Origin of the sequence: Bradyrhizobium guangdongense (assembly GCF_006483445.1) — a bacterium.
GTDB lineage: Bacteria > Pseudomonadota > Alphaproteobacteria > Rhizobiales > Xanthobacteraceae > Bradyrhizobium > Bradyrhizobium guangdongense_A.
Genome location: NZ_PPPT01000018.1, coordinates 1 through 55,913, shown reverse-complemented (window position 1 = coordinate 55,913; position 55,913 = coordinate 1). Strand labels below are relative to the sequence as shown.

Sequence of the window (55,913 nt, the reverse complement as noted above, 5' to 3'; positions counted from 1 at the left end):
GATCGCACCGCGCATGAGCGCCTTTCCGACGACGATCGCGATGCGGTCACAGCGCTTCAGTCCGGCCGCGACTGGATCTGGATTTCAGGCAATCACGATCCCGCGCTGCCGCGCGATCTCGGCGGCACCATTGCCGACGAGGTCATCGTCGGCCCGATCACGTTCCGTCATGAGCCGACCGGCGCTGCCGGCGAGATCGCCGGCCATCTGCATCCAAAGGCCCGCGTTTCCGCGCGCGGCCGCTCGATGGAGCGGCGCTGCTTTGCCTCCGACGGGATGCGCGCGATCATGCCCGCCTTCGGCGCCTATACCGGCGGCCTCAGCATCCGCGACGCCGCCTTCGCCAAAATTTTCGGTGCGCGCCATTTCACAGCACACCTGCTCGGCGACCGCCGCGTCCACGCCATCGCCGCATCGCGGTGTTCCTAAGCCGCCTTCGCCTGCAAATTGTCGCAAAATTCCGCAAGCTTATCCGCGAGCCGCAGCGTCGCCGGGCTCGCACCCGGCGCGGCCATCAGCGCCACTTCCGTCTTGTTGATCGGCGCAAACCCGTCCTTTGCCGTCAGCACGCGGTGATCGGCCTGAATCGCCATTTCCGACAAGATGCTCAAGCCCATGCCGGCGGCGACCGCGGCCTGGATGCCCGAGAGGCTCGACGACGTATAGGCCATGTGCCAGGGGCGGCCCGCGCTCTCCAGCGCATGGATGGCGCCGGCGCGGTAGAGGCAGCCGAGCGGAAAGCCGATCAGCGGCACGGATGTCACGTTGGCCTGGATCGGGTGGCTTTTGCTGGTGACCCAGTGCACGCGCTCGGGCCACACCGCGATCGCACCACCTTCGCCGGCCGCACGCTTGAACAGCGCAAGGTCGAGCTCGCCGCGTTCGAGATCGCGCTTGAGATGCTTGCTCTGGTCGGCGCGCACGTCGAGCCGCAGGCCGGGATGCGAGCGCGAGAACGCGCCGAGCAATTTTGCGAGACGGTAGGCGGCAAAGTCCTCGGGAATGCCGAGCCTGACCGCGCCCTCGTTGCCCGGCTGCTGCAGCACGTCGCGCGCTTCTTCGGCGAGCGACAGCAGCCGCCGTGCGTAAGACAGCAGCCGCTCGCCGGCTTCGGTCGGGCGCACGTCCTTGCCGTCACGGTGCAGCAGCATTTGGCCGACATCCTCTTCCAGCCGCTTGATCTGCTGGCTGACGGTCGACTGGGTGCGATGGACGCGCTCACCGGCGCGGGTGAAGCCGCCGGCATCGACCACCGAGACGAAGCTGCGCAAAAGCTCCAGATCGAGCATGGCGGGCTCCATTCGAATTTCCACTGCAGGCAAGTTAATCATTTAATTTCCAAATGGCAAGGTGCGCTCCTAGATCGAGGGTCAGGAGAATGCCCATGTCGCTTGCGCCTTCGATTGCCGTCCCCCGCACCCGATTCAACCCGCTGCCGCTCTACATCGGCGTGTTCTGCCTGCTCTGGAGCTACGCCTTCGTCGCCGGCAAGATCGGCGTCACCCATTGCCCGCCGCTGATCCTGCTCGCCGCGCGCTTCTCGCTCGCCGGCATTTTGATCCTCGGCATCTCCGCGTTCCAGCGCGGCGGCTGGTCGATGTCCTGGCGCGACGCCGCGATGTTCGCGGTGCTCGGCATTGCCAACAACGCGCTCTATCTGGGGCTCGGCTACACCGGCCTGCAATCGGTCTCCGCCGGCCTCGGCGGATTGATCGTGTCGGCCAATCCCGTGTTCACGGCGGCGCTCGCGGCTCTGTTCCTTGGCGAAGGCATGACCTGGCGCAAGGCGGGCGGTCTTTTGCTGGGCGTCGTCGGCGTCACCTTCATCGTCTGGCATCGCCTGTCGGTTGGTACGGACAGCTTTCACGGCATCGTGTTCACGTTGGCATCGCTCGCCTCGATCGTCGCCGGCACAATTTTGTTCAAGCTGTTCGCGCCGAAGGGCTCGCTGTGGCTCGGCAACGGCATCCAGAATCTCGCCGCCGGCATCGTGCTGACGCCTGTTGCGCTGACCTTTGCCGACGTTCACGCGATCCAGTTCACATCAGGCCTGTTAGGTGCCTTCGCCTTCCTGGTGCTCGGCGGCTCGATCCTCGCCTCTCTGCTCTGGTTCCATCTCCTGAAAGTGTGCGGCGCCACTGTGGCCAGCAGCTATCACTTCCTGATGCCGCCGCTCGGCATGCTGTTCGCCTTCCTCGTGCTCGGCGAGCACATCGAGGCGCGCGACCTGCTCGGAATCATTCCCGTCGCGCTCGGCATTTATCTCGTGACGCGCCCCGCAGCCTCAAACCCCGCTTCGTAACCGGAGTCCATCATGTCCATATCCATCACGCTGATCGGCGGTCCGACCGCGCTCATCGAGATCGACGGTTTTCGCCTGCTCACCGATCCCACCTTCGACGCGCCGGGCGCCTATCAACTGCCGCATGTGACGCTGGAGAAGACCATCGGCCCCGCGCTCAAGGCCGATGCCATCGGCCCGGTCGATGCCGTCCTGCTCAGCCACGACCAGCATTCCGACAATCTCGACAATTCCGGCCGCGAGCTGCTCACGAAAGTGAAGCGCGTGCTGACGACGCAAATCGGCGCCAAACGGCTGGGCGGCCATGTCGAAGGTTTCGCGCCCTGGGATACGACCGAGATCCGTAATCGCGACGGTGCAAGACTGACGATCACGGCGACGCCCGCGCGTCACGGCCCGGCCGGCATCGAGCCGCTCGCCGGTGACGTCATCGGCTTCGTCGTCTCCTCCAGCAACAAGGACACGCGCCCGGTCTATATCAGCGGCGACACCACCTGGTTCGACGGCGTCGCCGAAGTCGCGCGCCGCTTCAAATGCGGCGTGGTGCTGCCCTTCGCCGGCGCCGCGCAGACGCGCGGGCCGTTCCACGTCACCATGGACACCAACGACACCATCGAGACCGCGCGCGCCTTTCCCGACGCCATGATCGTGCCCGTGCATACCGAAGGCTGGAAGCACTTTCGCCAAAGCAGCGAGGATCTGCGCAAGACCTTTGACGTCCTCGGCTTCGGTCCGCGATTGCGGCTGCTCGAGCCCGGCGTACCGACGGTGATCGAGGCGTAGCTGTTGCCACGCCCCTCTTTGCGAGCGAACGGTCGTCTGGTCTAGCCCTCGAGGATCGCGACCGCTCGCGTCCACCCTGCCGAGGCGCGTTCGATCTTGACCGGGAAGCACGACACCGTGAAGCCTGTCGACGGCAGCAGTTCGAGATTGTGCAGCTTTTCGAGGTGACAATAGCCGATATGACGGCCAGCCTTGTGGCCCTCCCAGATCAGGCTGGCGTCCTTGGTCTCGGCATATTTCTTCGCGGTGTAGACGAACGGCGCGTCCCAGCTCCAGCCGTCGATGCCGGTCAGCCGCACGCCGCGCTCGAGCAGGTACATGGTCGCCTCATAGCCCATGCCGCAGCCTGAGGTGACGTAGTCCTGCCGACCATATTTGGCGCCGGCGCTGGTGTTGACGACGACGATGTCGAGCGGCCTCAACTCATGACCGATGCGCTTGAGCTCGGCCTCGACATCTGCGGCAGTGGCGACGTAGCCGTCGGGAAGGTGGCGGAAATCGAGCTTCACGCCGGGCTGGAAGCACCACTCCAGCGGCACCTCGTCGATGGTCCAGGCGCGCTCGCCACGGTTCATCGTGGGATGAAAGTGCCAGGGTGCGTCGAGATGGGTTCCGTTGTGGGTCGACAGCGAGACCTGCTCGACGGCCCAGCCTTGTCCGTCCGGCAGATCCGCAGCCTTCAACCCGTCGAAGAACTGCAGCATGCGCGGCAGGCCTTGCTGATGATCGATGTACTGGATCGTCGGATGGGCCCCCGGCGGATCGGCGGGCACGTCGTTTTGCAGGGGAACGGAGATGTCGATCAGCTTTCGCGCCATGGCGTTTCCTCGATGGATTGTTGTTGTCAGTCGCCGAGCGGTCTAGACGTCCTGCCGCTCGACCCGGTTCTTCAAAATGCCGATCTTCTCGACCTCGAGCTCGACCGTGTCGCCATGCTCGAGATACCAGCCGAGCTCGAGCCCGCAACCATTGCCGACGGTGCCGGAGCCGATGAATTCGCCGGGCATCAGCGTCTCGTCCTGCGTGACGTGGGCGATGATCTCCTCGAACGAGAACAGCATGCCGTCGGAGACACCCTTTGAGCGGGTCTCGCCGTTGACGCGCGCTTCCATCTTCAGCTTGTAGGGATCGCCAATCTCGTCCGGCGTCACGATCCAGGGTCCCATCACATTGCCGCCGTCAAAACTCTTGCCCTTGGCCGGACCGAGCCGGCCCTCCATCTCGATTCGCTGCGCGTCGCGTGCCGAGAAATCGTTGAAGATGGTGTAGCCGAAGATGTGATCCCTGGCCTTCGCCGCGGAGATGTTTGCGCCCTTGTTCCTGGTGATGATCCCGAACTCGAGCTCGTAGTCCATCACCTTGCTGTAGCGCGGCCATTTCACCGTCGTATTGGTGCCGCGGACGCTGAAGCGGTTGGTGATGTAGAAGATCGGCTGCTTGCGATAGACCTCGGGCAGCTCGCCGAGCGGTTCGGCATCGATCCGTGCCAGCTCGGCCGTGTCCCCCTTGGCGCGCGCGGCGAGCTTTCGCTGCCCGCGCGGCGCCTGCAGGATGTGCAACGGAAACGACATGCCGTCGCGCATCTGCCTCGGCTCCGGCACCGGCGCGAGAATGGCGACATCGCTGACCGCCGCCGACAACGCCGGGTCCCGCCCGTGCTTCTCAAACAACGCCGCAGCCCGGTCGAGCGCGCGCGGACCGGCATCGATCAGCGCCAGCATCGACGCAAAGGCCGGATCATTTTGCCCCTCCCGCGCGTCCGCCGCGGCGAGATCAAACAGCTGGCTGTCGTGGGCATGGACGAGGCCGATCTTGTCCCGACCGTCCGATTTGAATGTTGCGAGCTTCACCTTGGGCACCCCTTGCTATTGTTGTAAATATATGATCAAAGAAAATATCGATAATCAAGAGCAAAGAATATAACTGGAGGGAAGCGTGGTGGGGTGTAGCCAGGTAACGCGGGTTTTGACGGCTTTCGCACTCGGTCTCGGCGTGTCCTTGGCCGCGACGGCCGGCGCCGTTGCGCAGACGAAGATTCAGGTCGGCTGCACCGCGACGACCGACTGCGCCTCCGCGATGGTCGCGGTCGACGAGGGCATCTTCAAAAAGCACGGACTCGACGTCGAGATGACCCCGATCGCGATCAATTCGAATATCCCAGCGGCGATCCTGTCGAACTCGATTCAGATCGGCGGCCCGACCTCCACCGTTTTTCTGCAAGCCGCCGACGGCGGTCTCGACCTCGTCGCGATCGCCGGCGCAACCGTGATGAACCCGACCTCCAACACCGCGATCACGGCCTTCGTCCGCAACGGCATCACCATCAAGGAGCCGAAGGATTTCGTCGGCAAGAAAGTCGGCGCGCCCGGGCTGAACGCCTTCCTGCACGTGCTGTTCGTCAATGGCTGGTCGAGAAGGGCGTCGACCCCAAGAGCGTCAACTTCGTCGAAGTGACGTTCCCGACCATGGCCGACATCATCAAATCGGGCGGCGTCGACGCGGTGCTGACCGCTGAGCCATTCGTGACGCGCATGACCAACGCCGGGCTCGGCTCGGTCGGCGCGCGCTATGCCAACGATCTCGCGCGCACCGATCCGATCATCTTCTACGCCGCATCGCGCGAATGGGCCGAGAAGAATGCCGCCGCCGTGAAAAAATTCCGTGAGGCGATCGCGGAAGCCGCGGTCATCGTCAACGGCGACCGTGAGAAAGCGTCCGCTGCGATCGCAAAATTCACGAAGCAGCCCCTCGATCTCGTCAAGGCGACGCCGCCGAACCAGGCCGAGCCCAATCTCAAGCCAGGCAACCTCGTCTGGTGGATCGATGTCATGACGACGCAGAAGATGCTGCAATCGAAGCTCGATCCCTCGAAGCTCGTGCTGAACTGAGGATCCCGCGATGCCGGCCGTCGAACGCCCGCTTGAACGTCCCACCGGCGAGGCCAGCACGCTGAGCGAACGTGCCGCAAGTCTCGTCGAGCAGGACATCCTGGCGGGACGCCTCGCGCCGGGAGCGCGGCTTGGCATCGTCGACCTGGTGCAGCGCTACGAGATCGGCGCTACGCCGCTGCGCGAAGGCCTCTCGCGGTTGATGTCGCGCGGGCTGATCGTCGCCATCGGCCAGCGCGGTTTTCGTGTCGCCGAGGTCAGCCGTGACGATCTCGCCGATATCACCTGCATGCGCACGGCGGTCGAGATCGCCGCCATCCGCCTCGCCATCATCCACGGCGATGACGCCTGGGAAGCCGGCATCCTGAGCGCGCTGCACCGCATGCGCCGGCATATCGAGCGCACCGGCAACGAGTTCCGCGAGGGCGCCGCCGATTTCGACCACCTGCACAAGGGTTTTCACACGGCGCTGCTCGCGGCTTGCGGTTCGCAACGGATGCTGGCCGCCCATTCCGACCTCTACGACCAGGCCTATCGCTATCGCCGCGTCATGATGCGCGCGATCGACAGCGGCGAGGATTTCATCCGCAGCCACCAGATGCTCGCCGATTGTGTGCTTGCGCGCGATCTGCCGGCTGCACAGGACATGCTGGCGGCGCATCTGCGCTCGACCATCAATTTCGTCTATCCGCCTGATGACAAGGAGACCTCATGAGCGTCGTAGCAAGGCTCGATGAGGCGAAAGCAGCGCGGCGTGGCACACCCCTGATCGCCTTCAACGGTACGACTCTGCGTCTCGGCGGCAAGACCATCATCGAGCAACTCGATCTGGAGGTGCGGCCGGGCGAGTTCGTTTGCATCGTCGGGGCTTCCGGGTGCGGCAAGACGACGGCGTTGCGGCTCGCGGCCGGCCTTTACCGGCCGAGCGAGGGCGCCGTGACCTTCAACGGCGAACCGATGACCGAGCCGCGGCGCGAGGTCGCGGTCGTGTTCCAGGATTATGGCAAGGCACTGCTGCCGTGGCGGACGGCCGCCGGCAACATCTCGCTGGCGCTCGAAGCGAGCCGCGTGCCCTCGCGCGAGCGCAACGGGCGCATCGACGCCCTGCTGCGCAAGGTCGGCCTGCCCGGCCACGCCGACAAATACCCGACCGAGATGTCGGGCGGGATGCAGCAGCGCTTGCAGATCGCGCGCTGCCTTGCGCAGGAGCCGACGACGCTGCTGATGGACGAACCGTTCGGCGCGCTGGATGCGATGACGCGGCAGGGCCTTCAGGACGAAGTGCTGTCGCTGACCCAGGCGAGCCGCACCACCGTGATCTTCGTGACCCATGATCTCGACGAGGCCATCTATCTCGGCGACCGTGTCATTGGTTTGTTGCCGCATCCGGGGCGGATCGGCATCGAGATCGACGTCAACCTGCCGCGCCCGCGCGACCAGCTCGCCACGCGCGAGCATCCGGAGTTTTTGAGGTTGCGCCGGCAATTGTTCGACTTCATCAAGGCGACCGAACATTGACCCTTGCGCGCGCCAAACCCGTTCTGTTGCCGGCGGCGGCATTGCTGGCGTTCGAATTGTGGGCGCGCCTCAGCCACCTCCAGAGCGACAGCCTCGCGCCGCCGAGTGCGATCGTGGTGGCGCTGGGCGCCGCGATCGGCGATCTCTCCATCCTGGCCGCCACCCGTGACACGCTGTTCGCGGCCTTCGTGGGGCTCGCGGCCGGTGGCGGCATCGGCCTCATGCTCGGCGTGGCGTTCGGGATTTCGAGGCCGCTCGACCGGCTGATGGAGGTGACGATCGAGGCGATCCGCCCGATCCCCTCGATCGCGCTGCTGCCGATCGCGCTCATTTCGCTCGGCTTCGGCTACCGCATGGAGATCGTGATCGTGGCCTTTGCCTGCGTCTGGCCGATGCTCATCCTGACGCGGGCTGCGGTGCGCAGCATCGAGCCGCGTTTGATGGAGGTGTCGCGCGCATTGCGGTTGTCGCCGGCGCAACGCATCGCAAAGATCGTCATCCCCGCAGCATTGCCGCGGATATTCGTCGCCTTCCGCCTGTCGGCCGGCATCGCGCTGATCGTCGCCGTCACCGTCGAGATCGCGATCAATCCGCTCGGCCTAGGTGCCGGCATCATGCTGGCGCAGCAGGCGCTGCGCGCCGACCTGATGCTCGCCTATCTCGTCTGGATCGGGGTGATCGGCTACGCGCTCAACATCCTGTTGATCGCCGCCCAGCGCCGCCTGTTCGGCCGCGCGGCACTCGCCGGAGACAACACATGAATCGCGCGGCGATCCTCTGGCGCGTCGCCAGCATCCTCGTCGCAGCCGGCTTCATCGCGGCTTGGCAGCTCGTCGCCAACCTGAAGCTGGTGTCGCCGGTGTTCCTGCCCGGTCCGGATCGCGCCTGGACTGCGCTGGTGCGCGGCTTTTCGAGCGGCGACCTCGCCAGCAAGCTCATCGGCACGCTCGAGCACATGGCCTATGGCTGGCTCGCCGCCTCGATCGCCGGCATTGCGCTCGGCGCGCTGATCGGATCGTCGAAGCTGATGCGGGCCTATGTCGCGCCGTCGTTGGAATTCCTACGACCGTTGCCGGTCTCGGCGATCATCCCGGTTGCGATCGCGATGCTCGGGCTGACACAGGGCATGGCCTTGTTCGTCATCGCCTTCGGTGCGATCTGGCCCATCATGCTCGCGACAATTCACGGCTTTGCCGCGGTCGAGCCGCGGCTCTACGAGGTCGCCCGCGCCTTGCAGATGTCGCGCATGGCGGTGATCGCGAAGATCGCGCTGCCGTCGGCGCTGCCCGACATTCTGGCCGGCATGCGGCTCAGCCTGACCGTCGCGCTGATCCTGTCGGTGGTTTGCGAGATCCTGGCCGGGCTCGACGGGCTTGGCCACTGGGTGCTGCTGTCGGCCCGTGCGTTCCGCTCCGCCGACCTGTTCGCCGGGGTCATCCTGCTCGGCGCCACCGGCTATCTCACCTCAGTCGCGATGTCGGTCGTCGAGCAGCGCCTGCTCGCCTGGCAGGCGGCTGCGCGCTAAAGCGCGATGGCTTCAGGTCGAATCGTCATCGCGCTTTAGCTCTTTTGTTTGAGCATGATCTTCTCGGAAAACCGCTGCGCACTTTTCCGGATCATGCTTTGTCCCGACTCAATCCTTTCGAAACACGATCGACGCCAGCCAACCCGTCAACAGCGCCATCGTGGCCGTCACCAATCCATACCCAAACCCGTTCTGCCGCGCGCTGGTCGCGACGAACTGCTCGAAACCGACCTTCACGATCTCGAACGCGGTTTCGGTCTTGGTCACCAGCGCGCCGTTCGCAAACAGCTTGATCTCGACCTGGTAGGTGCCGATCGGCACCTCCCCCGGCAGCGGGATGCCGGTGCGGAACAGGGTCGGCGTCAGGAACGTCACCGCCGCACCGTCCTCGCGATAGAGCCCGTGCTGGGTGCGCAGCCGGATGAACGCGCTTCGGAACACATCGTTCGGCACCACGTCACCAAAGTCGCCGCTGACGCGCTGGGTCAGCAGCACGTTGTTGAGCCCGATCTGCTGGCGACGCGCGACCTCGGGCGAGGTGATGGCGTCGAACGGACGATTGGCGAACAGCGCCAGATAGGTCGGCACCTGCAAGAATTGCCGGTAGTCGGTGTTGATCCAGATGCCAAACGTGCGCTCCTTGCGCCGCGTCACCATGTCGGCGCGCGGGCCCATCACGGTCACGACGAGGTCATAGGCGGTGCGATCGGCCGGCGTCGCGGCATCCTTCTCTACCGAGCCGAACAGCACCAGCTCCTCGCCGGAATAGTTCGGCGTCACCGTGACGCGGTGGTTGGAGACCGAGACGATCAGCCGTTCCGCGCGCGCGGCAGTGCAGGGCGCGAGCAGGAGACAGGCCGCGATCAGCGCGCGCTTCATCATCCGCTCACTCCCGTCTCGCGGATGGTGAAGAGGTCTTCCGGGCGGATCACGAGCTCGATTGCGAAGCGGATGCCGACGCAGAGGATCAGAAAGCCCAGCAGCAGGCGCAATTGCTCGCCGCGGATCTTCTGGCCGGCGCGCGCGCCGAACTGCGCGCCGGTGACGCCGCCGATCATCAGGATCAGTGCCAGCACGGCGTCGACCAGATGATTGGTCACCGCATGCAGCATGGTCGCAAACAGCATCGTGACCAGCGTCAGGATCATCGAGGTGCCGATGACGGTCGAGGTCGGCACGCGCAGCATGTAGATCATGACCGGGACCAGGATGAAGGCGCCGCCGATGCCCATGATGGCGCCGATGAAGCCGATCACGAGGCCGACCACCACGATCGGGATCACCGAGAGATAGATCTTTGACCGCTTGAACCGCATCTTCAGCGGCAGGGCATGGATCCAGTAATGGGTGCGGCGGGGCGGGATCGCGCCGCTTCGCGTCCGCATCATCGCGCGCAGGCCTTCCCAGAACATCAGGCCGCCGACCGCGGAGAGCAGCATGACGTAGGAGAGCGCGATCATCAAATCGAGCTGGCCGAGTGCGCGAAGCTGCGTGAACGTCCACACGCCGAGCGCCGTTCCGGTGACGCCGCCGGTCAGCAAGACGGTTGCGAGCGCGGGATCAATGGCGCGCCGCCGCCAATAGGAGATCGCGCCGGAGAAGGACGAGGCCGCGATGTGGCTTGCGACGGAGGCCACCGCCACCGCCGGCGCGATGCCGATGAAGATCAATAGCGGCGTCATCAGGAAGCCGCCGCCGATCCCGAACATGCCGGAGACGAAGCCGACCGCGGCGCCCATCGCGAGCACCAGCAGGATGTTGACCGGAATATCAGCGACGGGAAGGTAGAGCTGCATTCGTTCGGGTTCCGGCGAGGCCGTCGAGCGTGACGATCATGCTCAAACGAGATTGCGGAATGCTCGCGGAAGGCGGAACGATTGCCGCGTCCCTGCATAGCGGAATTTGTCCGCCTGCGGGACCACGAATTGTCGCGGGAGGCGCATTATTCACCGCGGCGCCGATCACGAATGCGGCCGTGGTGAAGAATTGAGATTAACGCGTGGCGTGGTCATTCACGGGCAACGGTACGCTCCTGAGGCTCGTCATGCCCGGGCTTGTCCCGGGCATCCACGTTCTTTGGTGCAATTGGCCCGGAAGGTCGTGGATGGCCGGGACATGCCCGGCCATGAGGCGGGATGGATCGCGTCGCCCCACGTCACTGCACGATCGTGTCGTACAAATCCTTCCATTCCGGATTGTCTCTGAGGATCAGCCTTACCTTCCACGTCCGCGACCAGTGCTTGATGTTGTGTTCGCGTTGGAGGGCCGTCTGAATGTCCTCATAACGCTCGAAATAGACGAGCAGCTTGACCCCGTACTTCTTCGTGAACCCGGGAACGAGTCCGTTTCGATGTTCGTAAGTGCGGCGAACAAGGTCGCTCGTCACGCCGACATACAAAACGCCGTTTGGTGCGCTCGCCAGGATGTAGACCCATCCGCCATGCATGGTCGTATGTTGACGCACGTGGATGGCCGGGACAAGCCCGGCCATGACGGAGTATGCGACTAATGCGCCGCGGACGCCGCGCGCTTGGTCGCGACCGGCTTCGGCGCGGGCTTGGTGCCGGCCTGCGCGGGCGCGCTGTCCCAGCCACCAGCGGGCGAGGCCACGTTGACGGCGTCATCGGGCTGCGGCTCGGCGCTGAACGTCTGGATCGCGAGTTTTGCGGCGGCGAGCGACTGCGGGTCGAGGCGCTTGGCCACATCGTCGCGCTTGGCCGACGCATCCGAGTCGCCCTGCGCGGCGGCGAGGCTGAACCATTTGTAGGACTCGGCGAGGTTCTGTTCGACGCCGATGCCGCGGGCATAGAGGATGCCGAGGTTGAACTGGCTGTCGGCGACGCCGCGATCGGCGGCTTTGCGGAACCAGGTCGCTGCGCTCTTGTAGTTCGCGCCGCGTCCGCCGCCGTCGGCGTCGAGCACCGCGAGATTGTGCATCGCCTTGGCGTTGCCGCGCTCTGCGGCCTGCGTGTAGTAGCGCCGTGCGATGTCGGCGTCCTTCTTCACGCCCAGGCCCTTCTCATAGAGCGTGCCGAGGCGGAAGGTGGCCGGCACCACGCCGGCCTGCGCGGCGCGGTCGTACCATTTGACGGCTTCGTCGTAATTGGTCGCGACGCCCTTGCCCTCGGCAAAGCGCACGCCGATCTCGTAGGCGGCCGTGGCGTCGCCCTTCATCGCGGCGGCGCGCAGCACGGGTCCGCCGATGCCGTCGGGCAGGCGCTCGGTCGGTGGCACCTGCACCTGGCCGAGCCTGGCGCGTGACGGCGTCGTCGTCGGGATCGCGCCAGTGATGTCCGCGGGGGCCAGCGGCGGCGCAGCAGCGGCAGGTGCTGTCGGGATCGCCACTTGCGCGCCCGGGGCGGTGCTCGCGGGCGGCGGATTGTTCAGCGACTGCTTGCCGAGCGGCGTCGGCGAGGTCATCGACGGCGTGATCTGTTCGGGCGCCGACGGCCGTGCGCCGGTGTCGGCGGGTGTCAGCGTCTGCGATGCGGGCGCACCGGACGAATTCTCCATCGCGGGCAGCGGCGGTGTGGTGCTGCCGCCTTCCAGCAGGTTCATCGCCATCTTGAAGGTGCCGAGCACGATCACGACCACGCTCGCGCCGACCAGCAGGGAGCGGATTTTTGACGTGATGGTGGACGGACCCTCTGCGCCCTTGGCCTTGCCTGCGGCGGCTGCCTTGGCGGCACGGCCCTGCTTCTCCGGAGGCTGTGCCGCGGCGGCCTGCGCCGCGCGGCGGGCGGCCGCGATGAAGCTCGACGAGGACACCGGCTCTTTCGGAGCGGAGGGAATTTCGCTGATTGCGTTCTCGGATGCGGCAATGCGCTCGGACGGCGTGGCGGGCCGGCCGCCCGGGCGCGTGCCCGGCTCGAGCGGATGATCCGGCGGCAGCTCGGGCGCGATCGCGGCGCGCGCGGGCGCCGTATGCGGCTCCAGAATTTCGCTGATCGCGCGCGGCGGCACCGGAGGCGCCAACGGTGCAGCCATCGGCATCGGCGGAGGCATTGGGGCGGCAGGCGTCGCGGCGTGGAATTCGCGCGGCGCGGCAACGAAAGCGCCCTGACCTGGACCCTGGGGCACGCCCTGGGCCGCGGCAGGGTTCTGCAGCTCCGGTTTCATGTCCGGCTTGGGATCGTATTTCGGCGCCTGCTGCGGCATCGCCGCGCGCGCCATCGGCTGCTCGATCGGCATCGACGGCGCGAACGTCTGAGGTGCGGGTGCGGGCGGTGCGGTGCGAACTGCGCGCAGGTCGCCCTCGATCATGGCGAGGCGATCGACGACGTGGCCGAGCGTCGAGTGCACGGCTTCGAGCGAATCCTGCGTCGAGCGGTTGGTCTCGGACTGGCTGAAGCGGATGTCGGAGAGTTCCCGCTTGACCATGTCGAACATGCCGGGGTCCGGCTGCGACGCGGTGTTGCGGCTCTCGGCGAGCGCGGCGTACGTCGCCTGCTGCCGCTCGAGATGCCTGAGGATGTCGTGCAGCCCGTCCTCGACGCGGCTCAAATTGCCGTTGCGCGGATCGGAGGCGGCTTCGATCCGCTCCAGCAGGTAAGAGACGCGCTGTTCGAGATGCGCGAAGGTCGAGGCGGAATCGTTGCCGACCTGCATGCGGTCGAAGCGGTCGGACAGCGCGCGGATCGCGCCTTCGAGGTGCTCGGTGCTGAAGCTTTCGGCCGGCCGGCGCTCGCGCGCCTCCAGCGCCTCGGTCAGCGCCGCGAGCCGCTGCTCGAGGATGGCGAAGCCTTCGGCATTGCCGTTGCCGTTACTGTTGCTCGACACGCGGCTGATCTGCTCGACTTTTGACGACAGCAATTGCACGTCGTCGGCGAGCCGGCCCAGCGCCTCGTTGGAGGCGACGTTGGAGACGATGGCGCGCAGCGCGCCGATGGCGTCTTCGAGCTGCCGCACCGTCGAGGGATCGTCGCTGGCGCGCAGGATCATGTCGAGCTTGGCGCCGAGATTGCGGATCGCCTCGTCGTAGCCGCGGAGCTGCTCGGCCGGCATCAGCGTGCGCAGCGCCTCGCGGATTTCGGACAGCGCGCGCTCGACGCCGGCGAGCGCCTGGCCATCCGAGCTGCCCGAGGAGCGTGTCTCGTCGATGCGCCGGTGCAGCGAGCGGATCTCGTTCTCGATCGATTCGATCGCGCGGCGCGGCATCGCCTCGGTGATGGCGTGACGGATTTCAGCGAGCTCGCTGCGGAAGGCGGCGATCGACTGCTCGATGTTGTCCGGTCGCTGCAGCGACTCGATCTGGCTCGTGATCTTGATCAGGTGCCGTTCGAGCGCAGAGAAGTCCGGGCCCGGCGGCGGTGGCGCAGGGGGAGGGGCGTAGGCGGGCTGCGGATTATAGGCAGGCTGCGGCGCGTAAGTCGCCTGCGGCGGCATGTAAGCCGGCGGAGGCATGTAGGTCTGCTGCGGCGGCGCATAGGGCGCCGCCATCGGCGCAATCGGGGGGACCGCGCGCGGCGGCATCTGTCGCGGCGCAAAGTTGTCGAGCTCGTTCTGGCGGGCCGCGATCTCGGCGACGGCGACATCGAGCGAGGCGGGCGAGAGCGGCGGCGAGCTGCGATAGACCTGGGCTGCGGCGCGCTCGACGGCCTCGGCCTGGCGCTGACGCGTTTCGACCGGCGCGGGGCGCGCAGGTCCTTGCGGCTTCGAGATCTGCGACAGCCGCGCATCGAGCCGCGAGATCGCATCGTTCAGTTGGCGGGCAACGCCCTGCTCGCGCGAGACGTCGGCGCGCGGCGCGGCGGGCTTTGAAATGGTTTCGATCTGCCTTGTGATCGCGTCTAACCGCTGATGGATGTCGGCGACGTCGCGGCTTTCCTGGCTGGGGAGCTGCTGCTGCTGATAGGGATCGTAAGGCGCGCGGAAATTCGGCGGCGCGGTTTCGCCGAGCGTGGAGGTCAGCCAATCGTTGAGTGACATGCCGGCGCGGCGCGCAGCGGCCTCGGCCCGCTCCCTGACGGATGGATCGATGCCGTCAACACTCCACGATACGCGCGAATTCATGACTCTGTCCGGTTCCGACTCCGGCGCCCACCCAGCGCCTGCAGCCTTCCCACGAGTCCCGGTTGTAAAGAAAACCGAAAACGGCGCAGGTCGTCTGCCTCGAAATCCGACTTTTGTCCGTTACGGTAAATAACGGGTTAAGGAACCCGACGGCGGCGTCCTAAAGTTGGTTCCGCCGTCATGCCCGGGCTTGTCCCGGGCATCCACGTTCTTGCCGACGAACCTGTGGAACGAAGGTCGTGGGTGGCCGGGACAGGCCCGGCCATGACGATGTGGTTGCAGCGACCGCTAACCCTTCTCCCGTTTCCCATCCTCCATTGGCACCACGGTGCCAGCCCCGTGCCCGGTCAGCCCCGACAGCGCGTCGATCGCCTCTTCGCACCATTCCGCCACCATCTGCTCGTGCCGTGAGCCGAGCTTGAGCAGCAGCAGATTGCCGATATCTGCAGCTTCCTGCGCGGTTCCGTCGGGAAAACGCTTCTTCAGGATGCGTTCGTAGCGTTCGGAGCGGTCGCGGTGGTGCTCGAGGCGGGCCATCAGATCGGCGCGCAGCGGCTCGAGGTCGACGCTGTCGAGCGCGTGGAAGCGCACCAGCAAATCGTCCTTGTTCGAGGCCGGCGTGCTCGGCCGCGCGGCCCAGTGCCGCAGCGCTGTTCGGCCCTCCTGGGTGAGCGTATATACGAGCTTGTTGGGCTTGCCTGATTGCACGACCTCCCGGCCCTGGATGTAGCCGCGGTCGCGCAGTTTGGAGAGCTCGCGATAGATCTGCTGGTGGTCGGCCTTCCAGAAGAAGCCGATCGAGGAATCGAAGGTCTTGGCGAGCTCGTAGCCCGTCATCGGACGTTCCGTCAGGCATGCGAGAATTGCGTCGCCCAGCGCCATGACACCGGCTCCTTCTGACTATCCGAGCATTTGACTTGACTTTATGCACATCGGCGCATATGCGTCAATGTGCATATGACGGCGGGCCTTGGACCCGGCGGCGTCGGCCTGCGCGCTACTGTGCATGGGGTTGTTTTCAAGCTTGCCCGAGGAGGCACCCTGACCATGACCGGCCTCGACAAATGGTACGCCTACATCAAGTCCCATGACCGGACCGCGCTCTGGGACCTCCTGCATCCCGACGCCGTGTTCGAGAGTCCCGTCGTGCACACCCCGCAGCGCGGACGCGACATCACCTTCAAATATCTCGCCAGCGCCGACAAGGTCTTGGGCGGTCCGCACTTCACCTATCTGGGCGAATGGACCAGCGCCAGCGGCGCCGTGCTCGAATTCAAGACCATGATCGACGGCATCGAGATCAACGGTGTCGACATCATCAGCTTCGACGCCGACGGCCGCATCACGCATTTCAAGGTCATGGTGCGTCCGCTCAAGGCCATCAACATGCTGCACAAAATGATGGCGGAGCAACTCGCCGCCCAATGACACGATGATTACCTGCCCTGCGGTTGCAGAAGACGATAAGCTCGCGATCGGAGCGCTGCGCCGCAGGTTGTCCAAAAATACCTCCAACACCTGAAGGCCCCGTGCCGGGAGAACGCCATGCCGATCTATAAAGCCCCCGTCGAAGACGTGAACTTCCTGTTCAACGACGTCTTCCAGATCGATCGCTACGACAATCTGCCCGGCTTCACCGACGCTTCCAGCGACGTGCGCGAAGCCATCCTCGGCGAAGCGGCCAAGCTCGCCGAAGAGGTGCTGCAGCCGCTCAATCGCGTCGGCGACCTCGAAGGCTGCAAGCGCGCCGATGACGGCAGCGTCGCCACGCCCAAGGGTTTCAAGGAGGCCTTCAAGCAAGTCGCCGAAGGCGGCTGGCTCGGTCTGTCGGCGCCGACGGAATATGGCGGGCAGGGCCTGCCGGTGACGCTCTCTCAGGCGGTCAATGAATTCCAGATCTCCGCCAACATGGCGTTCTCGATGTATGGCGGTCTCACCATGGGTGCGACCGCGGCGCTGATCGTCCACGGTTCGCCGGAGCAGAAGAAGACCTACGTGCCGAAGATGGTCGCCGGCGAGTGGACCGGCACCATGAACCTCACCGAGCCGCATTGCGGCACCGATCTCGGCCTCTTGCGCACCAAGGCCGTGCGTCAGGCCGACGGCAGCTTCAAGATCACGGGCACCAAGATCTTCATCTCCGCCGGCGAGCATGATCTCACGGAAAACATCATCCACCTCGTGCTCGCCCGCATCGAGGGCGCGCCCGCCGGCATCAAGGGCGTCTCGCTGTTCGTGGTGCCGAAGAACCTGGTCAATGCCGACGGCAGCGTGGGTGCGCGCAACGGCGTCACCTGCGGCTCGATCGAGCACAAGATGGGCATCCACGGCAATTCCACCTGTGTGATGAACTACGACAACGCCACCGGCTGGCTGATCGGCGAAGAGAACAAGGGCATGCAGGGCATGTTCGTGATGATGAACGAGGCCCGTCTCGGCGTCGCCGTGCAGGGTCTCGCGCAGTCCGAGGTCGCCTATCAGAACGCGGTGGCCTATGCGCGCGAGCGCCTGCAGGGCCGTTCGCTGACCGGCGTCAAGGCGCCGGACAAGGCCGCCGACCCCATCATCGTGCATCCCGACGTGCGCCGCACGCTGCTCACCATCCGTGCCTTCAACGAGGCCGCGCGCGCCTTCGTGGTCTGGACCGCGCTGAAGAGCGACGTCGCCCACCGTTCCGAGGATCCCAAGGACCGCCAGGCCGCCGACGACCACATGGGCCTGATGACGCCGGTGCTGAAAGGCTATCTCACCGAGATCGGCTTTGCCAACGCGGTGCAGGCCCAGCAGATGTTCGGCGGTCACGGCTACATCGCCGAGCACGGCATGGAGCAGTTCGTGCGCGATGCCCGCATCGCGATGATCTACGAAGGTGCCAACGGCATTCAGGCGCTCGACCTCGTCGGCCGCAAGCTGCCGCGCGACGGCGGCCGCGCCATCATGGCCTTCTTCGGCGAGGTCATGGGCTTTGCCAAGGAGAACGGCGGCGACGAGGCGATGAAGCCCTTCGTTACCGCGCTGTCGACCTCGCTCGGCCATCTGCAGCAGGCCACCACCTGGCTGATGCAGAACGCGATGATGAAGCCCGACAATGCGGGTGCTGCCGCGACCGACTACATGCATCTCTTCGGTCTCGTCGCGCTCGGCTACATGTGGGCGAAGATGGCCAAGGTCACGCAAGGCAAGATTGCCGAGGGCGGTACCACGCCCTATCTCTCGACAAAACTCGTCACCGGCCGCTTCTTCATGGAGCGGATGCTGCCGGAAACCGCGCTGCATCTGGCGCGCATCCAGACCGGCTGCGCCACCACGATGGAATTGCCGGCGGAAGCGTTCTGAGCTGTTTCCGCCGCCGCTACCAACCACAATACGAACATCAGACCAGGAGGGCGTCATGCCTGAGGCATTCATTTACGACCACGTCAGAACCCCGCGCGGCCGCGGCAAGGCCGACGGCGCGCTGCACGAGGTGACCGCGCTTGCGCTCGCCACCGTGCCGCTGAAGGCGCTCAAGGATCGCAACAACCTGCCGGAAGACTCGGTTGACGACGTCATCCTCGGCGTGGTCGATCCCGTCGGCGAAGCCGGCTCGGACATCGCGCGCTTTGCGGCGCTGAAGGCGGGCCTCGGCGAGGCCGTCCCCGGCGTGCAGATCAGCCGCTTCTGCGCCTCCGGCCTCGATGCCGTGAACTTTGCCGCAGCCCAGGTGATGAGCGGCCAGCACGAGCTCGTGATCGGCGGCGGTGCCGAGTCCATGAGCCGCGTCGGCATCGGCGCGTCCGGCGGCGCCTGGCCGATGGATCCCTCGATGGCGGTGCCGGCCTACTTCATGCCGCAGGGCGTCTCGGCCGATCTGATCGCCACCAAGTACGGATTCTCGCGCGACGACGTCGACGCCTATGCGGTGCAGAGCCAGCAGCGCGCGGCCAAGGCCTGGGACGAAGGCCGCTTCAACAAGTCGGTCGTGCCGGTGAAGGACATCAACGGCCTCACCATCCTCGCCAAGGACGAGCACATGCGTCCGACCACGACGATGCAGTCGCTGGCGCAATTGCAGCCGTCGTTCACGATGATGGCCCAGATGGGCGGCTTTGACGGTGTCGCGATCCAGTCCCATCCCGAAATCGAGCGCGTCAACTACGTGCACCATGCCGGCAATTCGTCGGGCATCGTCGATGGCGCAGGCGCCGTGCTGCTCGGCAGCAAGGAAGCCGGCAGCAAGTATGGCCTGAAGCCGCGCGCAAAAATCCGCGCCTTCGCCAATATCGGCTCCGAGCCGGCGATGATGCTGACCGGTCCGGTCGACGTCACCGAAAAGCTGTTCGCGCGCTCCGGCATGAAGACGTCGGACATCGACCTGTTCGAGCTCAACGAGGCCTTCGCCTCCGTCGTGCTGCGCTACATCCAGGCCTTCGACATCGACAACGCCAAGATCAACGTCAATGGCGGCGCGATTGCTCTTGGTCATCCGCTCGGTGCCACCGGCGCGATGATCCTGGGCACCGTGCTCGACGAGCTCGAGCGCACCAACAAGTCCACCGCGCTGGTGACGCTGTGCATCGGCGGCGGCATGGGTACCGCCACCATCATCGAGCGGGTGTAACTGCGTAGGGTGGGTTAGCGAAGCGTAACCCACCGCTTCTCTCTCCGCGCGAAGCAAAGAGGTGGGTTACGCCTTCGGCTAACCCACCCTACGAGATCACAGTCAACCGCCGCGCCTGAGATCGGCTGCGGCACCGAGGAGCACAACATGACTTACAAGAACTTCAAGGTTGAGGCCGACGCCGACGGCATCGCGCTCGTCACCTGGGACATTCCGGGCCGTTCGATGAACGTGCTCGACGAGACCTCGACCAGCGAGCTCGACGCGATCGTGAAGGCGACCACGGCCGACGCCGCGGTGAAAGGCGTCGTCATCACCTCGGCCAAGGACGCGTTCTGCGCCGGTGCCGATCTCTCCATGCTCGAAGGCATGAACCAGGCCTATGCCAAGGTTTTGAAGGAGCAGGGCGAGACCGCCGCGAACCAGATGCTGTTCGACCAGAGCCGCCGCTTCTCGCTGGTGCTGCGCTCGATCGAGACGTCGGGCAAGCCGTGGGCCGCCGCGATCAACGGCCTCGCACTGGGCGGCGGCTTTGAGATCACGCTGTGCTGCCACTATCGCGTGGCGGCCGAAAATCCCAAGACCCGCCTCGGCCTGCCCGAGGTCAAGGTCGGCCTGTTCCCCGGCGCCGGCGGTACGCAGCGCGTGCCGCGCCTGGTGCCGCCGCAGGATGCGATGACCATTTTGCTCAAGGGCGACCCGGTCACGCTCGACAAGGCCAAGGCACTCAATCTGATCCACGCCATCGTGCCGGCGGCCGACCTCGTCAAGGCGGCAAAGGACTGGATCAAGGGCGGCGGCAAGGCCGTCGCGCCCTGGGACGAGAAGGGCTTCAAGCTGCCCGGCGGCCCGGTGTTCTCCAAGAACGGCATGATGATGTTCCCGGCCGGCAACGCGATCTATCGCCGCGAGACCTACGACAACTATCCGGCCGCGCGCGCCATCATGAGCTGCGTCTATGAAGGCCTGCAGTTGCCGATCGACGCCGCGCTGCGCGTGGAGTCGCGCTACTTCACCTCGGTGCTGCGCTCGAAGGAAGCCGCTGCGATGATCCGCAGCCTGTTCCTGTCGATGCAGGAGCTGAACAAGGGCGCGCGCCGTCCGAAGGACGTCGCTCCGACCAAGGTGAAGAAGATCGCCGTGATCGGCGCCGGCTTCATGGGCGCGAGCGTCGGCTACGTCTCGGCCCGTGCCGGCCTCGACGTCGTCCTGATCGACCGCGACCAGGAAAGCGCCGACAAGGGCAAGGCGCATGCGCAGAAGGTGATCGAGGATCAGATCAAGAAGGGCCGCGCCAAGCCCACGGATGCCGAAGCACTGCTCGCGCGCATCACGCCGACCGCGGACTATGCGGCATTGAAGGACGTCGACCTCGTAATCGAGGCCGTGTTCGAGGACCGCAAGGTCAAGGCCGACACGTTTGCCAAGGCGCAGGAATATCTCAAGCCCGAGGTGGTGTTCGCGTCGAACACGTCCACGCTGCCAATCACCTCGCTCGCCGAATCCTTCAAGGACCAGGGCAAGTTCGTCGGCATCCACTTCTTCTCGCCGGTCGAGAAGATGATGCTGGTCGAGATCATCCTCGGCAAGAACACCGGCGATCTCGCGCTGGCGACGGCACTCGATTACGTCCGGCAGATCGGCAAGACGCCGATCGTGGTCAACGACTCCAGAGGCTTCTTCGCCAACCGCTGCGTCGGCCGTTACGTCGCCGAGGGCAACGAGATGTTCCTCGAAGGCGTGCCGCCCGCGATGATCGAGAACTGCGCCAAGATGGCCGGCATGCCGGTGGGCCCGCTCTCGCTGTCCGACGAGGTCGCGCTCGACCTCGGGCTGAAGATCATGAAGGCGACGGAAGCCGATCTCGGCCCCAACGCCATCAACCCCGATCAGAAGAAGCTGATGGTGGAGATGGTCGAGAAGCAGGGCCGCCTCGGCCGCAAGAACAAGAAGGGCTTCTATGACTATCCCGAGGGCAAGGGTCAGAAGAGCCTGTGGCCGGGCCTGTCGGCGCTGCAGCCGAAGCAGCTCGACCCCGACACCCTCGACGTCGAGGAGCTGAAGCAGCGCTTCCTGGTGGTGCAGGCGGTCGAAGCCGCGCGTACGGTCGAGGACAACGTCATCACCGACCCGCGCGAGGCGGATGTCGGCTCGATCCTCGGCTTCGGCTTTGCGCCGTTCACCGGCGGCACGCTGTCCTATATCGACTTCATGGGACCTAAGAAGTTCGTCGAGCTCTGCCACAGGCTCGAAGCCAAATACGGCTCCCGTTTCACGCCGCCGAAGCTGCTGGTGGAGATGGCCGCCAAGGGCGAAACCTTCTACGGCCGGTTCGCACCGAAGAAGGCGGCGTAGCCCTCGATGTGATTGTAGCCCGGATGAAGCGCAGCGAAATCCGGGACAGTCTCTCAGTTGCGCGAACACCCCGGATTACGCTGCGCTTCATCCGGGCTACGCGTCAAAACAAAAAAGGCCGGATCGTCGATCCGGCCTTTCGATTGTCGCGCCTAGGGTGCGCTTACTTCGCCTGCGCGAGGCCTTCCCGCTTCAAGGCTTCCTGCACCTGCGGCCGCGCGGCGACGCGGGCCTTGTAGGCGGCGAGGTGCGGCATCGCGGAGAAGTCGAACTTCATCCGGTCGGCCCAGGTCAGCATGGTGAAGAGGTAGCCGTCGGCGACCGTGAACTGCTTGCCCATGAGGTAGTCGCTGTTAGCAAGCTGGCTGTCGACATATTTGAGCTTGCCCATGACACGATCCCTGAAGAACGCTTTCGCATCGTCGTTCAGCGCGGGCGCGAACATCGGACCAAAGCTCTTGTGCACCTCCGACGTGAGGAAGTTCAGCCACTCCAGCAGCTTGTAGCGTTCGGAACTGCCGTGCGCCGGCGCCAGCGCTTTCGCAGCGGCCTGATCGGCGATCATCTGGACAATGACCGGCCCTTCGGTCACGATCTCACCGCTATCAAGGCCCAGCGCAGGGACCTGGCCCTTGGGATTCACCTTCAGATAGTCTTCACCGTTTTCGAGCTTCTTGGCGCGGATATCGACCTTGACCAGGTCATAGGGCAGTCCCGCTTCCAGGAGCGCGATGTGGGGGGACAGCGAGCATGCGCCGGGGGAATAGTAGAGTTTCATGGAATTTTCTCCTCAAGGCCGTTGGTGACGGCGAAAGAATGACTACATGCACCTGCATGGAATAGTCAAGATTGATGCATATGCATCAAGTGCGGTAGAGTGAGCATACGACTGAGAACGGGACCATGAAGCGCAAACCATCGACCGAGGCGACCTCCGCCTGGATCCGCCTGATGCGGGTGCAGAGCCGGGTGCTCGACTGCGTGGAACAGGACCTGAAGAAGGCGGGCTTCCCGCCACTCGCCTGGTATGACGCGCTTTTGGAACTGTCGCGCGCGCCGACCGGTGAGCTGCGCCCGGTCGAGCTAGAGCGGCAGATGCTGATCCCGCAATATTCGACCTCGCGCCTGATCGACCGCCTGGTCGACGAGGGCTTGGCCTCGCGCCGCGAATGCAAGATCGACAAGCGCGGCCAGTTCGTCGAGATCACCGAGGCCGGACGCGAATTGCAGAAGCGGATGTGGGGTGCCTATTCCGCCGCGATCGAAAAATATGTCGGCTCGAAGCTGTCGGATGCGGACGCGGTCAAGCTGAGCGGTCTGCTCGACCGTCTCGGCTGCTCCTGCGGCGAGATGAAACTGCCGCCGGTCAACGAAAGCACCACGGCCCGATGATCCCGCATCACACCACAACGTCCGCGACCCCCGGGGTTCGCGGACTTCACTGTCACCTCGCGCATTCGGTCGAAGCGCTTTTGATTAGAGTTTGATATGGCGCGAGACCAGATCGATATGACGCCGCTGCAATCGCGCGACGAACTCGTCGCGTGGTTCGAGGAGGGCTGCAAGCCGAGCAGCGAATTCCGCATCGGCACCGAGCACGAGAAGACCCCGTTCACGCTCGAGGGCTTGCGTCCCGTGCCCTATGAGGGCGCGCGCGGCATCGGCGCGCTGCTCGACGGCATGAAGCTCCTGCTCGGCTGGGAGCCGATCATGGAGAAGGGCAACATCATCGGCCTCTACGACGTCACCGGCGGCGGCGCGATCTCGCTCGAGCCGGGCGGACAGTTCGAATTGTCGGGCGCGCCGGTTGAGACCGTGCACCAGACCCAGAGCGAGCTGATGGCGCATCTGGCGCAGGTGCGTGAGATCGCAACGCCGCTCGGCATCGGCTTCCTCGGCCTCGGCATGACGCCGTCCTGGTCGCGCGCCGAGATTCCGGTCATGCCCAAGGGCCGCTACAAGATCATGACGAACTACATGCCGAAGGTCGGCAAGTACGGCATCGACATGATGTACCGGACCTGTACCGTGCAGACCAATCTCGACTTCTCCTCCGAAGCCGACATGGTCAAGAAGCTGCGGGTGTCGCTGGCGCTGCAGCCGATCGGCACTGCGCTGTTCGCCAATTCGCCCTTCACCGAAGGCAAGCCGAACGGCTTCCTCTCCTTCCGTTCCGAAATCTGGCGCGACACTGACAACGCGCGTGCGGGCATGCTGCCCTGGGCATTCGAGGACGGCATGGGCTTCGAGCGCTATGTCGACTACGCGCTCGACGTGCCCATGTATTTCGTCAAGCGCGGCGACGATTACATCGACGTGTCAGGCTCGTCGTTCCGCGCCTTCTTCGAGGGCCGCAACAATTTCTTCCCCGGCGAGCGCCCGACGCTGTCGGACTGGGCCAACCATCTCTCGACGATTTTCCCCGAGGTGCGGCTGAAGCGCTATCTCGAGATGCGCGGCTCGGATGGCGGTCCCTGGGGCCGGCTGCCGGCACTGCCGGCCTTCTGGGTCGGGCTGCTCTATGACGACGTTGCGCTCGATGCGGCCTGGGACCTGGTCAAGCACTGGAGTGCGCATGAGCGTCAGGCGCTGCGCGACGATGTGCCGCGCTTGGGCTTCAAGGCGCGCATCAAGGACCGCTATCTCTTCGAGATCGCCAAGGAATGCCTTGTCCTGGCCCATGCCGGCCTGCGGCGCCGCGGCAAGATCGACCATCTCGGCCGTGACGAAACCCGTCACCTTGAACCGCTCGACCGCATCATCGATTCCGGTCGGACGCCGGCCGAGGAACTGCTGGAGAAGTTCAACGGGCCCTGGAAGGGTTCTGTGGAACCGGCTTACGCGGAATACGCGTTCTAGAGCGCCGTCCATCGGCAGCCGCTCTAGTTCAATCGTCTGATTGCGCCCTTGGCGCCGTTCATCGCCCATACAGGTTTGCGGCGATCAAATGACCGGCTGCAAAAAGGGCAATGCGTTCAATAACTCGAAAGCTGTTCTGATGGGGAAAGGCCACCTCGCAGGGGCCTTCAAGGCAAAGGTTTTGGCGTGCGCGCTGCTGCTCGTGGCCGCGCTGGCGCCCTCGCTTGCGGGGGCGCAGACGGCGTTCGACCGTCCGGGCGGCGACTATGCCAGCACGCCTGTGGCCTCCGGCGACCCCGAGGATTGCGCGCTGCTCTGCGAACGCGACCGCAAGTGTCGGGCCTGGAGTTTCGCCTATCCCGATCGCGAAGGCGGCAGGGCGGTGTGCTGGCTGAAGAACACCGTGCCGCCGCGCGTTCCCGAAAGCTGCTGCATCTCCGGCGTGCGCGGTGCCGGCGTCATCGAGCCGCGCATTGAAGGGGTCGAGAACTCGATCGACCGCCCCGGCGGGGACTTGCGCAATTTCGCGCTGAAGCCCGATGAGGGCGAGGACGCTTGCAAGGCCGCCTGCACCGCCGACAACAAGTGCCGAGCCTTCACCTATGCGCGCCCCGGCTACACCGGCAGCGACGCGCGCTGCTTCCTGAAGAAAGAGATCAAGCCGCCGCGACGGAAGGCAGGGTTTATTTCGGGCGTGGTGCGATAGCCCGAAACTCGGTGCCGTAGGGTGGGCAAAGCGAAGCGTGCCCACCACTGTCACCGCGATTGCCGATGGATGGTGGGCACGGCGCAAGCGCGCCTTTGCCCACCCTACGGCATCTCCTTCGCCGCAATCACCGTGAGCTCCGGCCACAGCGCCTTCCACCGCGCGACCTTGGCATCGTAATTCGCCACCGAAAAATTCGGCCCCGGATTGGGCCGCGCCACCAGGCCCGCGACGTCGTCAAAACCGTGCGGTGCATAGACGTCGTAGCCGTCTTCCGTCTTTCTGATGCCGACTTGCGTGTTCTGCGTGAGGAAGCGATCGATGCCGTCGGTTGAACATGCGAGCTGTGGGTAGGGCAGGCCGTGCTTCTGCGGGTACCAGAGATGCACGCGCGCCTGGTTGCGCGCTTCGACCTTGACCGCGAGATGCGCAAGCCGCGCCTGTAAGGCGCGGATCACCGCATCCTCCGCCTCCCATGATGTGTCGGGGTCGAAATAGAACACGTCGTAATCGGCGATGCCGTGATCGACAGCGCGGCCCGTGAGCACGTTCCACGCGGTCTGCACCAGGCAGCCGGAGACGAGCCAGGCATCGGGCAGCGCGAGCCGCGTTAGTTCATCCGCGATCGCGACGTTGATCGGATTCCGTAGGGCAAGTGCGAGGAATTCGTCGCGGGTCATGCGCAGTCACACCAATGCGCGCCAAACGGAAGGCGCAAGGCTCCCTCGCCCCGCTTGCGGGGAGAGGGTGGGGTGAGGGGGAGTCTCCGCGGGGGTGGTCAGAGTTGGACTCGCGGAGAGTCCCCCTCACCCGAATTCGATCTGCGATCGAATTCGGGCTCTCCCCGCAAGCGGGGAGAGGCGAGAAGAAGGGTTACTTCACCGCGGTAAAAAACCGCGAGGGACGGAAGCCGGAGAGCCAGGTCCACACCGGCTGGCTGCGCATACCGAGATCCCAGGAGCCGAGCACCGCATCGGCGCGGCCGACGAGATTGTCGACCGGCAACAGGCCGACGCCGCCGGAGCGCAGGGGCACGCGGCTGTCCGCTGAGTTGTCTCTGTTGTCGCCGAGCACGAACAGATGCCCTGCCGGCACCTTGATCTCCGGCGTGTTGTCGAGCGGGCCGTTGTCGCGCATCTTGAAGATGAGATGCGACACGCCGTTCGGCAGCGTCTCGATATAGCGATAGGCGGGCTCGCTGCCGCCATTGTCGTCCTCGGCCTGTCCGACGCCGTCGGGTTTCAGCTCGCAGGGACGATCGTTGATGAAGAGCTGGCCCTGCCGGATCTGGATGCGATCGCCGGGCAATCCGACCACGCGCTTGACCCAGGCCTGCGAACGGTCGCCGGGCCAGCGGAACACGACGACGTCGCCCTGCTTCGGCGTCTCGGCGAACACGCGACCGGTTTCCGGCAGGTTGATCTGGATCGGCAGCGAGGAGGTGCCGTAGCCATAGGGGAATTTCGACGCCAGCAGCGCATCGCCGATCAGCAGCGTCGGCTCCATCGAGCCCGACGGCACGTAGAACGGCTCGGCGAGCGCGCCCTTGGCGATGAACACGGCTGCAACGATGCCGGCGAGCTGCACGAGCTGGCCGCGCCAGCTACCGCTCTTTTTCGTGCTCGCCACTTTCTCAACGCTCATCCGCCAGTGCCTCCAACCGTGATGCGCTCCATCAGCAGCGACGGCTGGCCGACGCCGACGGGAACGCCCTGTCCGTTCTTGCCGCAGGTGCCGATGCCGGTATCGAGCGCGAGATCGTTGCCGATCATGCGAATGCGATGCAAATCGGTCGGCCCGTTGCCGATCAGCATGGCGCCCTTCAGGGGCGCGCCGATCTTGCCGTTCTCGATCTTGTAGGCCTCGGTGCACTGGAACACGTATTTGCCCGAGGTGATGTCGACCTGGCCGCCGCCGAAATTCGCGGCATAGACGCCGTTCTTCACCGACGCGAGAATCTCGGCCGGATCGCGGTCGCCCGCCAGCATGTAGGTGTTGGTCATGCGCGGCATCGGCACATGGGCATAGCCCTGGCGGCGCCCGTTGCCGGTCGGCTTCATGTTCATCAGGCGCGCGTTCTGGCGGTCCTGCATGTAGCCGACGAGGATGCCGTCCTCGATCAGCACGGTGCGGTTGGTCGGCGTGCCCTCGTCGTCGATCGAGAGCGAGCCGCGCCGCGAGGCCATGGTGCCGTCGTCCACGACAGTCACGCCCTTGGCCGCGACCTGCTGGCCCATCAGGCCGGCAAAGGCCGAGGTCTTCTTGCGGTTGAAATCGCCTTCGAGGCCGTGACCGACGGCTTCATGCAGCATCACGCCGGGCCAGCCGGCCCCTAACACCACGTCCATCTCGCCGGCCGGTGCCGGCACGGATTCGAGGTTCACCAGCGCCTCGCGCAGCGCGCCGTCGGCGGCGTCGCGCCAGTTGCGGCTCTCGATGAATTCGGCATAGCCGGCGCGACCGCCATAACCCTTGCTGCCGCTTTCCTGCCGGTCGCCCTGACCCGCGACGACCGAGACGTTCACGCGCACCAGCGGACGGATGTCGCGATAGCTCTCGCCGTCCGGCCGCAGGATCTCGACGACCTGCCAGGTCGCCCCTAAGCTGACGCTGACCTGCCGCACCCGCGGATCCTTGTCGCGCAGGTAAGCATCGATCTCCGCGAGCAGCTTCACCTTGGTCTCGAAGCCCGGCGCATCGAGCGGATTGTCGTCGGCATAGAGCCGCACATTGGTGTGCGGCGGGGGAGCCGCAAAGCTGCCGGAGTAGCCGCCGCGCACGGCTGCGACCGCATCGGCGGCGCGGATCAGCGCCGGCAGCGACACGTCGGAGGAATGCGCGTAGCCGACCGCATCGTCCTTGACGGCGCGCAGGCCAAACCCCTGCGAGGTGTCGTAGGTCGCCTGCTTCAGCCGGCCATTGTCGAACATCAGCGCTTCGGTCTGGCTGTATTCGAGGAACAGTTCGCCGTCGTCGGCGCCGGCCAGCCCGCGCGCGACTTCGTTGCGGACCTGGTCGCGGTCGAGATTGGCGCGCTCAAGCAGGGAGGTGGTGGCGGGATTGGTCATCATGCGTCCGTTGTCGGAGGGATGTGCGGCAAGATAATGGTTTCAGATGCGTTCGGCGAGGGGCGGTCCAAACACATTACGGAAACGACATGATTCGAAATCGTCCGATATCACCCCTTCATTGCGAGCGTAGCGAAGCAATTCAGACTGCCTCTGCGGAACGAACCTGGATTGCTTCGCTACGCTCGCAATGACGAGTGAGGTGCACTCCGTTGTCCCGGCCCAGTGCGCAAGAAAGCGCCAGCCGCCCTACGGCAGCTTGTCATACCCGTCGCCGAGCCCGTTCAGGCTGAGCGGGAAGCCGATTCCTTCTTCCGGGGTCTCGAAGATGATGAAGGTCGCGGTCTTGGCGCTGCGGAGCTGGCCGAGGAGCTTGTCGTCCATCACGACCTCGGCGACGCAGCCATTGGGCAGGCAGCGGACGAAACCGGCGCGGCCGACGTCCTGGTTGTCGAGCTTGAGGCCGAGGCCGGAGGGCAGCAGCACGCCGAGCGGCGCGACCACCCGCATCAGGCGGCTCTTCTGGTCGGCGGTCTTGAGCACGATCACGGTCAGGCCGGCGTTGGAACGGTCTTCGGCGACGACACTCTGGATCAGGGCGCATTGCTCGGCCTGGGCGCCCGGCGGGGTGTCGCAGCGGATCTGCCAGTCGCCATGCACCGAGCGCACCGCGCCCTGCGCATGGGCGAGGCCGGGAAGGGCGAGGAGGGCGGAGGCGGCCAGCAGGCCGGCCAGCATATTCCAGCGTCGCACCGGGTATCCCCTGAGTTTCGAGAGCCCCATCGGGTCAATCCCTCTGATCGCGCCTTGTTCGCCTTGCAGGTCTGCCAGGTCGTACCGCTCGCCTGGGTCGTTTCGGTCGAACTATCGGAACTGATACGGGAAATGACGGCGTCTTGAAGGCGATTCGCAAGCAAATATCGCGCCGCGCGCCCGCCTCAAGCCCGCACGAATCAGGTTCCGGCCGACCAGCTCGGCTGTGCCTACAGCGGGCAATCCTGCTGTCAAGCCGCGGCGCCACCGGGAACGGTATTTTTGTCTGAAGTTACTGGGAAATATCTTGCGTGTGATGGCTGACAGACAGGCCTCAAGACTGCATTGCGATAGATCAAGAATTATGGTTTGAGAGGCTGATTTCGGCGTTCTAGCGATCTGGCCCAAGTCTCTGAGAGGCGTGTCTCTTAGAGGTATTCTTGAGAGGCGGTTTGTCAGAGGGCGGATCGTGAAAAGCATTCCCCGACGATGGGCGGAATGCATTGGGGTAATTTCTTGAGGGGAGCGCGAACGGCATGAGGATGTCGATGGGCCGGATGGGCCGGCACTTGCTGGGATTGGCCGTAGCGGGCGTGATGATGGCCGCTGGCGGCGCAGCCCTCGCGGGCGAGCTGGGTCAGCCGTCGCCGTGGGAATGGACGCTGCAGCCCTCCGGTTCGCCGGTGATGGACAACATCGTCTGGTTCCACAATTTCCTGTTCGTGCTCATCACCGTCATCACGCTGTTCGTGCTGGCGCTGCTGGTGATCGTGGTGGTGAAGTTCAACGCCCGCGCCAATCCGGTGCCGTCGCGCACCACCCACAACACGCTGATCGAAGTGGCCTGGACGCTGATCCCGGTGCTGATCCTGGTCGGCATCTCGGTGCCGTCGTTCCGCCTGCTGTTCCTCGAGCTGGACATTCCGAAGGCGGACCTCACCGTGAAGGCCACCGGGAAGCAGTGGTACTGGTCCTACGCTTATCCCGATAACGGCAAGTTCGAGTTCGATTCGCTGATGGCGCAGGACAAGCAGCCGCGCCTGCTCGGCGTCGACAACGAGATGGTCGTGCCGGTCAACAAGGTGATTCGCGTCCAGACCACCGGCGCCGACGTCATCCACGCCTTCGCGCTGCCGGCCTTCGGCGTCAAGATCGACGCCATTCCGGGCCGCCTGAACGAGACCTGGTTCAAGGCCACCAAGGTGGGCATGTATTACGGCCAGTGCTCGGAACTGTGCGGCAAGGACCACGCCTTCATGCCGATCGCGATTCGCGTGGTCAGCGACCAGGAGTTCGCCTCCTGGGTCGAGACCGCGAAGAAGAAATATGCGAGCGGCGGCACGAGCACCTTCGCTTCGGCCGCGGGCCCGACGCAGTAAGCGTCGGGTTGAGGGGACTAAAGGGCGGGACCCCCAGGAAGCTTGGACGGGTCCGAACGGGACGCAAGGCAGGATTTGAAAATGGCAACGAGTGCAGCGACACACAGCGACCACGCTCATGACGATCATGCGCATGACCATCCGACCGGATGGCGGCGCTACGTCTATTCGACGAACCACAAGGACATCGGCACGATGTACCTGGTGTTCGCGGTCATCGCCGGCGTCATCGGCGCCGCGATGTCGGTCGCGATCCGCGCCGAGCTGATGATCCCCGGCGTGCAGATCTTCCACGAGACGCACACCTACAACGTCTTCGTCACCAGCCACGGCCTGATCATGATCTTCTTCATGGTCATGCCCGCGATGATCGGCGGCTTCGGCAACTGGTTCGTGCCGCTGATGATCGGTGCGCCCGACATGGCGTTCCCGCGCATGAACAACATCTCGTTCTGGCTGCTGCCGGCCTCCTTCGCGCTGCTCCTGATCTCGACCTTCGTCGAGGGCGAGCCGGGCGCCAACGGCGTCGGCGCCGGTTGGACCATCTACGCGCCGCTGTCGACCTCGGGTCACCCGGGCCCGGCCGTCGACTTCGCGATCCTGTCGCTGCATCTGGCCGGTGCCTCGTCGATCCTGGGCGCGATCAACTTCATCACCACGATCTTCAACATGCGCGCGCCGGGCATGACCCTGCACAAGATGCCGCTGTTCGTGTGGTCGATCCTGGTGACGGTGTTCCTGCTGCTGCTGTCGCTGCCGGTTCTCGCCGGCGCGATCACCATGCTGCTCACCGATCGCAATTTCGGCACCACCTTCTTCTCGCCTGACGGTGGCGGCGATCCCGTGCTGTTCCAGCATCTGTTCTGGTTCTTCGGCCACCCCGAAGTGTACATCCTGATCCTGCCCGGCTTCGGCATGGTCAGCCAGATCATCTCCACCTTCTCGCGCAAGCCCGTGTTCGGCTATCTCGGCATGGCCTACGCCATGGTCGCGATCGGTGGCATCGGCTTCGTGGTGTGGGCGCACCACATGTACACGGTCGGCATGTCCTCGGCGACGCAGGCCTATTTCGTGGCGGCGACCATGGTCATCGCAGTCCCGACCGGCGTCAAAATCTTCTCGTGGATCGCCACGATGTGGGGCGGCTCGATCGAATTCCGCGCCCCGATGATCTGGGCCGTGGGCTTCATCTTCCTGTTCACGGTCGGTGGCGTCACCGGCGTCGTGCTGGCGAATGCCGGCGTCGACCGCGTGCTGCAGGAGACCTACTACGTCGTCGCGCACTTCCACTACGTGCTGTCGCTCGGCGCCGTGTTCGCGATCTTCGCCGGCTGGTACTACTGGTTCCCGAAGATGACCGGCTACATGTACAATGAGGGCCTGGCCAAGGCGCACTTCTGGATCACCTTCATCGGTGTGAACCTGGTGTTCTTCCCGCAGCACTTCCTCGGCCTGTCGGGCATGCCGCGCCGCTATGTCGACTATCCGGATGCGTTCGCGGGCTGGAACTACGTCTCGTCGATCGGCTCCTACATCTCCGGCTTCGGCGTGCTGGTCTTCCTGTACTGCGTGATCGACGCCTTCGTGAAAAAGGTTCCGGCTCCGAATAATCCGTGGGGTCCGGGTGCGACCACGCTGGAATGGACGCTGACCTCGCCGCCGCCCTTCCACCAGTTCGAAGTGCTGCCGCGCGTGCAATAAGCAAGAACTCCGCGGCGCCCGTCACGGGCGCCGCGGCTCTATCAGGAAGCGAGTTCAATTAAGTGTCCGTCCTCGACCACAACGCCGTCGACATCAATCCCCGGATCTCCGAAGCGGAGCCTGGCGATTACATCGCGCTCCTGAAGCCGCGCGTGATGTCGCTCGTGATCTTCACCGCGCTGGTCGGCATGGCGATGGCACCCGGGCATTTCCATCCCGTGCTGGCGATCACTGCGCTGCTCTGCATCGCCGTCGGCGCCGGTGCGTCCGGCGCGCTGAACATGGCGCTCGAGGGCGATATCGACTCGAAGATGTCGCGCACGGCGAACCGGCCGATCCCGCGCGGCCGCGTCACCAGCGGCGAGGCGATGGCCTTCGGCCTGACGCTGTCCTTCTTCTCGGTGATGACGCTCGGCATCCTCGTCAACTGGATCGCAGGCGCGCTGCTCGCCTTCACCATCTTCTTCTACGTCGTGATCTACACGATGGGCCTGAAGCGCTGGACTGCGCAGAACATCGTGATCGGCGGCGCCGCCGGTGCGCTGCCGCCTGTCGTGGCCTGGGCCGCCGTGACGGGGACCGTCGACGTCGAGCCGCTGCTGCTGTTCGCCATCATCTTCTTCTGGACCCCGCCGCACTTCTGGGCGCTGGCGCTGTTCCGCTCCGACGACTATGCGCGCGCCGGCATTCCGATGCTGCCGAACGTCGCCGGCCCCGATGCCACCCGGCTGCAGATCCTGCTCTACACCATCGTCCTGATCGCAGTTGCGGCGGCGCCCTGGGCGCTCGGCTATTTCGACGCGATCTACGGCGTCACCTCGCTGGTGCTCGGCGCCGGCATGCTGGTGCTCGCCATCAACGTCTATATTCGCCGCGAGCGCAGCCAGTCGCTGCGCGCGACGCGCAAGCTGTTTGCGTTCTCCATCCTTTACCTGTTCGTGCTGTTCGCGACCCTGCTGCTCGAGGTCGTGGTCCGCGCGCTTGCTCCGATGGTTGGGGGCGCATGATCGAGGCATGGCCGACAAGTCAGAGCCAGATGGAATCGTCCTCACGGACGCGCAGAAAAAGAGCCGCCGTCAGCGTTCGATCGCGATCGCGCTCGCACTCGGCGTGCTCGTGCTGCTGTTCTTCGCAGTCACCATGGTCAAGGGACCAGCGGTGCTGATACGGCCGATGTAACGAGAGAAATGGATCAGAAACCGACCATAGCGCAGGATGTGACGCCCAAGCTGGCAACGCGCCGCGGGCCCTTCAAGGGGCTGGGTCGTGACGCGATGGTCGCCTCGATCTGCGGCCTCGTCGTCGCGCTCATGGTCGGCGCATCCTACGCCGCCGTGCCCTTCTACAACTGGTTCTGCCGCGCCACCGGCTTCAACGGCACCACGCAGGTCGCAACGTCGGCGCCCACGACCGGCCCGCTCGCGCGCAAGATCGCGGTGCGCTTCGATTCCAACGTCGCGCCGGGCCTGCCCTGGAAGTTCGAGCCGGAGCAGACCGAGATCGAGGTCAATGTCGGCCAGGTCGTCACCGTCTACTACACCGTGACCAACCAGGCGGCGCGGACCACGGCGGGGCAGGCGGCCTACAACGTCGCGCCGCTGACGGTCGGATCCTATTTCCAGAAGATCAACTGTTTCTGCTTCACCGAGCAGACCATGGCGCCCGGCGAGAAGCGGGAGATGCCTGTGGTGTTCTATGTCGATCCGTCGCTCGCGGATGATCACGACAATGACGGGCTCGGCACGATCACGCTTTCCTACACGTTCTATCCCGTCCGCGATCCGGTGGTGAAGCCGCTCGCCTCGGGCGAGAACGACAGACGCAAGGGTAATCTTTGATCGCCGCGATCTCAGGGATCACGGTGATTGGAATTTGAGGGGACAAGTGCCTCACGGCACGGGCTAAGGAGACTGACCGCAATGGCAACCGCGCACGGCAAGCAACACGATTACCACCTGGTCGATCCCTCTCCGTGGCCGGCCGTCGGCTCGGTGTCGGCCTTCATCATGGCGGTCGGCGCCATCGCGTGGATGCACCACATGTTCAAGGGTGCGCCGATCGTGTTCGGCATCGGCACCATCGGCGTGCTCTACACGATGGCAAGCTGGTGGGGCGACGTGATCAAGGAAGCCCAGTACAAGGGCGACCACACCCGCGTCGTGCAGCTTCATCACCGTTACGGCATGATCCTGTTCATCGCCTCCGAGGTGATGTTCTTCGTGGCCTGGTTCTGGGCCTATTTCAACGCCGCTTTGTTCCCGGCCGACGCCGTCCACGCCACCCGTGACGCCGTGTTCGGTTGCGGCCTCGGCACCCAGGCCGGCGCCTGCGCCGTGCCGGGCACCTGGCCGCCGAAGGGCATCGAGACCTTCGATCCCTGGCACCTGCCGCTGCTCAACACGCTGATCCTGCTGACCTCGGGCACCACGGTGACCTGGGCGCATCACGCGCTCCTGGAGAACGATCGCCAGGGCCTGAAATACGGCCTGATTCTCACCATTGTGCTCGGCGCCGCCTTCACCTGCGTGCAGGCCTATGAATACGGCCACGCCGCGTTCTCGTTCGCGGGCAACGTCTATGGCGCGACCTTCTTCATGGCGACCGGCTTCCACGGTTTCCACGTGCTGGTCGGTACCGTGTTCCTGACCGTGTGCCTGGCGCGCGCCTATGCCGGCCACTTCACGCCGAAGCAGCACCTCGGCTTCGAGTTTGCCGCCTGGTACTGGCACTTCGTCGACGTGGTGTGGCTGTTCCTGTTCCTCTGCATCTACGTCTGGGGACGCGGTGCCGAGGTCATGGCGCACGGCGCGCACTAGGCGAAGATTGATCATGCTACAAAGGGGCGGCCGCGATGGCCGCCCCTTTCGTTTAACAGGAGAGGGGAAGGAGCTGGTATGACCGACTATCCTCCCACCACCGTCCTGCAGAGCGCGATGCGCGGGCTCGCCTGCAAATGTCCGCGCTGCGGCCAGGGCAAGATGTATGCGGGCTTTCTGACGCTCGCGCCCGCCTGCGACCGCTGCGGCCTCGACTACGCCTTCATCGACACCGGCGACGGGCCCGCGATCTTCATCATCATGCTGGCCGGCGCGGTCGTGGTGGCCGCGGCGCTGATCGTCGAGGTCAAGTACCAGCCGCCGTACTGGCTGCATGCGGTGCTGTGGCTGCCGCTGATCCTTGCGACCACGCTGCTGCCGCTGCGCGCGATGAAGTCGCTCTTGATCGCGCTGCAATTCCACCACAAGGCGGCGCCGGGCCAGTTGATCGATCGCCCGAAATGAACGGCACGTCTCCGCGCAAGCCGGCGATTGCCGGCTTTGCCCTGTTCACGCTCGCCATGATGGCGGCCCTCATCGCACTCGGCGTCTGGCAATTGCAGCGCCGTACCGCCAAGCACGAGCTGATCGCCGCACTCACCGAGCGCCTCGCGACGGCGCCAGTCGCGCTGCCGCCATCCGCGCAATGGAGCAGGCTGAATGCGGCCAGCGACGAGTTTCGCCGTGTCACCTTCACGGCGACCTATGCGCCGCTGCCCGATGCGATGGTCTACAGCTCCGGCTCCGCGGTGCGGAAGGATGCCTCGGGCCCCGGCACCTGGGCCTTTCTGCCCGCACGGCTGCCGAGCGGGGAGATAGTCGTGATCGACGCCGGCTTCGTCGAGAACACGATGCAGGACCGCGCGTTGCAGGACCGCGCGGCGAAGAAGCTCGTCACCGGCGAGCCCGTAACGCTGACCGGCTACCTGCGTTTCCCGGAACAGCCGGGCTGGCTGACGCCGGCCGAGAACCGCATCGCGCGGCTCTGGTTCGTGCGCGATCAGCATCTGATGGCGAGCGCGCTGGGCTGGGGCGCGGTCGCGCCGTTCTATGTCGACCTGGAGCGGCCCGCGCCCGCCAACAACATCCCGCGGCCCGGCCCGCTCGACGTGCATCTGAAGGACGACCATCTGCAATACGCCATCACCTGGTTCTCGCTCGCGGGCGCCGTGCTGATCGCATTCGGCGTCTGGGCGAGGGGGCGGCGGCGGGCCTGAGCCGGTTCCGGAGCCGAAACCCGGGATTGTCCGGTCTTCCCCATTCAGCGCATGTTCACGACAATGATCCTAAGCCGCGCGCGCATTTTCCTTTCGCGGCACCAGGGACGGACGCGTGAACGATATCGACCAGATGGGCATCGTCGTGGATTGGCTGGACGCCTGCCGCAAGGGCGACCTCGCCTCGATGCTCGATCTCTACGCCGACGATGCCGAGCTGGAATGCCAATGCGACGGCGCGCAGGTCTATCACGGCCGCAACGAGATCGGCGCCTATTGGGAGCCGAAGATCAGCGCCTTCTCCTTCACCGGCGTCGGCCTCGAGGACATCAGCCCTGCGCCTGAGGGCGTGGAGCTCGAATATTCCGTCGCCGGCTCCTTGCGCATCCGTGCGCTGTTCGGCTTCGGCGATGACGGCAAGATCGTCCGTACGCTATGCGAACCCGCGCAGCAGAACCCGGCCGATTGCTGCGCGTGTTAGCGAGCAAAGTGGACGCCCGTTCACATCGAGCCGAGCACCGCAATCGCTGCAGCAATCCGCAGGACGGCATTGTCACATTAGGTCAATTCTAACGGAGGTGGCAGAATTCGCACTTTCTATTTGTTCCCGACGCGTTATCAGTCAGGAAAAGAGAGCGCGCAATGCAAGACACCGCCAGGCCTGCGACCAGGGTTTTGATCGTCGACGACCATCCCGTAGTCTTGTCCGGTTGCCGAACTCTCCTCGCCGTCGACCAGTCGATCCGGATCGATGAGGCGATCGACGCCAAATCCGGTCACCGCGCCTATATCAGCAAGCGCCCCGACGTCACCGTGATCGACATCGGCCTGCCCGACGTGTCCGGCTTCGAGCTGATGCGCCGCATCCGCAAGGATGATCCGGATGCCAAGATCATCATGTTCAGCATGAACGACGATCCGGCCTTCGTGGTGCGCGCCGTCGAGCTCGGCGCGCAGGGCTACGTCTCCAAGGGCGACGATCCCAAGATCCTGCTGAAGGCGGTGCGCAAGGTCGTTGCCGGCGACAACTTCATCTCGCCGCAGTTGGCCGAAGCCGTGACGTTCTCGGGCGCTGCGATCAAGGCCAATCCGGCCTCGCAGATGACGCCGCGCGAATTGGAGATTCTTCGATTGCTCGGCCGCGGCGACAAGATCGTCGAGGTCGCCGAGGCGCTCGGCATTTCCTACAAGACGGTCGCCAACACCACCTCGCTGCTCAAGCAGAAGCTCAACGCCAAGAACCATTCCGACCTGATCCGCATCGCGGTGGCGATGGGACTGGACTGAAGCGTTTTCGAGCGAAGTGGGCTCCGGTTCGCGTCAAGCAAACGCGTGAAAGCAAAAATCGAGCACGTGCCCGTTCGGGAAAATTCGGAACATTGCGCCGGATCGGCCGTTTTTGCTCTTGACGATCTGATGACGGCCGACGATAGCTCACGGCTCGCGATTTGACGGGGATGCGACCCGGACGAGGGATAAGTAGGTCTGCACAAATAACGACAGACCCTTCCAGGAGAGGGCTGCGGCGACCCCGCAGCCCTTTTTCTTGATCGTTTCCGGGACGCCGGCGCGACGCCGAAGCGGTTTCCCGATGCTGCAAAACGCTTTATGGTGCCGCCGAGCTTGTGGCGCACGAAACAAGTAAATTCATTAAAATCAAAGGTTTAGGCAAAAGGCCGGCCTTTGGAGGGCGGTTTGACGCGATATCTTTCGACCCGGGGCGAGGCCCCTGAGCTTGGCTTCCGCGACGTGATGCTGACCGGGCTTGCCCGCGACGGCGGCCTCTACGTGCCCGTGACCTGGCCACAGCTCTCGCACGACGCCATCGCAAAATTCTTCGGCCGCCCCTATTGGGAGGTCGCGGTCGAAATCATCCGGCCGTTCGCGGCCGGCGAGATTTCCGATGCCGAGCTCGGCCGCATGGCCAACGAAGCCTACGCCACCTTCCGCCATCCCGCGGTCGTGCCGCTGCGCCAGATGTCGCCGAACCAGTTCGTGCTCGAGCTGTTCCACGGCCCGACGCTGGCGTTCAAGGACGTCGCGATGCAGCTCATCTCGCGGTTGATGGATCATGTGCTCGCCAAGCGCGGCCAGCGCACCACCATCGTGGTCGCGACCTCGGGTGACACCGGCGGCGCCGCGGTCGAGGCCTTCGCGGGGCTGGAGAATGTCGACCTCATCGTGCTGTTTCCGAACGGCCGCATCTCCGACGTGCAGCGCCGCATGATGACGACGACGGGCGCTGCCAATGTGCATGCGCTCGCGATCGAAGGCACGTTTGACGATTGCCAGGCCATCGTGAAGGCGATGTTCAATCATCACCGCTTCCGCGACCAGGTCGCGCTGTCGGGCGTCAACTCGATCAACTGGGCGCGCATCGTGGCCCAGGTTGTCTATTATTTCACCTCAGCCGTCGCGGTCGGCTCGCCCGCGCGCAAGGTCGATTTCACCGTGCCCACGGGCAATTTCGGCGACATCTTTGCCGGCTACGTCGCCAAGCGCATGGGCCTGCCGGTGCGCACCCTGCGCATCGCCGCCAACGTCAACGACATCCTGGCGCGCACGCTCAAGACCGGCATCTACGAGGTCCGCGAGGTGCATGCGACGGCGTCGCCCTCGATGGACATCCAGATCTCCTCGAATTTCGAGCGGCTGCTGTTCGAGGCCGGCAAGCGCGACGCTGCCGGTGTGCGCCGGCTGATGGAGTCGCTGAAGCAGTCCGGCCGCTTCGTCCTGCCGGATGCGACGCTCGCTTCCGTCCGCGAGGAATTCGACGCAGGCCGTGCCGACGAGACCGAGACCTCGGCTGCGATCCGCGCCGCCTGGCGCGAGGCCGGCGAGCTCGTCGATCCCCACACCGCCGTGGCGCTGGCGGTGGCGGACCGCGACACCACCGACACCAGCGTGCCCAACATCGTGCTGTCCACCGCCCATCCGGCGAAATTCCCCGATGCGGTCGAGGCGGCCTGCGGCGTGCGCCCGCAACTTCCCGTCTGGCTCGACGGATTGATGACCAAATCCGAACACATCAAGGTGATGAAAAACGACCAGGCCGAGGTCGAGCGATTCGTGTTGTCGGTCAGCCGCGCGGCGAAACAAGGGGTAGCCGGATGAGCGTCGAGATCTCCAAGCTTCCCTCCGGCCTCACCGTCGTCACCGACAACATGCCCCATGTCGAGACCGCGGCGCTCGGCGTCTGGGCCGGCGTCGGCGGGCGCGACGAGAAGCCCAACGAGCACGGCATCTCGCATCTCCTGGAACACATGGCGTTCAAGGGCACGACACGGCGGTCCTCGCGCGAGATCGTCGAGGAGATCGAGGCCGTCGGCGGCGACCTCAACGCCGGCACCTCGACCGAGACGACGTCCTATTACGCGCGGGTGATGAAGGCCGACGTGCCGCTGGCGCTCGACGTGCTCTCCGACATTCTCGCCAATCCCGCCTTCGAGCCGGACGAGCTCGAGCGTGAGAAGAACGTCATCGTGCAGGAGATCGGCGCCGCGCAGGACACGCCCGACGACGTCGTGTTCGAGCATCTCAACGAGCTCTGCTACCCGGACCAGCCGATGGGCCGCTCGCTGCTCGGCACCGCAAAAACCTTGCGCAGCTTCAATCGCGACTCGCTGCGCGGCTATCTCTCCACGCATTATCGCGGGCCCGACATGGTGGTGGCCGCGGCCGGCGCGGTCGATCACAAGCAGGTGGTCGCCGAGGTCGAGAAGCGCTTTGCGAGCTTCGAGGGAACGCCCGGACCGAAACCGCAGACCGCGATGTTCGGCAAGGGCGGCGCAAAAGTGGTGCATCGCGAGCTCGAGCAGGCGCATCTGACGCTGGCGCTGGAAGGCGTGCCGCAGACCGATCTGTCGCTGTTCTCGCTCCAGGTCTTTACCAACATCCTCGGCGGCGGAATGTCGTCGCGGCTGTTCCAGGAGGTGCGGGAGAAGCGGGGGCTCTGCTACTCCATCTACAGTTTTCACGCGCCCTATACCGATACCGGGTTCTTCGGCCTCTACACCGGCACCGATCCCGCCGACGCCCCTGAAATGATGGAGGTCGTGGTCGACATCATCAATGATTCGGTGGAGACGCTGACCGAAGCCGAGATCGCCCGCGCCAAGGCGCAGATGAAGGCCGGCCTGTTGATGGCGCTGGAGAGCTGCTCGTCGCGGGCCGAGCAGCTCGCGCGGCACGTTCTGGCCTATGGACGGCCGCAGACGGTGCAGGAGCTGGTGGCCCGGATCGATGCGGTCTCCGTCGAATCGACCCGCAATGCCGCCAGGGCGCTGTTGTCGCGCAGCCGCCCTGCCGTGGTTGCATTGGGCGCCGGCAGGGGTCTGGACACGGCAGTGTCTTTTGCGGAAGGATTGACCAAGGCGCGAGCCAAGGCGCGGTTGCACTAGCACCTCGCCCGACCGGGCTGACGCGCCCCGGGAAGCATCACATGGCCCTGTTTCGCCTGCCATCCAGTGGACCCGCCGCCCTCGCCCCGCGCGGCAACGGCCTGTTGCTGCGCGCGCCGCAGATGTCGGACTTTCTGCAATGGGCACATTTGCGTGAAGCGAGCCGCGATTACCTGACCCCTTGGGAGCCGATCTGGCCGTCGGATGACCTCACCCGGTCGGGCTTCCGCCGCCGCCTGCGCCGCTATGCCGAGGACATCGCCGCGGACCGTTCCTATCCCTTTCTGGTGTTCCGGGAGCTGGACGGCGCGATGGTCGGCGGTATCACGCTCGCCAATGTCCGCCGCGGCATCGTCCAGGCCGGCACGATCGGCTACTGGGTCGGGCAGCCCCACGCCCATCGCGGCTACATGACGGCTGCGCTGCGGGTGCTGCTGCCGACCCTGTTCGGCGAGCTCAATCTGCACCGGGTGGAGGCCGCCTGCATCCCCACCAATGCGCCGTCGATCCGGGTGCTGGAGAAGTGCGGCTTCTCCCGCGAGGGCCTGGCGCGCCGCTACCTCTGCATCAACGGGGTCTGGCAGGACCACCTGCTGTTCGGCCTGCTGCACGAGGATTTTCGCGGCTAACCAAGCCGAAAGTCTGCCTAATGCTGCCTTGGGTTCTGCCTTGGGTTCGCCGATTTTGGCGATATAACCCGCTTCATCCGGGCACGAGCCGGGGAGTGTCATGGAGTACGGGGCGTTCATGCCAAGAGAGCTTCGATCATCGTCGAGCAGGGCGCGGCGCGGTGGCGTGATTGCGCTGGTCGTTGCGGTGACGCTTGCCGCGGCCTCGCCGGCCGCCGCGCAATCGCTGACCGACCGCTTCAAGAGCCTGTTCGGTGGCAAGTCGGATGAGCCGGCCCAGACCGCGCCCGCGCCCAATCCCGCTGAGGCGCCTGAGGTCGATTGTCCCCAGGTCACGGTGCGTGCCGGTGCGTCCACCTATACGGTCTCACTCCAGGGCAAGCAGGCCGGCAGCAACGACGTCCGCTACCAGGCCTCGATCACCAAGATGGCGCGCGAATGCATCCGCAATGGCGGCGAGATCACCGCGCGGGTCGGCATCCAGGGCCGCGTCGTGGCGGGTCCCGCCGGCGCGCCGGCATCGGTCGATATCCCCCTGCGCATCGCCGTCGTCCAGGGCGGCATCGGCGAGAAGGTGATCGCCTCCAAGGCGTACCGGACCACGGTTTCGATGTCCGAGGACGGCAGCGTGCCCTTCACCTTCGTCGCCGAGGATCTCGTCTATCCGTTGCCGTCAGCCGCCGTTGCTGACAACTACATCTTCTACGTCGGCTTCGACCCGCAGGCGCTGGCGGGCGGCTCGAAGGCCGCGCCGAAAAAGAAGAAGTAGCTCGCGCTCGGAGAAGCGAATTGCTCTCTTACCCTCCCCTGGAGGGGGAGGGTCGGCACGTCATCGAGCGAAGCGAGATTGCGTGACGGGGTGGGGTGACGGTCCCTCCGCGTCGCACACTGCCCGAGTTGAGAGATCACCCCACCCCGCTCGCGCTGCGCGCGATCGACCCTCCCCCTCCAGGGGAGGGTAAGAGACCGACTCAACAAAAAAGCCGGCGCGATCAGCGCCGGCTTTTTGATTGTCGGGGAATGCGTCCCTCAGTTCAGCTTCTGCCGAACCTCGGAGATGCCCTTGGCGAGCAGGTCGTCGGCGACCTGGCCCTTGACCGACTGCGACAGGATCGTCGACGCGGCCTGCACGGCGGCTTCCGCGGCTGCGGCGCGGACGTCGGCGACGGCCTGGGCTTCGGCGAGCGCGATCTTGCCCTCAGCGGTCTTGGTGCGGCGGGCGACGAAGTCTTCCACCTTCGCCTTGGCCTCGGTCGCGATGCGCTCGGCTTCGGACTTGGCGTTGGCGATGATGTCGGCGGCCTCACGCTCGGCGGTGGCGCTGCGCGCCTTGTAGCCGGCGAGCACCTTGGCGGCCTCTTCCTTCAGGCGCGTGGCGTCGTCGAGCTCCGCCTTGATGCGGGCGGCGCGATGATCGAGCGCAGTCATCGCCGACTTGAACACCCCGAGATAGCCGAACACGACCATCAGGAGCACGAAGGCAACGGCGACCCAGGTTTCAGGATCGAAGAACATGTTCGACTAACCCTTCAAGGACGCGTCAACGGCGGCATTGAGCGAGGCCGCATCCGGAACGATGCCGGTGAGCCGCTGCACGATCGCGCTTGCCGTATCGGCCGCGATGCCGCGGACGTTGCTCATGGCGGCGGTGCGGGTCGAGGCGATGGTCTTCTCCGCCTCGGCGAGCTTCTTCGCCAACTGGTCTTCCAGGGCCTTGCGTTCGGCTTCCGCCTGCGCATTCGCCTTGTCGCGGGACTCGTTGCCGATTGCCTGCGCCCGCGAGCGCGCCGCAGCGAGCTCGTTCTCATAGGCCTTCAGCGCCGCGTCGGACTGGTCCTTCAGCTTCTGCGCCTCGGTGAGGTCACCCTCGATCTTGTTCTGACGCGCCTCGATCGCGCCGCCGACCTTCGGCAGAGCGAGCTTGGACACGATCACGTAGAGCAGGACGAAGAAGATCGCGAGCGACACCAGTTGCGAAGCAAAGGTGCTGCTCTCGAACGGCGGAAAGCCGCCGCTGTGATGACCGCCGTCGGCTTCGGTGTGGGCTTTGGCCGGCTGGCCTTTGGCCCCGCCATGACTCTCGGCCATGGAGTACTCCTGTTGCTGTCACGCGCCGCTTCGGACGAAGCGGCGCGGAAGAAGTCGTTCTTTAGAAAACGAACAGCAGAAGCAGCGCGATCAGCAGCGAGAAGATGCCGAGCGCTTCGGTCACGGCGAAGCCGAAGATCAGGTTGCCGAACTGGCCCTGAGCAGCCGACGGGTTGCGGACGGCTGCGGCGAGGTAGTTGCCGAAGATTACGCCCACGCCGACGCCCGCGCCGCCCATGCCGATGCACGCGATGCCCGCGCCGATAAGTTTTGCTGCTGCCGGATCCATTTTAGACTCCTTGGAAGAAAGATAGGGTTGTGGGTGGAAATTTCCCGGACCGCTCAGTGTCCCGGATGAATGGCGTCGTTGAGGTAGATGCAGGTCAGGATCGCAAACACATAGGCTTGCAGGAACGCGACCAGGATCTCGAGAGCGTACAGCGCGATGGTGAGCGCCAGCGGCAGCACGCCGCCGACCCAGCCGATGGCGCCGAGCGAGAAGCCCAGCATGGCGACGAAGCCCGCGAACACCTTCAGCGCGATGTGGCCGGCCAGCATGTTGGCGAACAGACGAATGCTGTGCGAGACCGGCCGCAGGAAGAACGACAGGATCTCGATGAACATGACCAGCGGCAGGATGTAGCCGGGGACGCCGTGCGGAACGAAGATCGAGAAGAATTTCAGGCCGTTCTTGGCGACGCCGTAGATCAGCACGGTGAAGAAGACCAGCAGCGCCAGCCCGACCGTGACGATCAGATGGCTCGAGACCGTGAAGGTGTAGGGGATGATGCCGACCAGGTTCGAGACGCAGATGAACATGAACAGCGAAAAGATCAGCGGGAAGAACTTCATGCCTTCCGCGCCGGCGGTCGAGCGGATGGTCGAGGCGACGAATTCGTAGGAGATTTCGGCGACCGACTGCAGGCGCCCCGGAACGAGCTGCGAGCCGCTCGCCAGCATCAGGATCGAGATGACGGCAACCGCCACCAGCATGTAGAGCGACGAATTGGTGAAGGCGATCGTTTGATTGCCGATATGGCCAATCGTGAAGAGGGGCTCGATGTTGAACTGGTGGATCGGATCAATTTTCATCGGCGCGGCATCTCTTGGTCTGCCGGCGAGCCGGCTGGTCTCGGTCTGCCGGGCCTGACCCGGCTGTACCGGTGGGACCGGTACGAAATTCATCTGGCCGGTTACGAGCCGCCGCGCCTGCTTGAACCCGCGCCGGCCGACCTCACCACGTTCACGACGCCGGCCACGAAGCCCAGCAGCATGAACACGATGAATCCGAAAGGCGACGTCGACAGCAAACGGTCGAAACCCCAGCCAATCCCCGCTCCGACAGCGACACCGGCGACCAACTCCGACGAAAGCCGGAAACCCAGCGCCATCGCCGAGGCTCTGGCCGCCGCATCTCCACTTCCACCTGCGGGTTGCTCCGTCTTCACCTGGCGGTCGCGTAAATCCGACAGCCGTTGATCAAGACGTCCGAGCCTTGCGGAAAGCGCAGCTTCCTCGGGAGATTTACCGCCATCTCCATTCTCGCCGTGTCCCGTGCCCTGTGCCATGCAACGAAGACCCGAAACGCGCGCGGTTGAATGGAAATTACGCCCGCCACCCTCAAAAGCCGCGCGGACCATACTGATGGCACCTAGCCAAGTCAAGCCGAGTCACGATTGCGTTGAAATGACCTATGTCATTGATTTATTTGTGTATATTCCGATATTCGCTGACGCTGCACACAGCGTGACGCCGCACCGCAGCAGCTCCTGTGCGCAACGCATGGTCGGAAGCGGATTTCGCTGCTTTCGGCAGCTCGCTCCGAAGGGGTATGTAGCGCAACCTGCGGACGCGTTCTGGGCTGCATGGACTCCCGTCCGGGCCGTGCGCGGGCGAGGGGGCGGGTGTAGGATTGATCCAACCCAGCGATGGTCGCGACGGAGCTATGCGATGAGACCAGCGACATCATGTTCGAAGCCGGTGATTGCGATCGCGGCCATCGCCGCGCTCGCGCTCGGTGGCGGCCTCGTCACCGCGCAATCGGCGCCTGACGCCGAAAACGGCCGCTACACCATGACGCCGACGCCGGAGGGCGTGCTCCGGCTCGACACCCGCACCGGCACGGTGTCGACCTGCAGCAAGAACGGCACCGGCTGGGCCTGCTACGCCGTGCCTGACGAGCGCACCGCGCTCGATGCCGAGATCGGACGGCTGCAGGCCGAGGTCGAGAAGTTGAAGGCGCAAGTCGCGGCCGGGCCCACGGTGTCGGGCAAGATCGACGAGGCACTGCCGAAATCGGATCCGCTGAAGAAGAGCGAGCCCAAGGTCGCGGACGGCGAACGCAAGATCGAGATTCCGTTGCCGAGCGACCAGGATGTCGATCGCGTGATGTCGTTCCTCGAGCGCGCCTGGCGGCGGTTGATCGAGATGGCCAATCGCGTGCAGAAGGACGTGTCGGGGAAAATCTAGCGTCTTGCGAGATGCCGTAGGGTGGGCAAAGCGAAGCGTGCCCACCATCTATCCTCGACTGCGACAGAAGAGGTGGGCACGCTTCCGCCTTCGCTCTGCGAGCTTCGCCGGAGCTTTGCCCACCCTACGGCACCTCATCTGCAGCTATGAGCTCTCTTATGACGTCGGCAAGATCAATGACCCGCTCCGCACCATCGACCGTGCAGGCCACGTCCATCACATCGTCTCTCCTCACCGTGCAGACGCCCGGCCGCGGCTTCATCGATCTCACGGGCGAAGCCCGGGCGTTCATCGCCGATGCGGGCGCCGGCGACGGCGCGCTGACGCTGTTCATCCGCCACACCTCCGCCTCGCTGACGATCCAGGAAAACGCCGATCCATCCGTGCTGGTCGATCTCGCCACCGCGCTGGCGCGGCTGGCGCCTGAGAACACCGGGTGGGTCCATGATCTCGAGGGGCCGGACGACATGCCGGCACATATCAAGACCATGCTGACTGCAACCTCGCTCCAGGTCCCTGTTCTGGACGGAGCACTGGCGCTCGGGACATGGCAGGGGATCTATCTCATCGAGCATCGCAGCCGCCCGCATCAGCGCGAGGTCGTGCTGCAATTCATCGGCAGCCAACGGTAGGGACAAAACAAAACCGGCCGCGGAGACCGCGGCCGGTTCGTGTTTGACGATCGTGCCTTCGATCAGGTCGCCTTGATGTCGACGTCCTTGGTCTCGGGCAGGAAGAAGAAACCGATCACGACCGTGATGGACGCGAAGATGATCGGGTACCAGAGACCTGCATAGATGTCGCCGGTCGAGGCCACGATCGCGAACGCGGTCGCGGGCAGGAGGCCGCCGAACCAGCCGTTGCCGATGTGGTAGGGCAGCGACATCGAGGTGTAGCGGATGCGGGTCGGGAACAGTTCGACCAGCATCGCGGCGATCGGGCCGTACACCATGGTCACGTAGACGACCAGGATGAACAAGAGCCCGATGATCGCGGCCACCTGCGGACGGAAGATGTCGAACGGATGCGCCATCTTCACGATGCCGGCGTCGCCCACCTTGGGATAGCCGGCCGCAGCAACAGCCGCCGTGACCGCCGGGTTGCCGTCCTTGGCGTTGGCGTAGGGCACTTCCTTGCCGTTGACCATGACCTTCACGCCGGAGCCGGCCGCACCGTAGCTCGTCGTGTACTTGACCGACGACTGGGCGAGGAAGGCGCGGGCGGTGTCGCACGGTGCGGAGAAGACGCGGGTGCCGACCGGGTTGAACAGGTCGCCGCAGCCTGCGGGATCGGCCACAACCTCGACCTTCGCGGATTCGATCGCCTTCTCCAGCGCCGGGTTGGCGTTGGTGGTGATCATCTTGAAGATCGGGAAGAAGGTCAGCGCCGCGATCAGGCAGCCGCCGAGGATGATCGGCTTGCGGCCGATCTTGTCGGACAGCGCGCCGAACACGATGAAGAAGCCGGTGCCGAGCAGCAGCGACCAGGCGATCAGAAGGTTGGCGGTGTAGCCGTCGACCTTCAGGATCGATTGCAGGAAGAACAGCGCGTAGAACTGGCCGGTGTACCAGACCACGCCCTGGCCCATCACGCCGCCGAGCAGGGCGAGCAGCACGAGCTTGCCGTTCTGCCAGTTGCCGAAGGCTTCGGTCAGCGGCGCCTTCGAGCCCTTACCTTCGTCCTTCATCTTCTGGAAGATCGGCGATTCGTTCAGACGCAGCCGGATCCAGACGGAGATGCCGAGCAGCAGCACCGAGACCAGGAACGGAATGCGCCAGCCCCACGCCGCGAAGTCGGTTTCGCCGATCGCCGAGCGGGTGAACAGGATCACCAGCAGCGACAGGAACAGGCCGAGCGTCGCGGTGGTCTGGATGAAGGAGGTATAGTAGCCGCGCTTGCCGTTCGGCGCATGCTCCGCGACATAGGTCGCCGCACCGCCATACTCGCCGCCGAGCGCGAGGCCCTGGGCGAGGCGCAGCGCGATCAGGATGATCGGAGCCGCGATGCCGATGGTTGCTGCGTTCGGCAGCAGGCCGACGATGAAGGTCGACAGACCCATGATCAGAATGGTGACGAGGAAGGTGTATTTGCGGCCGACGATGTCGCCGACGCGGCCAAACACGATGGCGCCGAAGGGACGGACCAGGAAGCCGGCGGCGAACGCCAGCAGCGCGAAGATGTCACGCGTGGCCGGCGGATAGGCCGAGAAGAACTGTGCACCGATGATGCCGGCAAGCGATCCGTAGAGGTAGAAATCGTACCATTCGAACACGGTACCGAGCGAAGAGGCGAGAATGACGAACCGTTCGTCCTTCGTCATACCTCCCGCGCCTGTTTGAGACACTGCCATCGTCGACATGTTGAGTTCGCTCCCCGAAAATTCGTTTGCTATCTCCCGGACGACCGGATGCACCGGATCTGTCTGGGCCTTGTGCTAAAGTAACATCGTCGTGAAACCTCCCCCAATACGACTTTTGGCCTTGCGCGCTGACGCACACCTGACGACCTGCCATTCAATACCGCAGGCACGCAGCAGGTTGTGGATTAACCCCTTTGCAGCAAAGGGATAATGTGTACTTGCATGCCACGGCCGGCCGGGGAAGAATTGGCGAGGCCCCCGGTGCGGCATTCCGTACCGCCGCATGTGCCGCACTTGCCGAAATTCGGCGTAACGACAGCAAGGGACGATGAGCGCTTCTCCAACCCATCTTGTCATTGCCGATGATCATCCCCTGTTCCGCGGTGCGTTGCGGCAGGCGGTGGCGGGCGTCCTGACCACGGCCAAGATCGACGAAGCAGGATCGTTCGAGGACCTCACAAAGCTCCTCGAGGAGACCTCGGAGGTCGATCTGATCCTGCTCGATCTCTCGATGCCCGGGATCTCCGGCTTTTCCGGCCTGATCTATTTGCGGGCGCAATATCCGGCGATTCCGGTGGTGATCGTCTCGGCCTCCGACGACAGCGCCACGATCCGCCGTTCGCTGGATTTCGGAGCCTCCGGTTTCATTCCAAAGCGATTCGGCGTCGAGACGCTGCGCGACGCCATCCTCAAGGTGATGGAGGGGGACGTCTGGGTGCCGGCCGATACCGACCTGTCGGCACCGGCGGATCCCGACATGACGCGGCTGCGCGACCGGCTGGTGACGCTCACCCCGCAACAGGTGCGGGTGCTGATGATGCTGTCGGAAGGGCTGCTCAACAAGCAGATCGCCTATGAGCTCGGCGTCTCCGAGGCGACCATCAAGGCCCACGTCTCCGCGATCCTGCAAAAGCTTGGCGTCGAAAGCCGCACCCAGGCGGTGATCGCCGCAGCAAAGATCGCCGGCAGCCAATGGAAGCAGGGAACGGCGACGGAGTGATTTGCGGCCAAGCGCATGATTCCCGCTGAATCGTTGCTGGCGAACTCCACCCCCTTGTTCGCGCGAGACCTTTTCAGAAAAGCGCGCAATATTTTCCCCAGGCGCGCTCTACTGTGCATGGGGTTGTTTTCACCGCAGTTTGACTGGACCGGCCGGAACCCTATTCCGCCGCCACCATCTGCTGGGTGCGCCATTGCCCGAGCAGGGCACGCAGCGAGGCCGGCTTCAGCGGCTTGTTGAGCACCGCGATCTTCTCCTCGCGCGCCGCGACCTGCACGGCCGGGCTGCGATCGGCGGTGATCAGGATCGCCGGGATCGCGTCGCCGAACTTGCGGCGGATGTCGCGGATGGCGGCGATGCCGTTGCCGCGGTCGAGGTGGTAGTCGACCAGGAGGCCGGTAACGGGACGGCCGGCGGCCTCGATGGCCGATATCGCGGACTCGGGGTCGGCGACCGCGATCACCTCGGCGTCCCACGCCTTCAGCAGCGTGCGCATGCCGTCGAGGATGGCCGCGTCGTTCTCGATGCAGACGATCAGCGCGCCGGAGATCGGCGTGCGCGCCAGCGGCGTCGCGCTCGTCACCGCCGCGGTATGGGTGACGGCGCTGGCGGTCGGGACGGTGACCGAAAACACCGAGCCGCCGCTCGCATTGGCGTCGATGGCGATGCCGTGGTCGAGCACGCGCGCCAGACGTTCGACGATCGAGAGCCCGAGCCCGAGGCCGCGCGCGATCCGCGCGCCCTGCTCGAGGCGGTGGAACTCTTTGAAGATCTCGGCGCGCTTCACCACGGGGATGCCGACGCCGGTGTCGTAGACGCAGATCTTCAGCGACTCGCCGTGGCGGCGGCAGCCGACCAGCACGCGTCCGCGCGGGGTGTATTTGATCGCGTTCGAGATCAGGTTCTGCAGCAGCCGCCGCAGCAGCAGGCGGTCCGACCGAACCGCCAGCGAGCACGGCATGAAGCTCAGTCGCAGACCCTTGGCGCGCGCGATCGGCGCGAACTCGATCTCCAGCGAGCGCATGAGGTCGCCGACCTTGAAGCTCGTGATCGACGTCGTCATCGCGCCGGCGTCGAGCCGCGAGATGTCCAGCAGTGCGCCGAGGATCTCCTCGATCGCCTGCAGGGATTCGTCGATGTTCTCGACCAGCCGCGTCTCCTCGCCGCCGGCCGGCCGTTCGACCAGGCTCGTGACGTAGAGCCGCGCCGCGTTGAGCGGCTGCAGGATGTCGTGGCTCGCCGCGGCGAGGAATCGGGTCTTGGAGATGTTGGCGTCTTCGGCCGTGCTCTTGGCCTGCGCCAGCTCGGAGTTCAGCCGGGTCAGCTCCTCGGTGCGGTCGCGGACGCGCTTTTCCAGTGTCGCATTGGCGCGCTCCAGCGCTTCGGCAGCCTCGAACGACGGCGTCACGTCGGTGAAGGTGATGACGAAGCCGCCGCCCGGCATGCGGTTGGTCAGGACTTCCAGCACCATGTGGCGGTCGGGCAGGCGTTCGAGATAGGGCTCGCTCTCGGTCGTATACGCCGCGAGCCGCCGCTCCACGGCCGCCGCGTGCTCGGCCGCGTCGGTCGGGCCGTGGATCTCCATGATCTCCAGGATCTCGCGCAGCGGCGTGCCGAACTGCACGAGATGCATGGGCACGCCGAGGATGTCGCCGAACTGCCTGTTGGAGCAGATGAGCCGGAGATCGTCGTCGAACACGGCGATGCCCTGGCGCACGTGGTTCAGCGCGGTCTGCAGCATCTCGCGGTTGAAATGCAGCGCGGCATGGGAATCGTCGAGCAGCTTTAGCGCGGCTCTGGCCGAAACGGTTCGCTTGCGCAGCAGCAGCGACATCACGAGGCGCGAGGAGGCAGCCCCGATCGACGAGGCGATCAGATGCTCGGCATGCTGCAGCAGCTCGAAATCCGCGGGCGCCGTGGCTTCGAGCCGCGCATTGCGCCGCGCCGCAAAGGCCTCGAAGGAATGCCGGGCGCGGTCGGGGCCGAGATACTGCGCCACCGTGCTCTGGATGTCCTGCACCGTGACGGTGGTGCGCCAGCGGCGAAAACTCGGCGCGCTCGGAGCGAGCGTGTTGGGCACGAACAGATCGGCCTGCATCAGCTCGATCGAGGTCGGCGCGCGCATCAACGACAGCACGACATAGGTGAGAATGTTGAGCGATAGCGACCAGGCGACGCCATGCAGCAGCGGGGGAAGATCGGTGCCGAACAGCGCCTGCGGCCGCAGCGCCTCGATCCCGAACGGCCCATGCTGGAGCAGCAGGATTCCCGCGGTGGAGGAATCGAGGAAGCTCGGAACGAACAGCGTGTACAGCCACACCGCAAAACCGACCAGCATGCCGCCGATGGCGCCGCGCGCGGTCGCGCGCCGCCACAGCAATCCGCCGAAGAACGACGGCGCAAGCTGGGCGATCGCGGCAAACGACAACAGACCGATCGCCACGAGCTGGGTGTTACCGAGCGCGCGATAATAGAAATAGGCCATCACCATGATGGCGAAGATCGCAAAGCGCCGCGAGCGCAGCAGGAAGTCGCCGAAGTCGGAGGAGCCGGCACGGCCCTCGGGCCGGCGCTGCAGCACCAGCGGCACCACGAGGTCGTTGGAGACCATGATCGAGAGCGCGACGCATTCAACGATCACCATCGCGGTCGCCGCCGACAGGCCGCCGACGAAGATCGCGACACTCAGCGCCTCGCTGCCGCCCTCGATCGGCAGCGCCAGCACGTACATATCGGGGTCGACCGCGCCGAACGGGAAGGTCACGAGGCCGGCGAGCGCGATCGGGATCACGAACAGGTTGATGGCGACCAGATAGAGCGGGAACAGCCAGCGCGCACGGGAGACTTCCGCGTCCGACGAATTCTCCACCACACTGACATGGAACTGGCGCGGCAGCAGCATGATGGCGCAGAACGACAGCAGCGTCATGGTGAGGAAGTTGCCGATCGACGGCGAGTAGTTGATGACGCGCAGCGCCTCCGGCGTCTTCAGCGCGCGCTCGATCAATTCGTTCGGCGAGAACATCCAGAAGGTGACGAAGGCGCCGGCGGCGAGGAAGGCGACCAGCTTGACGATGGATTCGGTCGCGACCGCGAGCATCAACCCGTGCTGATGTTCGGTGGCGTCGGTCTGCCTGGTGCCGAACAGCACCGCGAAGGCGGCCATCGCCAGCGTCACCATCAGCGCCATGTCGCCGAGGATCGGGATGTGGGAGAAGGCCTGGTCTTCGCTCAAAATGGTTTCGAGCGAGGAGGCGACGGCCTTGAGCTGGAGCGCGATATAGGGCACCGAGCCGATGATCGCGATCAGCGCGACGGTTGCCGCGACCGCCTGGCTCTTGCCGTAGCGCGCGCCGATGAAGTCGGCGATCGAGGTGATGTTCTGCGCCTTTGCGAGCTGGATGACCCGGCGGAGCACACCGATGCCGAGCCCGATCATCAGGATCGGGCCGACATAGATCGCGAGGAAGTCCGTCGCGGTGCGCGTGGCAAAGCCGACCGAGCCGAAGAAGGTCCAGGAGGTGCAGTAGATCGCGAGCGACAGCGGGTAGATGAAGCCGGAGACACGACCGGGCTTGGCCGGCGAGCGGCGGTCGCCGTGGCTCGCCACCAGGAACAGGAAGCCGATATAGCCGAAGGCGGCTGCGATCACGCCCCAGTCATGGAGCATTGCGGCGGGCTCTCCCTCTGGGCGCGGGTAGTCCGCGACCGTCTCATTTTCCGCTGCAAATCTAGCGCGATGGCGCGCGGCAAGCGACAGCCATTTTCCCGAGGATCTCAGGAACTGGCATCGTCGTTAAGCGGCAAACCCCAATGCCGTCCTGGCGAAAGCCAGGACCCATGGCTTTCGCCAGGACGACGATTACTCCGCCGCGAGCGACTTCTGCTTCAGCGGCAGGCCGAGGCGGTCCCAGACCTGGAGCAGGGCTTCGGCGAGCTGATCGATCAGGCCGTCGTCATGATAGGGCGAGGGCGTGATGCGCAGCCGCTCGGTGCCCTTGGCGACCGTCGGATAGTTGATCGGCTGGATGTAGATGCCGTGCTCTTCCAGCAGCAGGTCGGAGGCCTGTTTGCACTTCTCGGGATCGCCGACGAACAGCGGCACGATGTGCGTGTCGTTCGACATCACGGGCAGGCCGGCGGCGTTGAGGATCGCCTTGACGCGGGCGGCGCGGTCCTGGTGGCGCTCGCGCTCCCAGCTCGAGCTCTTCAGGTGCTTGATCGCGGCGGTTGCGGCCGAGCAGATCGCCGGCGGCAATGCGGTCGTGAAGATGAAGCCCGGCGCATAGGAGCGCACGGCGTCGATGATGTGGCCATTGCCGGCGATGTAGCCGCCAAGGCAGCCGAACGCCTTGGCCAGCGTGCCTTCGAGGATGTCGATGCGATGCATGACGCCGTCACGCTCGGCGATGCCGCCGCCGCGCGGGCCGTACATGCCGACCGCGTGCACTTCGTCGACATAGGTCATCGCGCCGTATTTCTCGGCGAGATCGCAGATCTTGGCGAGCGGGGCGACGTCGCCGTCCATGGAATAGAGGCTCTCGCAGGCGATCAGCTTGGGACGGCTGGGACCGGCGGCCTTCAGCAGCTCTTCGAGATGCGCGAGATCGTTGTGGCGGAACACGACCCGCTCGGCGCCCGACTGGCGGATGCCCTCGATCATCGAATTGTGGTTCAGCTCGTCCGACAGGATCAGGCAGTTCGGAATGAGTTTTGCGATGGTCGCAATGCCGGTCTGGTTCGAGACGTAGCCCGAGGTGAACAGCAGGGCGGCTTCCTTGCCGTGGAGGTCGGCGAGCTCGGCCTCGAGCTGCACCAGCGGGTGATGGGTGCCGGCGATGTTGCGGGTGCCGCCTGCGCCGGTGCCGACGCGGGTCGCGGTTTCCACCATGGCGCCGACCACCTTCGGGTGCTGGCCCATGCCGAGATAGTCGTTGGAGCACCAGATCACGACGTCGCGCTTGCCCTTCGGCGAGTGCCAGACCGCGTGCGGGAACCGGCCGGCCGTGCGCTCCAGATCGGCGAACACGCGATAGCGGCGCTCTTCATGGAGGCGATCGAGGGCATTATTGAAAAACTGGCTGTAATCCATCGGCATACCCAGTGTGGAACCTGACCGGCGAGGCCGGCCATTCTTAGAGCTTTTCCAGCTCTAATGTCTATGCGCTATCCCACAATTGGGGCCGCGCTGCATTTGGGCAAAATGCCCTATCCGGGCACCACCCATCTTGATCCCGATCAAGCTTTTGTGGAGGAGGCCCCGACCGCGGTGACCGTGTGCTCCCTCGCCACGCTTGCGGGGCGAGGCGAAGTCCACCTTCAGGTCGTTCTGAACTGCAGCACGCCGTCCTTGGTCTCGGCCGTCAGCCGTCCCTCGACCAGCATGTAGTTGACGTGGGCGACGAGCTCGCCCGAGGCAAAGCCCATCTGGTGCTCGTCCAGCACGTGCTTGTGGAACACGACCGGCACCAGATCCTTCGAGGTCTTCGGCTGCTCGCGGCATGCTTCCGCGATCAGCCGGCAGCGGTCCTCGTGGTGGTCGGCCAGCTGCTTGATGCGGGTCTTCAAGCCGTAGAACGGCACGCCGTGGCCGGGCAGCACCAGCACGTCATAGGGTAGGGTGGTGGTGAGGCTCGCGAGCGATGCCAGATATTCGCCGAGCGAGTTCTGCTCGGGCTCGACCGCCCACACGCTGACATTCGGCGAGATCTTGCTCAGCACCTGGTCGGCGGACAGGAACAGCTTGTCGTCGGCGCAATACAGCATCACCTGGTCGAGCGCGTGCCCGCCGCCGGTGATGACCTTGAAACGCCGCGAGCCGATCACGACGTCGTCGCCATGCGAGATGCGGTGATAGGACGGCGGCAGCACCGACACGCGCTTCAGATAATCCTGGCCGCGGCCGAGCAGCTTCTCGGTGAGCGATTCGTCCATGCCGTGGCGGCGAAAGAACAGCCGCTGCGCATTGCGGCGCTCTTCGGTGCCGCGGTTCTGGTGATAGACCGATTGCAGATACTCGACCTGCGACATCTGCAGCGGGCAGTTGAAGCGCTCGACGATCCAGCCGGCGAGGCCGACATGGTCGGGATGGGAATGCGTGACGATCAGCCGCGAGATGTGCACGCCCTTCAGCGGTCCGTCGAACAGTTTTGTCCAGGCCTCGATGGTCTCCTCATTGCCGAAGCCGGAGTCGATCATCGCATAGCCGTCGCCGTCGGCGAGCAGGTAGATGTTCACATGGTTGAGGCGGAACGGCAGCTTCAGCCGCACCCACAACACGCCGGGGCGCACCTCCACGACCTCTTCGGGGCCGGGATGCTGTTCCCAGGGATAACGCAGCGCCTCGGCCGAGGACTGCACGGAGTCGGTTTTCGAATTCATGGTCTATCGGTACCCGCAGCGGAGGCGGGATGCCAGCCGAAAAACGGGGCGGGGAGTTACGGCATACCCGTCATTCCCGGCCATTTTTCCGTAGCCCGGATGGAG

Annotated in this window: 55 protein-coding genes (1 of these 55 running past the window's edge); 33 read left to right on the top strand and 22 right to left on the bottom strand. The window is 65.1% G+C overall.

Features of this window, described 5'->3' with window-relative positions; genetic code table 11:
* On the top strand, window positions 1-429 hold the 3' portion of the coding sequence (pdeM, locus tag C2U70_RS02730) for a ligase-associated DNA damage response endonuclease PdeM (protein ID WP_186294025.1). 243 nt of this gene lie to the left of the window's left edge; 429 of the gene's 672 nt are visible here — the last part of the coding sequence; its start codon lies off the left edge, out of view; it ends in the stop codon at window positions 427-429.
* Here pdeM and C2U70_RS02725 read toward each other — a convergent pair.
* Window positions 426-1,289, bottom strand: a complete 864-nt coding sequence (locus C2U70_RS02725; RefSeq protein ID WP_186294029.1) for a LysR family transcriptional regulator — start codon at window positions 1,287-1,289, stop codon at window positions 426-428. The genes pdeM and C2U70_RS02725 overlap by 4 nt on opposite strands.
* Before the next feature lie 95 nt (window positions 1,290-1,384).
* Here C2U70_RS02725 and C2U70_RS02720 point away from each other — a divergent pair, with 95 nt between their 5' ends.
* Together C2U70_RS02720 and C2U70_RS02715 are read left to right on the top strand one after the other, a co-directional pair.
* On the top strand, window positions 1,385-2,302 hold the full coding sequence (locus C2U70_RS02720; RefSeq protein ID WP_140976320.1) for a DMT family transporter: 918 nt from the start codon (window positions 1,385-1,387) through the stop codon (window positions 2,300-2,302).
* A gap of 12 nt (window positions 2,303-2,314) precedes the next feature.
* On the top strand, window positions 2,315-3,085 hold the full coding sequence (locus tag C2U70_RS02715; RefSeq protein ID WP_140976319.1) for an MBL fold metallo-hydrolase: 771 nt from the start codon (window positions 2,315-2,317) through the stop codon (window positions 3,083-3,085).
* Window positions 3,086-3,126: 41 nt separating this feature from the next.
* On the opposite strand, the gene C2U70_RS02710 is transcribed toward C2U70_RS02715, so the two are convergent.
* Window positions 3,127-3,903: a cyclase family protein gene (locus tag C2U70_RS02710; protein WP_140976318.1), complete on the bottom strand. Its 777-nt coding sequence runs from the start codon at window positions 3,901-3,903 to the stop codon at window positions 3,127-3,129.
* Window positions 3,904-3,945: 42 nt separating this feature from the next.
* On the bottom strand, window positions 3,946-4,935 hold the full coding sequence (locus tag C2U70_RS02705) for a fumarylacetoacetate hydrolase family protein (protein ID WP_140976317.1): 990 nt from the start codon (window positions 4,933-4,935) through the stop codon (window positions 3,946-3,948).
* 115 nt (window positions 4,936-5,050) lie between these two features.
* Between C2U70_RS02705 and C2U70_RS33630 the strand changes: the two genes are divergently transcribed.
* Genes C2U70_RS33630 through C2U70_RS02680 form a run of 6 tightly spaced genes read left to right on the top strand, consistent with a single transcriptional unit; the run spans window position 5,051 to window position 9,016 of the window.
* Window positions 5,051-5,539, top strand: a complete 489-nt coding sequence (locus C2U70_RS33630) for an ABC transporter substrate-binding protein (protein ID WP_283810332.1) — start codon at window positions 5,051-5,053, stop codon at window positions 5,537-5,539.
* On the top strand, window positions 5,536-5,973 hold the full coding sequence (locus C2U70_RS33625; protein WP_283810331.1) for an ABC transporter substrate-binding protein: 438 nt from the start codon (window positions 5,536-5,538) through the stop codon (window positions 5,971-5,973). The genes C2U70_RS33630 and C2U70_RS33625 overlap by 4 nt, the downstream gene beginning before the upstream one ends.
* Window positions 5,974-5,983: 10 nt before the next feature.
* Window positions 5,984-6,688, top strand: a complete 705-nt coding sequence (locus C2U70_RS02695; protein WP_140976316.1) for a GntR family transcriptional regulator — start codon at window positions 5,984-5,986, stop codon at window positions 6,686-6,688.
* On the top strand, window positions 6,685-7,491 hold the full coding sequence (locus C2U70_RS02690; RefSeq protein WP_140976315.1) for an ABC transporter ATP-binding protein: 807 nt from the start codon (window positions 6,685-6,687) through the stop codon (window positions 7,489-7,491). Before C2U70_RS02695 ends, C2U70_RS02690 begins: the two co-directional genes overlap by 4 nt.
* A complete protein-coding gene (locus C2U70_RS02685; protein WP_140976314.1) occupies window positions 7,488-8,252 on the top strand; it encodes an ABC transporter permease in 765 nt (254 codons plus the stop codon). The genes C2U70_RS02690 and C2U70_RS02685 overlap by 4 nt, the downstream gene beginning before the upstream one ends.
* On the top strand, window positions 8,249-9,016 hold the full coding sequence (locus C2U70_RS02680; RefSeq protein WP_140976313.1) for an ABC transporter permease: 768 nt from the start codon (window positions 8,249-8,251) through the stop codon (window positions 9,014-9,016). Before C2U70_RS02685 ends, C2U70_RS02680 begins: the two co-directional genes overlap by 4 nt.
* Window positions 9,017-9,124: 108 nt before the next feature.
* On the opposite strand, the gene C2U70_RS02675 is transcribed toward C2U70_RS02680, so the two are convergent.
* The 5 genes from C2U70_RS02675 to C2U70_RS02655 form a co-directional block, all read right to left on the bottom strand.
* A complete protein-coding gene (locus C2U70_RS02675) occupies window positions 9,125-9,895 on the bottom strand; it encodes a TIGR02186 family protein (protein ID WP_140976350.1) in 771 nt (256 codons plus the stop codon).
* The gene (locus C2U70_RS02670) at window positions 9,895-10,812 is read right to left on the bottom strand and encodes a sulfite exporter TauE/SafE family protein (protein WP_140976312.1); all 918 of its coding nucleotides are present in this window, start codon (window positions 10,810-10,812) and stop codon (window positions 9,895-9,897) included. Before C2U70_RS02670 ends, C2U70_RS02675 begins: the two co-directional genes overlap by 1 nt.
* 359 nt (window positions 10,813-11,171) lie before the next feature.
* Window positions 11,172-11,507: a GIY-YIG nuclease family protein gene (locus C2U70_RS02665; RefSeq protein WP_140976311.1), complete on the bottom strand. Its 336-nt coding sequence runs from the start codon at window positions 11,505-11,507 to the stop codon at window positions 11,172-11,174.
* Between the two features lie 14 nt (window positions 11,508-11,521).
* Window positions 11,522-15,028: a tetratricopeptide repeat protein gene (locus C2U70_RS02660; protein WP_140976310.1), complete on the bottom strand. Its 3,507-nt coding sequence runs from the start codon at window positions 15,026-15,028 to the stop codon at window positions 11,522-11,524.
* Between the two features lie 288 nt (window positions 15,029-15,316).
* Window positions 15,317-15,910: a PadR family transcriptional regulator gene (locus tag C2U70_RS02655; RefSeq protein WP_140976309.1), complete on the bottom strand. Its 594-nt coding sequence runs from the start codon at window positions 15,908-15,910 to the stop codon at window positions 15,317-15,319.
* Between the two features lie 165 nt (window positions 15,911-16,075).
* Between C2U70_RS02655 and C2U70_RS02650 the strand changes: the two genes are divergently transcribed.
* The 4 genes from C2U70_RS02650 to C2U70_RS02635 all read left to right on the top strand — a co-directional run bounded on the left by C2U70_RS02650 (window position 16,076) and on the right by C2U70_RS02635 (window position 21,983).
* Window positions 16,076-16,456 carry a nuclear transport factor 2 family protein gene (locus C2U70_RS02650; RefSeq protein ID WP_140976308.1) on the top strand — a complete coding sequence of 127 codons (381 nt, stop codon included), beginning with the start codon at window positions 16,076-16,078 and terminating at the stop codon, window positions 16,454-16,456.
* Between the two features lie 117 nt (window positions 16,457-16,573).
* A complete protein-coding gene (locus tag C2U70_RS02645) occupies window positions 16,574-18,364 on the top strand; it encodes an acyl-CoA dehydrogenase C-terminal domain-containing protein (protein ID WP_140976307.1) in 1,791 nt (596 codons plus the stop codon).
* 55 nt (window positions 18,365-18,419) lie between these two features.
* A complete protein-coding gene (locus tag C2U70_RS02640) occupies window positions 18,420-19,628 on the top strand; it encodes an acetyl-CoA C-acetyltransferase (protein WP_140976306.1) in 1,209 nt (402 codons plus the stop codon).
* A gap of 147 nt (window positions 19,629-19,775) precedes the next feature.
* Window positions 19,776-21,983 carry an FAD-dependent oxidoreductase gene (locus C2U70_RS02635; protein WP_140976305.1) on the top strand — a complete coding sequence of 736 codons (2,208 nt, stop codon included), beginning with the start codon at window positions 19,776-19,778 and terminating at the stop codon, window positions 21,981-21,983.
* A 163-nt stretch (window positions 21,984-22,146) separates the two neighbouring features.
* Here C2U70_RS02635 and gstA read toward each other — a convergent pair whose 3' ends face one another.
* Complete coding sequence (gene gstA, locus C2U70_RS02630) at window positions 22,147-22,761, bottom strand: glutathione transferase GstA (protein ID WP_140976304.1); 615 nt, start codon at window positions 22,759-22,761, stop codon at window positions 22,147-22,149.
* A gap of 125 nt (window positions 22,762-22,886) precedes the next feature.
* Between gstA and C2U70_RS02625 the strand changes: the two genes are divergently transcribed.
* From C2U70_RS02625 to C2U70_RS02615, 3 genes are all read left to right on the top strand, one after another.
* Complete coding sequence (locus C2U70_RS02625; RefSeq protein WP_140976303.1) at window positions 22,887-23,375, top strand: MarR family winged helix-turn-helix transcriptional regulator; 489 nt, start codon at window positions 22,887-22,889, stop codon at window positions 23,373-23,375.
* A gap of 96 nt (window positions 23,376-23,471) precedes the next feature.
* Window positions 23,472-24,842, top strand: coding sequence for a glutamate--cysteine ligase (locus C2U70_RS02620; RefSeq protein WP_140976302.1), 1,371 nt, complete (start codon window positions 23,472-23,474; stop codon window positions 24,840-24,842).
* Window positions 24,843-24,981: 139 nt separating this feature from the next.
* On the top strand, window positions 24,982-25,548 hold the full coding sequence (locus C2U70_RS02615; RefSeq protein ID WP_140976301.1) for a PAN domain-containing protein: 567 nt from the start codon (window positions 24,982-24,984) through the stop codon (window positions 25,546-25,548).
* 104 nt (window positions 25,549-25,652) lie between these two features.
* Here C2U70_RS02615 and C2U70_RS02610 read toward each other — a convergent pair whose 3' ends face one another.
* The 4 genes from C2U70_RS02610 to C2U70_RS02595 form a co-directional block, all read right to left on the bottom strand.
* Window positions 25,653-26,228, bottom strand: coding sequence for a nucleotidyltransferase family protein (locus tag C2U70_RS02610; RefSeq protein WP_140976300.1), 576 nt, complete (start codon window positions 26,226-26,228; stop codon window positions 25,653-25,655).
* 193 nt (window positions 26,229-26,421) lie between these two features.
* Window positions 26,422-27,192: a signal peptidase I gene (lepB, locus tag C2U70_RS02605; protein WP_140976299.1), complete on the bottom strand. Its 771-nt coding sequence runs from the start codon at window positions 27,190-27,192 to the stop codon at window positions 26,422-26,424.
* Complete coding sequence (gene tldD, locus C2U70_RS02600; protein ID WP_140976349.1) at window positions 27,189-28,616, bottom strand: metalloprotease TldD; 1,428 nt, start codon at window positions 28,614-28,616, stop codon at window positions 27,189-27,191. The genes lepB and tldD overlap by 4 nt, the downstream gene beginning before the upstream one ends.
* A gap of 249 nt (window positions 28,617-28,865) precedes the next feature.
* The gene (locus C2U70_RS02595) at window positions 28,866-29,399 is read right to left on the bottom strand and encodes an invasion associated locus B family protein (protein ID WP_246666645.1); all 534 of its coding nucleotides are present in this window, start codon (window positions 29,397-29,399) and stop codon (window positions 28,866-28,868) included.
* A gap of 506 nt (window positions 29,400-29,905) precedes the next feature.
* On the opposite strand from C2U70_RS02595, the gene coxB reads away from it, so the two are divergent.
* From coxB to C2U70_RS02525, 14 genes are all read left to right on the top strand, one after another.
* Window positions 29,906-30,748, top strand: coding sequence for a cytochrome c oxidase subunit II (coxB, locus tag C2U70_RS02590; protein WP_140976298.1), 843 nt, complete (start codon window positions 29,906-29,908; stop codon window positions 30,746-30,748).
* Window positions 30,749-30,829: 81 nt separating this feature from the next.
* Window positions 30,830-32,449, top strand: coding sequence for a cytochrome c oxidase subunit I (ctaD, locus tag C2U70_RS02585; RefSeq protein WP_140976297.1), 1,620 nt, complete (start codon window positions 30,830-30,832; stop codon window positions 32,447-32,449).
* 62 nt (window positions 32,450-32,511) lie between these two features.
* Window positions 32,512-33,456 carry a heme o synthase gene (locus C2U70_RS02580; protein ID WP_140976296.1) on the top strand — a complete coding sequence of 315 codons (945 nt, stop codon included), beginning with the start codon at window positions 32,512-32,514 and terminating at the stop codon, window positions 33,454-33,456.
* 7 nt (window positions 33,457-33,463) lie between these two features.
* The gene (locus tag C2U70_RS02575) at window positions 33,464-33,628 is read left to right on the top strand and encodes a CoxF protein (protein ID WP_140976295.1); all 165 of its coding nucleotides are present in this window, start codon (window positions 33,464-33,466) and stop codon (window positions 33,626-33,628) included.
* 8 nt (window positions 33,629-33,636) lie between these two features.
* Window positions 33,637-34,287 (top strand): cytochrome c oxidase assembly protein, encoded by a 651-nt coding sequence (locus C2U70_RS02570; protein ID WP_140976294.1) that lies wholly within the window; start codon window positions 33,637-33,639, stop codon window positions 34,285-34,287.
* An 81-nt stretch (window positions 34,288-34,368) separates the two neighbouring features.
* Window positions 34,369-35,265 (top strand): cytochrome c oxidase subunit 3, encoded by an 897-nt coding sequence (locus tag C2U70_RS02565; RefSeq protein WP_140976293.1) that lies wholly within the window; start codon window positions 34,369-34,371, stop codon window positions 35,263-35,265.
* A gap of 78 nt (window positions 35,266-35,343) precedes the next feature.
* Entirely contained in the window at window positions 35,344-35,730 is a 387-nt protein-coding gene (locus C2U70_RS02560; RefSeq protein WP_140976292.1) for a DUF983 domain-containing protein, read from the top strand.
* Window positions 35,727-36,482, top strand: a complete 756-nt coding sequence (locus tag C2U70_RS02555; RefSeq protein WP_140976291.1) for an SURF1 family protein — start codon at window positions 35,727-35,729, stop codon at window positions 36,480-36,482. Before C2U70_RS02560 ends, C2U70_RS02555 begins: the two co-directional genes overlap by 4 nt.
* 115 nt (window positions 36,483-36,597) lie before the next feature.
* Window positions 36,598-36,963, top strand: a complete 366-nt coding sequence (locus C2U70_RS02550) for a nuclear transport factor 2 family protein (RefSeq protein WP_140976290.1) — start codon at window positions 36,598-36,600, stop codon at window positions 36,961-36,963.
* 161 nt (window positions 36,964-37,124) lie between these two features.
* Window positions 37,125-37,769, top strand: a complete 645-nt coding sequence (locus tag C2U70_RS02545) for a response regulator transcription factor (protein WP_140976289.1) — start codon at window positions 37,125-37,127, stop codon at window positions 37,767-37,769.
* A gap of 408 nt (window positions 37,770-38,177) precedes the next feature.
* Complete coding sequence (gene thrC / locus C2U70_RS02540) at window positions 38,178-39,596, top strand: threonine synthase (protein WP_186294024.1); 1,419 nt, start codon at window positions 38,178-38,180, stop codon at window positions 39,594-39,596.
* Complete coding sequence (locus C2U70_RS02535; protein WP_140976287.1) at window positions 39,593-40,882, top strand: M16 family metallopeptidase; 1,290 nt, start codon at window positions 39,593-39,595, stop codon at window positions 40,880-40,882. Before thrC ends, C2U70_RS02535 begins: the two co-directional genes overlap by 4 nt.
* 41 nt (window positions 40,883-40,923) lie before the next feature.
* Window positions 40,924-41,511, top strand: a complete 588-nt coding sequence (locus C2U70_RS02530) for a GNAT family N-acetyltransferase (protein ID WP_140976286.1) — start codon at window positions 40,924-40,926, stop codon at window positions 41,509-41,511.
* A 118-nt stretch (window positions 41,512-41,629) separates the two neighbouring features.
* On the top strand, window positions 41,630-42,280 hold the full coding sequence (locus C2U70_RS02525; protein ID WP_140976285.1) for a hypothetical protein: 651 nt from the start codon (window positions 41,630-41,632) through the stop codon (window positions 42,278-42,280).
* Window positions 42,281-42,540: 260 nt separating this feature from the next.
* Here the strand turns inward: C2U70_RS02525 and C2U70_RS02520 are convergent, their stop codons facing one another.
* The 5 genes from C2U70_RS02520 to C2U70_RS02500 all read right to left on the bottom strand — a co-directional run bounded on the left by C2U70_RS02520 (window position 42,541) and on the right by C2U70_RS02500 (window position 45,167).
* A complete protein-coding gene (locus C2U70_RS02520) occupies window positions 42,541-43,026 on the bottom strand; it encodes an ATP F0F1 synthase subunit B (RefSeq protein ID WP_140976284.1) in 486 nt (161 codons plus the stop codon).
* 6 nt (window positions 43,027-43,032) lie between these two features.
* On the bottom strand, window positions 43,033-43,599 hold the full coding sequence (locus C2U70_RS02515) for a F0F1 ATP synthase subunit B (protein WP_140976283.1): 567 nt from the start codon (window positions 43,597-43,599) through the stop codon (window positions 43,033-43,035).
* A 61-nt stretch (window positions 43,600-43,660) separates the two neighbouring features.
* Entirely contained in the window at window positions 43,661-43,888 is a 228-nt protein-coding gene (locus C2U70_RS02510) for a F0F1 ATP synthase subunit C (protein WP_018643436.1), read from the bottom strand.
* Between the two features lie 53 nt (window positions 43,889-43,941).
* Window positions 43,942-44,691: a F0F1 ATP synthase subunit A gene (locus tag C2U70_RS02505; RefSeq protein ID WP_140976282.1), complete on the bottom strand. Its 750-nt coding sequence runs from the start codon at window positions 44,689-44,691 to the stop codon at window positions 43,942-43,944.
* 101 nt (window positions 44,692-44,792) lie between these two features.
* Complete coding sequence (locus C2U70_RS02500) at window positions 44,793-45,167, bottom strand: AtpZ/AtpI family protein (RefSeq protein ID WP_140976281.1); 375 nt, start codon at window positions 45,165-45,167, stop codon at window positions 44,793-44,795.
* A gap of 382 nt (window positions 45,168-45,549) precedes the next feature.
* Here C2U70_RS02500 and C2U70_RS02490 point away from each other — a divergent pair, with 382 nt between their 5' ends.
* The gene (locus C2U70_RS02490; protein WP_140976280.1) at window positions 45,550-46,068 is read left to right on the top strand and encodes a hypothetical protein; all 519 of its coding nucleotides are present in this window, start codon (window positions 45,550-45,552) and stop codon (window positions 46,066-46,068) included.
* A gap of 158 nt (window positions 46,069-46,226) precedes the next feature.
* Window positions 46,227-46,700, top strand: coding sequence for a secondary thiamine-phosphate synthase enzyme YjbQ (locus tag C2U70_RS02485; protein ID WP_140976279.1), 474 nt, complete (start codon window positions 46,227-46,229; stop codon window positions 46,698-46,700).
* 62 nt (window positions 46,701-46,762) lie between these two features.
* Here the strand turns inward: C2U70_RS02485 and C2U70_RS02480 are convergent, their stop codons facing one another.
* On the bottom strand, window positions 46,763-48,388 hold the full coding sequence (locus C2U70_RS02480) for an MFS transporter (protein WP_186294023.1): 1,626 nt from the start codon (window positions 48,386-48,388) through the stop codon (window positions 46,763-46,765).
* 367 nt (window positions 48,389-48,755) lie between these two features.
* Between C2U70_RS02480 and C2U70_RS02475 the strand changes: the two genes are divergently transcribed.
* On the top strand, window positions 48,756-49,427 hold the full coding sequence (locus tag C2U70_RS02475; RefSeq protein ID WP_140976277.1) for a response regulator: 672 nt from the start codon (window positions 48,756-48,758) through the stop codon (window positions 49,425-49,427).
* 160 nt (window positions 49,428-49,587) lie between these two features.
* Here the strand turns inward: C2U70_RS02475 and C2U70_RS02470 are convergent, their stop codons facing one another.
* The 3 genes from C2U70_RS02470 to C2U70_RS02460 form a co-directional block, all read right to left on the bottom strand.
* The gene (locus C2U70_RS02470) at window positions 49,588-53,097 is read right to left on the bottom strand and encodes a PAS domain-containing hybrid sensor histidine kinase/response regulator (RefSeq protein ID WP_140976276.1); all 3,510 of its coding nucleotides are present in this window, start codon (window positions 53,095-53,097) and stop codon (window positions 49,588-49,590) included.
* Between the two features lie 192 nt (window positions 53,098-53,289).
* Complete coding sequence (gene hemA, locus C2U70_RS02465) at window positions 53,290-54,519, bottom strand: 5-aminolevulinate synthase (protein WP_140976275.1); 1,230 nt, start codon at window positions 54,517-54,519, stop codon at window positions 53,290-53,292.
* Between the two features lie 227 nt (window positions 54,520-54,746).
* A complete protein-coding gene (locus C2U70_RS02460) occupies window positions 54,747-55,808 on the bottom strand; it encodes an MBL fold metallo-hydrolase (RefSeq protein ID WP_140976274.1) in 1,062 nt (353 codons plus the stop codon).
* Window positions 55,809-55,913: the final 105 nt, after the last annotated feature.

Bases quoted from the DNA above. Each gene is read 5' to 3' on its own strand.
- C2U70_RS02575 (WP_140976295.1), top strand. From the start codon at position 33,464: ATGGCCGACAAGTCAGAGCCAGATGGAATCGTCCTCACGGACGCGCAG.
- C2U70_RS02655 (WP_140976309.1), bottom strand. From the start codon at position 15,910: ATGGCGCTGGGCGACGCAATTCTCGCATGCCTGACGGAACGTCCGATG.
- C2U70_RS02665 (WP_140976311.1), bottom strand. From the start codon at position 11,507: ATGGCCGGGCTTGTCCCGGCCATCCACGTGCGTCAACATACGACCATG.
- C2U70_RS02695 (WP_140976316.1), top strand. From the start codon at position 5,984: ATGCCGGCCGTCGAACGCCCGCTTGAACGTCCCACCGGCGAGGCCAGC.
- C2U70_RS02670 (WP_140976312.1), bottom strand. From the start codon at position 10,812: ATGCAGCTCTACCTTCCCGTCGCTGATATTCCGGTCAACATCCTGCTG.
- C2U70_RS02680 (WP_140976313.1), top strand. From the start codon at position 8,249: ATGAATCGCGCGGCGATCCTCTGGCGCGTCGCCAGCATCCTCGTCGCA.
- C2U70_RS02530 (WP_140976286.1), top strand. From the start codon at position 40,924: ATGGCCCTGTTTCGCCTGCCATCCAGTGGACCCGCCGCCCTCGCCCCG.
- C2U70_RS02460 (WP_140976274.1), bottom strand. From the start codon at position 55,808: ATGAATTCGAAAACCGACTCCGTGCAGTCCTCGGCCGAGGCGCTGCGT.
- C2U70_RS02475 (WP_140976277.1), top strand. From the start codon at position 48,756: ATGAGCGCTTCTCCAACCCATCTTGTCATTGCCGATGATCATCCCCTG.
- C2U70_RS02715 (WP_140976319.1), top strand. From the start codon at position 2,315: ATGTCCATATCCATCACGCTGATCGGCGGTCCGACCGCGCTCATCGAG.
- C2U70_RS02535 (WP_140976287.1), top strand. From the start codon at position 39,593: ATGAGCGTCGAGATCTCCAAGCTTCCCTCCGGCCTCACCGTCGTCACC.
- C2U70_RS02485 (WP_140976279.1), top strand. From the start codon at position 46,227: ATGACGTCGGCAAGATCAATGACCCGCTCCGCACCATCGACCGTGCAG.
- C2U70_RS02710 (WP_140976318.1), bottom strand. From the start codon at position 3,903: ATGGCGCGAAAGCTGATCGACATCTCCGTTCCCCTGCAAAACGACGTG.
- C2U70_RS02650 (WP_140976308.1), top strand. From the start codon at position 16,076: ATGACCGGCCTCGACAAATGGTACGCCTACATCAAGTCCCATGACCGG.
- C2U70_RS02520 (WP_140976284.1), bottom strand. From the start codon at position 43,026: ATGTTCTTCGATCCTGAAACCTGGGTCGCCGTTGCCTTCGTGCTCCTG.
- ctaD (WP_140976297.1), top strand. From the start codon at position 30,830: ATGGCAACGAGTGCAGCGACACACAGCGACCACGCTCATGACGATCAT.
- C2U70_RS02470 (WP_140976276.1), bottom strand. From the start codon at position 53,097: ATGCTCCATGACTGGGGCGTGATCGCAGCCGCCTTCGGCTATATCGGC.
- C2U70_RS02480 (WP_186294023.1), bottom strand. From the start codon at position 48,388: ATGACGAAGGACGAACGGTTCGTCATTCTCGCCTCTTCGCTCGGTACC.
- C2U70_RS02640 (WP_140976306.1), top strand. From the start codon at position 18,420: ATGCCTGAGGCATTCATTTACGACCACGTCAGAACCCCGCGCGGCCGC.
- C2U70_RS02675 (WP_140976350.1), bottom strand. From the start codon at position 9,895: ATGAAGCGCGCGCTGATCGCGGCCTGTCTCCTGCTCGCGCCCTGCACT.
- C2U70_RS02690 (WP_140976315.1), top strand. From the start codon at position 6,685: ATGAGCGTCGTAGCAAGGCTCGATGAGGCGAAAGCAGCGCGGCGTGGC.
- C2U70_RS02525 (WP_140976285.1), top strand. From the start codon at position 41,630: ATGCCAAGAGAGCTTCGATCATCGTCGAGCAGGGCGCGGCGCGGTGGC.
- hemA (WP_140976275.1), bottom strand. From the start codon at position 54,519: ATGGATTACAGCCAGTTTTTCAATAATGCCCTCGATCGCCTCCATGAA.
- C2U70_RS02515 (WP_140976283.1), bottom strand. From the start codon at position 43,599: ATGGCCGAGAGTCATGGCGGGGCCAAAGGCCAGCCGGCCAAAGCCCAC.
- C2U70_RS02505 (WP_140976282.1), bottom strand. From the start codon at position 44,691: ATGAAAATTGATCCGATCCACCAGTTCAACATCGAGCCCCTCTTCACG.
- C2U70_RS02560 (WP_140976292.1), top strand. From the start codon at position 35,344: ATGACCGACTATCCTCCCACCACCGTCCTGCAGAGCGCGATGCGCGGG.
- C2U70_RS02720 (WP_140976320.1), top strand. From the start codon at position 1,385: ATGTCGCTTGCGCCTTCGATTGCCGTCCCCCGCACCCGATTCAACCCG.
- C2U70_RS02660 (WP_140976310.1), bottom strand. From the start codon at position 15,028: ATGAATTCGCGCGTATCGTGGAGTGTTGACGGCATCGATCCATCCGTC.
- coxB (WP_140976298.1), top strand. From the start codon at position 29,906: ATGAGGATGTCGATGGGCCGGATGGGCCGGCACTTGCTGGGATTGGCC.
- C2U70_RS02610 (WP_140976300.1), bottom strand. From the start codon at position 26,228: ATGACCCGCGACGAATTCCTCGCACTTGCCCTACGGAATCCGATCAAC.
- C2U70_RS02545 (WP_140976289.1), top strand. From the start codon at position 37,125: ATGCAAGACACCGCCAGGCCTGCGACCAGGGTTTTGATCGTCGACGAC.
- C2U70_RS02635 (WP_140976305.1), top strand. From the start codon at position 19,776: ATGACTTACAAGAACTTCAAGGTTGAGGCCGACGCCGACGGCATCGCG.
- C2U70_RS02725 (WP_186294029.1), bottom strand. From the start codon at position 1,289: ATGCTCGATCTGGAGCTTTTGCGCAGCTTCGTCTCGGTGGTCGATGCC.
- C2U70_RS02490 (WP_140976280.1), top strand. From the start codon at position 45,550: ATGAGACCAGCGACATCATGTTCGAAGCCGGTGATTGCGATCGCGGCC.
- C2U70_RS02510 (WP_018643436.1), bottom strand. From the start codon at position 43,888: ATGGATCCGGCAGCAGCAAAACTTATCGGCGCGGGCATCGCGTGCATC.
- C2U70_RS02615 (WP_140976301.1), top strand. From the start codon at position 24,982: ATGGGGAAAGGCCACCTCGCAGGGGCCTTCAAGGCAAAGGTTTTGGCG.
- C2U70_RS02625 (WP_140976303.1), top strand. From the start codon at position 22,887: ATGAAGCGCAAACCATCGACCGAGGCGACCTCCGCCTGGATCCGCCTG.
- C2U70_RS02570 (WP_140976294.1), top strand. From the start codon at position 33,637: ATGGATCAGAAACCGACCATAGCGCAGGATGTGACGCCCAAGCTGGCA.
- C2U70_RS02620 (WP_140976302.1), top strand. From the start codon at position 23,472: ATGGCGCGAGACCAGATCGATATGACGCCGCTGCAATCGCGCGACGAA.
- C2U70_RS02555 (WP_140976291.1), top strand. From the start codon at position 35,727: ATGAACGGCACGTCTCCGCGCAAGCCGGCGATTGCCGGCTTTGCCCTG.
- C2U70_RS02645 (WP_140976307.1), top strand. From the start codon at position 16,574: ATGCCGATCTATAAAGCCCCCGTCGAAGACGTGAACTTCCTGTTCAAC.
- gstA (WP_140976304.1), bottom strand. From the start codon at position 22,761: ATGAAACTCTACTATTCCCCCGGCGCATGCTCGCTGTCCCCCCACATC.
- C2U70_RS02565 (WP_140976293.1), top strand. From the start codon at position 34,369: ATGGCAACCGCGCACGGCAAGCAACACGATTACCACCTGGTCGATCCC.
- tldD (WP_140976349.1), bottom strand. From the start codon at position 28,616: ATGACCAATCCCGCCACCACCTCCCTGCTTGAGCGCGCCAATCTCGAC.
- C2U70_RS02595 (WP_246666645.1), bottom strand. From the start codon at position 29,399: ATGGGGCTCTCGAAACTCAGGGGATACCCGGTGCGACGCTGGAATATG.
- C2U70_RS02500 (WP_140976281.1), bottom strand. From the start codon at position 45,167: ATGGCACAGGGCACGGGACACGGCGAGAATGGAGATGGCGGTAAATCT.
- lepB (WP_140976299.1), bottom strand. From the start codon at position 27,192: ATGAGCGTTGAGAAAGTGGCGAGCACGAAAAAGAGCGGTAGCTGGCGC.